General features: G+C 74.0%; 48 protein-coding genes (1 of these 48 only partly in view). 28 read left to right on the forward strand and 20 right to left on the reverse strand.

Translation table 11 applies throughout. The features are described 5' to 3' along the window. The first annotated feature begins 194 nt into the window (after positions 1–194). A complete protein-coding gene (locus ABT295_RS11370; RefSeq protein ID WP_352394460.1) occupies positions 195–455 on the forward strand; it encodes a hypothetical protein in 261 nt (86 codons plus the stop codon). Positions 456–534: 79 nt separating this feature from the next. On the opposite strand, the gene ABT295_RS11375 is transcribed toward ABT295_RS11370, so the two are convergent. After that, complete coding sequence (locus ABT295_RS11375; protein WP_352394721.1) at positions 535–1680, reverse strand: aminotransferase class I/II-fold pyridoxal phosphate-dependent enzyme; 1146 nt, start codon at positions 1678–1680, stop codon at positions 535–537. A 151-nt stretch (positions 1681–1831) separates the two neighbouring features. Here ABT295_RS11375 and ABT295_RS11380 point away from each other — a divergent pair, with 151 nt between their 5' ends. From ABT295_RS11380 to ABT295_RS11390, 3 genes are all read left to right on the forward strand, one after another. Continuing rightward, the gene (locus ABT295_RS11380; protein WP_352394461.1) at positions 1832–2230 is read left to right on the forward strand and encodes a hypothetical protein; all 399 of its coding nucleotides are present in this window, start codon (positions 1832–1834) and stop codon (positions 2228–2230) included. Positions 2231–2267: 37 nt separating this feature from the next. Beyond that, positions 2268–2795 (forward strand): phosphoribosyltransferase, encoded by a 528-nt coding sequence (locus ABT295_RS11385; RefSeq protein ID WP_352394462.1) that lies wholly within the window; start codon positions 2268–2270, stop codon positions 2793–2795. A gap of 75 nt (positions 2796–2870) precedes the next feature. Continuing rightward, positions 2871–3743, forward strand: coding sequence for an LLM class F420-dependent oxidoreductase (locus tag ABT295_RS11390; RefSeq protein WP_352394463.1), 873 nt, complete (start codon positions 2871–2873; stop codon positions 3741–3743). 52 nt (positions 3744–3795) lie between these two features. Here the strand turns inward: ABT295_RS11390 and ABT295_RS11395 are convergent, their stop codons facing one another. From ABT295_RS11395 to ABT295_RS11410, 4 genes are all read right to left on the reverse strand, one after another. After that, positions 3796–4767, reverse strand: coding sequence for a DUF2705 family protein (locus ABT295_RS11395; RefSeq protein WP_352394464.1), 972 nt, complete (start codon positions 4765–4767; stop codon positions 3796–3798). Further along, positions 4764–7604: an alpha/beta fold hydrolase gene (locus tag ABT295_RS11400; RefSeq protein WP_352394465.1), complete on the reverse strand. Its 2841-nt coding sequence runs from the start codon at positions 7602–7604 to the stop codon at positions 4764–4766. The genes ABT295_RS11395 and ABT295_RS11400 overlap by 4 nt, the downstream gene beginning before the upstream one ends. A gap of 62 nt (positions 7605–7666) precedes the next feature. Next, positions 7667–7918 (reverse strand): hypothetical protein, encoded by a 252-nt coding sequence (locus ABT295_RS11405; RefSeq protein WP_352394466.1) that lies wholly within the window; start codon positions 7916–7918, stop codon positions 7667–7669. A 4-nt stretch (positions 7919–7922) separates the two neighbouring features. Continuing rightward, positions 7923–8315: an ankyrin repeat domain-containing protein gene (locus tag ABT295_RS11410; RefSeq protein WP_352394467.1), complete on the reverse strand. Its 393-nt coding sequence runs from the start codon at positions 8313–8315 to the stop codon at positions 7923–7925. A 71-nt stretch (positions 8316–8386) separates the two neighbouring features. Between ABT295_RS11410 and tpx the strand changes: the two genes are divergently transcribed. Further along, positions 8387–8881, forward strand: a complete 495-nt coding sequence (gene tpx, locus ABT295_RS11415) for a thiol peroxidase (RefSeq protein ID WP_352394468.1) — start codon at positions 8387–8389, stop codon at positions 8879–8881. Between the two features lie 21 nt (positions 8882–8902). On the opposite strand, the gene glpK is transcribed toward tpx, so the two are convergent. Then, a complete protein-coding gene (glpK, locus tag ABT295_RS11420; RefSeq protein ID WP_352394469.1) occupies positions 8903–10429 on the reverse strand; it encodes a glycerol kinase GlpK in 1527 nt (508 codons plus the stop codon). 48 nt (positions 10430–10477) lie between these two features. Here glpK and ABT295_RS11425 point away from each other — a divergent pair, with 48 nt between their 5' ends. The 4 genes from ABT295_RS11425 (at position 10478) to ABT295_RS11440 (ending at position 15360) form a co-directional block, all read left to right on the forward strand. Continuing rightward, the gene (locus ABT295_RS11425; protein ID WP_352394470.1) at positions 10478–11314 is read left to right on the forward strand and encodes a lytic transglycosylase domain-containing protein; all 837 of its coding nucleotides are present in this window, start codon (positions 10478–10480) and stop codon (positions 11312–11314) included. 50 nt (positions 11315–11364) lie between these two features. Continuing rightward, complete coding sequence (locus ABT295_RS11430) at positions 11365–13089, forward strand: glycerol-3-phosphate dehydrogenase/oxidase (RefSeq protein WP_352394471.1); 1725 nt, start codon at positions 11365–11367, stop codon at positions 13087–13089. A 77-nt stretch (positions 13090–13166) separates the two neighbouring features. Next, complete coding sequence (locus ABT295_RS11435; RefSeq protein ID WP_352394472.1) at positions 13167–14423, forward strand: hypothetical protein; 1257 nt, start codon at positions 13167–13169, stop codon at positions 14421–14423. A 40-nt stretch (positions 14424–14463) separates the two neighbouring features. Beyond that, positions 14464–15360, forward strand: coding sequence for a carbohydrate kinase family protein (locus ABT295_RS11440; protein WP_352394473.1), 897 nt, complete (start codon positions 14464–14466; stop codon positions 15358–15360). A 29-nt stretch (positions 15361–15389) separates the two neighbouring features. On the opposite strand, the gene ABT295_RS11445 is transcribed toward ABT295_RS11440, so the two are convergent. Next, on the reverse strand, positions 15390–15803 hold the full coding sequence (locus ABT295_RS11445; RefSeq protein WP_352394474.1) for a VOC family protein: 414 nt from the start codon (positions 15801–15803) through the stop codon (positions 15390–15392). Between the two features lie 89 nt (positions 15804–15892). Continuing rightward, positions 15893–16762 carry an Fpg/Nei family DNA glycosylase gene (locus ABT295_RS11450; RefSeq protein ID WP_352394475.1) on the reverse strand — a complete coding sequence of 290 codons (870 nt, stop codon included), beginning with the start codon at positions 16760–16762 and terminating at the stop codon, positions 15893–15895. A gap of 82 nt (positions 16763–16844) precedes the next feature. Between ABT295_RS11450 and ABT295_RS11455 the strand changes: the two genes are divergently transcribed. Beyond that, the gene (locus tag ABT295_RS11455; RefSeq protein WP_352394476.1) at positions 16845–19928 is read left to right on the forward strand and encodes a glycosyltransferase; all 3084 of its coding nucleotides are present in this window, start codon (positions 16845–16847) and stop codon (positions 19926–19928) included. Here the strand turns inward: ABT295_RS11455 and ABT295_RS11460 are convergent. Both ABT295_RS11460 and ABT295_RS11465 read right to left on the reverse strand, forming a co-directional pair. After that, positions 19842–21041, reverse strand: a complete 1200-nt coding sequence (locus ABT295_RS11460; protein ID WP_352394477.1) for a glycosyltransferase family protein — start codon at positions 21039–21041, stop codon at positions 19842–19844. The genes ABT295_RS11455 and ABT295_RS11460 overlap by 87 nt on opposite strands. A gap of 12 nt (positions 21042–21053) precedes the next feature. Next, complete coding sequence (locus ABT295_RS11465) at positions 21054–22934, reverse strand: glycosyltransferase family protein (RefSeq protein WP_352394478.1); 1881 nt, start codon at positions 22932–22934, stop codon at positions 21054–21056. A gap of 229 nt (positions 22935–23163) precedes the next feature. Between ABT295_RS11465 and ABT295_RS11470 the strand changes: the two genes are divergently transcribed. From ABT295_RS11470 to ABT295_RS11505, 8 genes are all read left to right on the forward strand, one after another. After that, positions 23164–24867: a glycosyltransferase family 4 protein gene (locus tag ABT295_RS11470; RefSeq protein ID WP_352394479.1), complete on the forward strand. Its 1704-nt coding sequence runs from the start codon at positions 23164–23166 to the stop codon at positions 24865–24867. Next, positions 24864–25796 carry an ABC transporter permease gene (locus ABT295_RS11475; RefSeq protein ID WP_352394480.1) on the forward strand — a complete coding sequence of 311 codons (933 nt, stop codon included), beginning with the start codon at positions 24864–24866 and terminating at the stop codon, positions 25794–25796. The genes ABT295_RS11470 and ABT295_RS11475 overlap by 4 nt, the downstream gene beginning before the upstream one ends. After that, on the forward strand, positions 25783–26574 hold the full coding sequence (locus ABT295_RS11480; RefSeq protein WP_352394481.1) for an ABC transporter ATP-binding protein: 792 nt from the start codon (positions 25783–25785) through the stop codon (positions 26572–26574). The genes ABT295_RS11475 and ABT295_RS11480 overlap by 14 nt, the downstream gene beginning before the upstream one ends. Beyond that, the gene (locus ABT295_RS11485) at positions 26574–27752 is read left to right on the forward strand and encodes a glycosyltransferase (protein ID WP_352394482.1); all 1179 of its coding nucleotides are present in this window, start codon (positions 26574–26576) and stop codon (positions 27750–27752) included. Before ABT295_RS11480 ends, ABT295_RS11485 begins: the two co-directional genes overlap by 1 nt. Continuing rightward, the gene (locus ABT295_RS11490) at positions 27749–29047 is read left to right on the forward strand and encodes a nucleotide sugar dehydrogenase (protein ID WP_352394483.1); all 1299 of its coding nucleotides are present in this window, start codon (positions 27749–27751) and stop codon (positions 29045–29047) included. The genes ABT295_RS11485 and ABT295_RS11490 overlap by 4 nt, the downstream gene beginning before the upstream one ends. Before the next feature lie 192 nt (positions 29048–29239). After that, a complete protein-coding gene (locus ABT295_RS11495) occupies positions 29240–29503 on the forward strand; it encodes a hypothetical protein (RefSeq protein ID WP_352394484.1) in 264 nt (87 codons plus the stop codon). A 159-nt stretch (positions 29504–29662) separates the two neighbouring features. Further along, a complete protein-coding gene (locus tag ABT295_RS11500) occupies positions 29663–29863 on the forward strand; it encodes a hypothetical protein (protein ID WP_352394485.1) in 201 nt (66 codons plus the stop codon). Positions 29864–29987: 124 nt separating this feature from the next. Next, a complete protein-coding gene (locus ABT295_RS11505) occupies positions 29988–30485 on the forward strand; it encodes a S24/S26 family peptidase (RefSeq protein WP_352394486.1) in 498 nt (165 codons plus the stop codon). Here the strand turns inward: ABT295_RS11505 and ABT295_RS11510 are convergent. Both ABT295_RS11510 and ABT295_RS11515 read right to left on the reverse strand, forming a co-directional pair. Further along, entirely contained in the window at positions 30440–31213 is a 774-nt protein-coding gene (locus tag ABT295_RS11510) for an isocitrate lyase/PEP mutase family protein (RefSeq protein ID WP_352394487.1), read from the reverse strand. The genes ABT295_RS11505 and ABT295_RS11510 overlap by 46 nt on opposite strands. Positions 31214–31245: 32 nt before the next feature. Next, positions 31246–36084 carry an ATP-dependent helicase gene (locus ABT295_RS11515; RefSeq protein WP_352394488.1) on the reverse strand — a complete coding sequence of 1613 codons (4839 nt, stop codon included), beginning with the start codon at positions 36082–36084 and terminating at the stop codon, positions 31246–31248. Positions 36085–36173: 89 nt separating this feature from the next. Between ABT295_RS11515 and ABT295_RS11520 the strand changes: the two genes are divergently transcribed. Genes ABT295_RS11520 through ABT295_RS11535 form a run of 4 tightly spaced genes read left to right on the forward strand, consistent with a single transcriptional unit; the run spans position 36174 to position 41550 of the window. Continuing rightward, complete coding sequence (locus ABT295_RS11520) at positions 36174–37292, forward strand: FUSC family protein (protein WP_352394489.1); 1119 nt, start codon at positions 36174–36176, stop codon at positions 37290–37292. 26 nt (positions 37293–37318) lie between these two features. Next, positions 37319–39865: a DEAD/DEAH box helicase gene (locus ABT295_RS11525; RefSeq protein WP_352394490.1), complete on the forward strand. Its 2547-nt coding sequence runs from the start codon at positions 37319–37321 to the stop codon at positions 39863–39865. Then, positions 39862–40710: an acyl-CoA thioester hydrolase/BAAT C-terminal domain-containing protein gene (locus tag ABT295_RS11530; protein ID WP_352394491.1), complete on the forward strand. Its 849-nt coding sequence runs from the start codon at positions 39862–39864 to the stop codon at positions 40708–40710. Before ABT295_RS11525 ends, ABT295_RS11530 begins: the two co-directional genes overlap by 4 nt. A 54-nt stretch (positions 40711–40764) precedes the next feature. Then, the gene (locus ABT295_RS11535; RefSeq protein ID WP_352394492.1) at positions 40765–41550 is read left to right on the forward strand and encodes a DUF1206 domain-containing protein; all 786 of its coding nucleotides are present in this window, start codon (positions 40765–40767) and stop codon (positions 41548–41550) included. Here ABT295_RS11535 and ABT295_RS11540 read toward each other — a convergent pair. The 3 genes from ABT295_RS11540 to ABT295_RS11550 are packed head-to-tail and all read right to left on the reverse strand — an operon-like array spanning position 41547 to position 43970. Then, positions 41547–42236, reverse strand: a complete 690-nt coding sequence (locus ABT295_RS11540; RefSeq protein WP_352394493.1) for a phosphatase PAP2 family protein — start codon at positions 42234–42236, stop codon at positions 41547–41549. The two genes, ABT295_RS11535 and ABT295_RS11540, sit on opposite strands and share 4 nt — an antisense overlap. Beyond that, entirely contained in the window at positions 42233–42976 is a 744-nt protein-coding gene (locus ABT295_RS11545) for a phosphatase PAP2 family protein (RefSeq protein ID WP_352394494.1), read from the reverse strand. The genes ABT295_RS11540 and ABT295_RS11545 overlap by 4 nt, the downstream gene beginning before the upstream one ends. Beyond that, positions 42969–43970 (reverse strand): diacylglycerol/lipid kinase family protein, encoded by a 1002-nt coding sequence (locus ABT295_RS11550; RefSeq protein ID WP_352394495.1) that lies wholly within the window; start codon positions 43968–43970, stop codon positions 42969–42971. The genes ABT295_RS11545 and ABT295_RS11550 overlap by 8 nt, the downstream gene beginning before the upstream one ends. Positions 43971–44057: 87 nt before the next feature. On the opposite strand from ABT295_RS11550, the gene ABT295_RS11555 reads away from it, so the two are divergent. After that, entirely contained in the window at positions 44058–44696 is a 639-nt protein-coding gene (locus ABT295_RS11555; RefSeq protein ID WP_352394496.1) for a DUF1345 domain-containing protein, read from the forward strand. Positions 44697–44708: 12 nt separating this feature from the next. Here the strand turns inward: ABT295_RS11555 and ABT295_RS11560 are convergent, their stop codons facing one another. Further along, entirely contained in the window at positions 44709–46001 is a 1293-nt protein-coding gene (locus ABT295_RS11560) for an ATP-grasp domain-containing protein (RefSeq protein ID WP_352394497.1), read from the reverse strand. A gap of 73 nt (positions 46002–46074) precedes the next feature. Then, complete coding sequence (locus ABT295_RS11565) at positions 46075–46794, reverse strand: alpha/beta hydrolase (protein WP_352394498.1); 720 nt, start codon at positions 46792–46794, stop codon at positions 46075–46077. 184 nt (positions 46795–46978) lie between these two features. On the opposite strand from ABT295_RS11565, the gene ABT295_RS11570 reads away from it, so the two are divergent. Next, complete coding sequence (locus tag ABT295_RS11570; RefSeq protein ID WP_352394499.1) at positions 46979–48802, forward strand: HNH endonuclease signature motif containing protein; 1824 nt, start codon at positions 46979–46981, stop codon at positions 48800–48802. A 166-nt stretch (positions 48803–48968) separates the two neighbouring features. Then, on the forward strand, positions 48969–50363 hold the full coding sequence (locus tag ABT295_RS11575) for a DUF2786 domain-containing protein (protein ID WP_352394500.1): 1395 nt from the start codon (positions 48969–48971) through the stop codon (positions 50361–50363). Here the strand turns inward: ABT295_RS11575 and ABT295_RS11580 are convergent. Continuing rightward, on the reverse strand, positions 50360–51796 hold the full coding sequence (locus tag ABT295_RS11580; protein WP_352394501.1) for an MFS transporter: 1437 nt from the start codon (positions 51794–51796) through the stop codon (positions 50360–50362). The two genes, ABT295_RS11575 and ABT295_RS11580, sit on opposite strands and share 4 nt — an antisense overlap. A 31-nt stretch (positions 51797–51827) precedes the next feature. Continuing rightward, positions 51828–53153 carry a M20/M25/M40 family metallo-hydrolase gene (locus ABT295_RS11585; RefSeq protein ID WP_352394502.1) on the reverse strand — a complete coding sequence of 442 codons (1326 nt, stop codon included), beginning with the start codon at positions 53151–53153 and terminating at the stop codon, positions 51828–51830. Positions 53154–53181: 28 nt separating this feature from the next. Here ABT295_RS11585 and ABT295_RS11590 point away from each other — a divergent pair, with 28 nt between their 5' ends. Continuing rightward, positions 53182–54765: an LLM class flavin-dependent oxidoreductase gene (locus ABT295_RS11590; protein ID WP_352394503.1), complete on the forward strand. Its 1584-nt coding sequence runs from the start codon at positions 53182–53184 to the stop codon at positions 54763–54765. 13 nt (positions 54766–54778) lie between these two features. Here the strand turns inward: ABT295_RS11590 and ABT295_RS11595 are convergent, their stop codons facing one another. Then, positions 54779–55327, reverse strand: coding sequence for a type 1 glutamine amidotransferase domain-containing protein (locus ABT295_RS11595; protein WP_352394504.1), 549 nt, complete (start codon positions 55325–55327; stop codon positions 54779–54781). A gap of 114 nt (positions 55328–55441) precedes the next feature. On the opposite strand from ABT295_RS11595, the gene ABT295_RS11600 reads away from it, so the two are divergent. Together ABT295_RS11600 and ABT295_RS11605 are read left to right on the forward strand one after the other, a co-directional pair. After that, positions 55442–56161, forward strand: coding sequence for an MBL fold metallo-hydrolase (locus ABT295_RS11600; protein WP_352394505.1), 720 nt, complete (start codon positions 55442–55444; stop codon positions 56159–56161). A 118-nt stretch (positions 56162–56279) separates the two neighbouring features. After that, on the forward strand, positions 56280–56826 hold the 5' portion of the coding sequence (locus ABT295_RS11605) for an LLM class F420-dependent oxidoreductase (protein WP_352394506.1). It continues 440 nt past the right edge of the window; only the first 547 of its 987 coding nucleotides appear in the window; its start codon is at positions 56280–56282; its stop codon lies beyond the right edge, outside the window.

The following is a 56826-nucleotide window of genomic DNA, read 5'->3' on the forward strand; positions in this document are numbered from 1 at the left end:
ACCCCCGCGGCACCTCCGCGGGTCGAGGTGAGACGCCGGGACCAACGCCTCTGGCGCCCGCCGGCGGGTCCGGCGAGGCTGGAGGTGGACGAAAGGAGGTGAAGACGATGTCACAGCTCCTTGAGAGGCAAACTGTGCAGAGCGAGCGTGTTCCGAGGCTGTTCCGCAGCCGCACGGTGGACTACACGCTCCTGGTGGTCGGCGTCCTGGTCGCCGCCTTCGGTGCCTGGACCTACCTGGTGCCGGCCGGCTGGGTCCTCGCGGGCCTGAGCGCGGCCTGGTACCTCGGCAGCTGGATCGCCGGTGGTGTGCTGCTCACCGCAGGCTTCGGCCTGCTCGGTGCCAGCGTGCGTGACCGGTCCGGCTACTGGACCGCCGGCGCCGTGACGAGCCTGCTGCTCGCCACGCTGGCGCTGGCCGGCGCGGTGACCGCGGTGGTGCTGCTCGTCATCTGAGCACCTGCGGGGTCGGCCCGTGCGGGTCGAGGTGGTCGCACCTCGACCCGCTGGCCTGCCCGCCCAGCCCGCACCGCCCTCAGCGGGCGTGGAAGGCGGCGATCCGGTCGACGGCCTCGGCGACCGCCGTCGGGCCCGCCGCGAAGCTGAGCCGCACCGAGCGGCCGCCCGAGCGGTCGTCGAAGTCGCCCCCCGGCGTGATCGCGACGCCCGCCTCCTCGAGCAGGGCGCTCGCGTATGCCGCCGAGGACCCCCAGCGCTCCAGCCGGGGCCCGAGGTCGGCCCAGTAGTAGAAGGCACCGTCCGGCGGGGCCGACTCGCCCCACCCGAGGCGGTCGCTCTGCTCGAGCAGCAGCCTCCGCGTGCGCGCGAACTCCGCGACGGCCTCGTCGCACTCGCGGTAGGACTCCTCCGCGAAGGCCGACACGGCGGCATGCTGCGCCGGAGCGGGCGGGCACAGCGCGACGTTGCCGGCGAGCGCGTCGACGGCGCGCACGAGGTCGGCGGGCAGCAGCATCCAGCCGAGGCGCCAGCCGGTCATGCCCCAGTACTTGCTGAACGAGGAGAGCACGACGGCGCGGTCGTCGCTCTCCCACGCGCACACGCCACGGGGGTCGGCGGCACCGGGCTCGGGGTAGGTGACGCCGTGGTAGATCTCGTCGCTGACGAGCCGCACGCCGTTCGCGGCGCACCAGGCCGTGATCGCCGCGAGCTCGGCCCGGTCGACCATCGTGCCGGTCGGGTTCGCCGGCGAGGCGAGCACGAGCCCGGCGAGGGGGCCGCCCTCCAGCGCGGCGTCGAGGAGCTCCGGCGTCGGCTGGTAGCGGGTCTCGGGCCCGCAGTCGACCTCGACGACCTCGCAGCCGAGCGAGGAGAGGATGTTGCGGTAGGCGGGGTAGCCGGGGCGCGCGAGCGCCACCCGGTCGCCGGCCTCGAAGGCGGCGAGGAAGGCGAGCACGAAGCCGCCCGACGAGCCGGTCGTCACCGCGACGCGCGCGGGGTCGACGTCGAGGCCGTACCACCGCCCGTAGTGGGCCGCGATCTCGGCGCGCAGCTCACGGATGCCGAGCGCCGAGGTGTAGGTCAGGGCGCGGCCCGACCCGTGCAGCCGCGCGGCCGCCTCGGAGACGAGCCGCGGCGCACCGCCGGACGGCTCCCCCGCGCAGAGCGAGACGACGTCGCGCCCCTCGGCCCGGAGCACGGCGACGCGGTCGAGCACGTCCATCACCTGGAAGGGCGGCACCTGCGAGCGTCGCGACGGGGAGAGCGGTCGGCGGGCGGAGGTCACCCGGCCAGTCTCGCGCACCAGGCCCGCGCCCGCGTCGCGAGGTACGGTGGCGCCACCCGGAGCACGAGCCGCAGTCGAGGAGCCCACGGTGCGACAGACCCACCCGACCGGCCCGGTCGACGGCGAGCTCGTCGGCGTCTACCACGCGGAGGGCAGCCTCCTCGGGGAGCTGCGGTACGCCTACGGCCGCCTCCGCGGCAACACGCACTGCGCGCTCTGCGACATCACCCACGCCACGGTGCGTCGCAAGCCGGAGTGGGACGCCCTCGTCGGCCGCCTCGAGCGGCCCGTCCGGCTCGTGCACCTCGACGAGATGGACGACGAGGTGACGGCGGCGGTGGCGGCGTCCGGTTCGCCCGTCGTGCTCGTCCGTCGCGGAGGCACCCTCGTGCCGGCGCTCGGCCCGGCTGCCCTCGACGACGTGGCGGGCTCGGTCACCGCCTTCGAGACCGTGCTCCGGCAGGCCCTGGCCGACCTCGACACGTGAAACACGGCGTTCACGCGACGTCGATACCCTGCTGCCCATGACGATCGCGCACCACGCAGACTCCTCCACGCTCACCGACAAGGAGGTGCTGACGTGGGACGGCTTCGGCGACGCGGTCCGCGAGCTCGCGACGCTCGTCGCCGACTCGAGCTTCCGCCCCGAGATCCTCGTCGCCGTGGCGCGCGGCGGCCTCATCCCCGGCGGCGGCCTCTCCTACGCCCTCGGCATCAAGCTCACGGATGCCATCAACGTCGAGTTCTACACCGACGTGGAGGAGACCCTCCCCGACCCGGTGCTGCTCGCGCCGCACCTCGACACCGAGAGCATCAAGGGCCGCCGCATCCTCGTCGTCGACGACGTCGCCGACTCGGGCCGCACCCTCGCCCTCGTGCTCGACCTGCTCCAGCAGCACGGCGCCGAGGCCCGCAGCGCCGTGCTCTACGGCAAGCCGCGCTCGATCGTCGCCCCCGACTACGTGTGGCGCGAGACCGACCGGTGGATCGTCTTCCCCTGGTCCGCGCAGCCGCCCGTGTCGGGCGCGCAGGTCGCCCCCGCCGAGGACTGACCGCCGGGGCGCTGACCCCCGTCCCCTGACGCTCGCACGCCGCGGCGCCCAGCGAGCAGACGTATGGTGCGAGACATGGACCTCGGACTGCACATCAGCAACTTCACGTGGAGCGGCGGCTCCGCCTCCTTCGTCGACGACCTCCGGCGCACCGCGAAGACGGCCGAGGACGTCGGCTTCACCAAGCTCTCGGTCATGGACCACGTGTGGCAGATCGGGATGATCGGCCCGCCCGAGCACGAGATGCTCGAGGCCTACACGACGCTCGGCTACCTCGCCGCCGTCACCGAGCGGGTGCAGCTGCTGGCCTGGGTCACGGCCGCCGTCTACCGCGAGCCGGGCCTGCTCGCCAAGGAGGTCACGACCCTCGACGTGCTCTCGCGGGGCCGCGCCATGCTCGGCATCGGGGCGGCCTGGAACGAGGAGGAGTCGGTCGGCCTCGGCCTGCCGTTCCCGCCGACCGCCGAGCGGTTCGAGCGCCTCGAGGAGACGCTTCAGATCTGCCTGCAGATGTGGAGCGACGACGACGGGCCGTATGCCGGCACGCACTACCAGCTCGGCCGCACCCTCAACTCGCCGCAGTCGGTCCAGCGCCCGCACCCGCCGATCCTCATCGGTGGCGGTGGCGAGAAGAAGACGCTGCGGATGGTCGCGCAGTACGCGCAGGCCTGCAACCTCTTCGACAGCCCCGACCTCGCGCACAAGCTCGACGTCCTGCGCGGCCACTGCGAGGCCGTCGGCCGCGACTACGACGAGATCGAGAAGACCGTCATGGGCCGCATCGACCCCGGCACCGGCGGCTCGAACGTCGACGCGACCCTGGAGCACCTGCGCGAGCTCGCCGCGCTCGGCGTGACGCACCTGCAGACCGGTGTCGCCGACGGGTCGAGCACCGACTGGCTCGAGCTCGTCGGCGAGCGGATCATCCCCGAGGCCGCGAAGTTCTGAACCGGGCGGCCCCGAGGAGCGACGGTCGTCCGACGGCCTCCGCGGGCCGGCGTCAGCTGAGGATGTCGGAGCGGCGGAACCGGCGGTAGGCGAGCATCGTGAACGCCACGGCCCAGACGAGGGCCCACAGCGCGCCGTGCAGCATGTCGGTCCAGTCGGGGCTGACGGCGAGGGCGTCCTGCCACGCCCGGGAGTAGTGCCCGGGGAAGGCGTTGCGGTACGGGTCGAGTGCGTCGAGCTGGTCGAGGATGCCGAGCAGGATGCTGACGAGCACCGCGCCGCCGACCGCGGCCAGCGGCGCGTCGGAGCGGGTGCCGATCCAGAACGCGATGGCCGCGATGGGCAGGAGCGTCACGAAGATGTAGCCCATCGCCAGGGCGAGCCGCGGCAGGAACTGCGCCCACGAGAGGTTCTCGCCGAGGGGGTTCGTCAGCGGGTCCCAGCCGTAGGCGATGCCGCCGACGAGCAGCCCCCACGCCGGCAGCAGGACCGTCGCGAGCAGCGTCGAGGCGATGCCGACGACGAGCTTGCTCGTCAGCAGCCGCGCCCGGCGCACCGGGGCGACGAGCAGGTAGCGCAGCGACGACCACGACGCCTCGGCCGGCACGGCGTCGCCGCAGAAGAGCGCGGCGAGCAGCACGAGCAGCAGCTCGCTCGCGAGGAAGACGAGCACGAGGCTGAAGTTCGCGGCGCCGCTCTGGGCGAGGTCGAAGATCCGGGTGGACGCTCCCCCGCGGCCGTTGTTCGACCGCTCGCCGAACGCGAAGGCGCCGACGAGGACGAGCGGCAGCGCGAGCAGCAGGCCGAAGGCCCACGTCGTGCGCCGCCGGCCCCACTGGCGGCGCACCTCGGAGCGCCACGAGAGCGGGTCGCGCACCTGGTGCGGGACGGCGTCCGCGCCGCCGGTGGGCTCGATGACGTCGAGCAGGGCCTCGCCGGGCACCGGCTCGTCGGCCGCGCCCATCGGGGTGTGATTCGCCGGGGTGTGGTTCGCCGGGGTGTGGTTCGTCGGGGTCTGGCTCATCGGGCGCGCACCTGCCTCAGTCGTTCGACGAGCGAGCTGCCCTCGTCGCCGGGCTCACCCGGTGCGCCGCCGCCGGCCGCCGAGGAGATGACCCCGAGGAAGACCTCCTCGAGGTGGCGCCGGCTGCTGACGCCCACGACGGGCAGGCCGGCGGCCACGGCCGCGGCCACGACCTCGGCGCGACCGCGGTCGTGCGTCACGACGACGCGGGTCGGGGTGTCGACGCGCGCCTCCGTGATGCCGTCGGCGGCCTCGAGCGCGTGCACGCCGGCCGCCACGACGGCCGGCTCGGTGTGCTCGGGCAGGTCGAGGATCGTCATGTCGTCGCTGTCGACGAGCTCGGCGACGGGGCCCGCGGTGATGACGCGCCCGGCGTGCATGACGACGACGTGGGTGCACGTCATCTCGACCTCGGCGAGCAGGTGGCTCGACACGACGACGGTGCGTCCCGTCTCGGCGTACCGGCGCAGGATCGGGCGCATGGCCGCGATCTGCGGCGGGTCGAGGCCGTTCGTCGGCTCGTCGAGGATGAGCAGCTCGGGCAGCCCGAGCATCGCCTGCGCGATGCCGAGCCGCTGGCGCATGCCCTGGCTGTAGGACTTGACCGGGCGGTCGACGGCGCCGCCGAGCGCCGCGACGTCGAGCGCCTCGTCGAAGTGGGCGTCCGCGGGCGAGCGGCCCGTGGCGGACCAGTAGGCCTCGAGGTTCTGGCGGCCGGTGAGGTGCGGCAGGAAGCCGGGTCCCTCGATGAGGGCACCGACCCGCGCGAGCACCGACGACCCGGCCGAGACCGGCTCGCCGAGCACGTGCACCGTGCCCGAGTCGGACGAGATGAGGCCCATCACCATGCGCATCGTCGTCGTCTTGCCGGCGCCGTTGGGGCCGAGCAGCCCGACGACCTGCCCCTTCTCGGCCCGCCAGGTGACGTCGTCGACGGCCCGGTGACCGTCGGCATACGTCTTGACGAGCCCCTCGACGACGAGGGGCACGTCGGCGAGGTCGGGCCGCGACGGCAGGTGCCGGCGGCGCCGGCGGCGCACGAGGGCGCCGACGAGGGCCGCGAGGAGGAGCAGCACGAGGGCGCCGGCGGCGAGCAGCGTCTCGACGTCGAGCCCCGCGGCGACGGCGCCGCCCGACACGGCCGTGCCGACCGCGACCGGCAGCGTGAGCGCCGACGCGTCGGAGATGCGGATGCCGCTCGGCACCCGCGAGTTGGAGAACGTCGACTCGGTGCTCGTCAGCAGCACGCGCCACCGGGTGCCGGCCGGCAGGTCGTAGACGGCGGCGGGCAGCGAGATCGTCACCGGGGTGGGTCGGCCCGGCGTCACGGCCACGCGGACCGGTGCGACGAGCGGGTTGGTCAGCGTCACCGACCCGCCGGTCACGCGCCAGACGGAGGCGAAGAGCGTCGCGTCCTGCGTGTCGGAGGTGACGGTGAGGCGCAGCGTCGGCGAACCGACGACGGTCGCCGCCTCGCCCGTCGGCTGGGTGTCGAGCGCCGCGGACTGCCCCGGCAGGGCGGCGATCTGGTACGTCGAGAGGCTGATGCCGAGGGCGGCGAGCCCGGGCACCGCGATGAGCGACGCGGGCTGGCCGCCGGGCGGGTGCACGAGCGAGCCGGAGGTCGTCGAGAGCGGCAGCGAGCGCGTCTGCAGGGACGCCCCCGACAGGCCCGGGTATGCCGGCAGCGTGTGGAGCGTGGTCGGCTGACCCGGGCGCGTGGCGGGCGTGCCGTAGGTGAACGCCGCCGTCGGCAGGCCGGACCCGCCGCTCCCGGCCGGGCCCTTGTCGCGGACGTAGTGGTCGAGCCACGCGTACGAGGCGTCGAGCTCCTCGGCCTCGTGGGTGCTCGGGGCGTCGTGGCCGCCGTCGCTCCACCGGACGGCATACGGCACGTCGGCGGCGGCGAGCGCCGACGCGTTGGCATCGGCCTGGTCGAGGCCGAAGAGCGAGTCGCCGACGCCCTGCACGAGGAAGGTCGGGGCGGTGACGGCGTTCATCGTCGGCTTGGGGCTGTGCGCGCGGAGCAGCGCCGTCAGCTCGGCGCTGGGCGAGCCGCTCTCCGAGGCCTGCACGAAGAGCCGGCAGATCGTCGGGTCGAAGCGGCCGCAGCGGGCCGCGTCCGCGCCGCCGCCCGCACTCCCACCGCGCAGCGCGGAGAGGAAGAAGTTCGTGGCCCACACCTGCTTGAACGGCCCGGGCGTCGCGACGGGTGCGCGACCGGCCGCGGTGGTCGGCGGCGCCGTGACGGCGGCCTGCGGGAAGAACGCGTCGGCCAAGTCGTTCCACGTGATGGCCGAGACGACGCCGTCGACGCGCCGGTCGGCGCCGGCGAGCATGAGGCCGAGCGCGCCGCCGTACGACGCGCCCATGACGCCCGCACGCGGGTCGCCGGCCGCGTCGAGCTCGACGTCCGACCGCTTCGCGGCGAGGTCGAGCAGCGCGCGCGCGTCGGCGATCTCGTATGCCGGGTCGTTGAGGTGGATGCGGCCGCCGGACTTCCCGTGTCCGCGCGCGCTCCACGTGACGACGACGTAGCCGCGGTCGTGCAGCTCGGCGGCCTGCGTCGCCATCGAGTCCTTGGTGCCGCCGAAGCCGTGCGCGAGCAGGGCGACGGGGTGCCTGCCGCTCGGCTGCGGCCACACGGAGACGTCGAGCCGCACGGCGGTGCCGTCGGGCTCGGCGCCGACCGGCACCGCGACGACCTCCGGCGTGGCGGCGTCGGCGGCCGGCAGGACGGCCGGGTGGGCGGGAGTCGCGACGGCAGCAGGCGCGGGCGCCACCGCGAGGCTCGTGCCGACGACGAGCGCGGCGAGGAGGGGGGCCCGGACCGACATGCCCACATCACATCACGGCGAGGTGGTTGAACCGTCAGCGACTGTCCAGCGTTGGACGGCGCTCAGTCGCGCGAGAGGCGCTGCTCCAGCAGGTAGGCGACGACGATGCACACGACGAGCACCATCCCCGGGGGCAGGAACCGCGCGGCGCCCTCGAGCCGGAGCCAGGCATACGGGGCGACGGTGAACTCGAAGAGGGAGAGGTCGAGCAGGTAGCGCACGATCGGCAGCACCCCGAAGACGAGCCCGACGGCGCCGACGAGGTTGATGACGAAGCGGGTGCGCGCCCCGGGGTCGGGCTGCTGCGGCGTCACCACCTCAGGCCTCCCCGTCGATGAGGTGCGCCTGCCCGAAGAGGGCGGCCGTCTCGCGGGCCGTCGGCGAGCCCGCGTCGAGGTCGGCGCCGGCGGCGACGAGCGCCCGCACGACCTCGTCCTCGCCCTTGAACATGGCCCCGGCGACGGGCGACTGGTCACGGTCGTTGCGCCGGTCGACGTCGGCGCCGCGACCCACGAGGCAGGCCACCGTGTCGAGGTGGCCGTGGTAGGCCGCGAGCATGAGCAGCGTGTTGCCGGCGTGGTCCTGCAGGTCGAGCGGCAGCCCGTGGTCGAGGAACGACACGAGGTCGTCGGTGCGGCCGTCGCGCGCCATGTCCATGGCCACCGCGACGATCTGCTCCTGCTGCTCCGGGGTCAGCGGCGACTCGCTCATGCCCCAACCCTAGGGCGCCCGCGACGGGCGCCGGTTTCGCGGTCGCACCCGGAGCGTGTTGGATGAGGGCCATGGCCACGACCCTTCTCGGAGACACCACCGTGCTCACCGTCGGCGAGCTGCCGGCCGTGGGCTCGCCCGCACCGGCGTTCACGCTGACCGGCGCCGACCTGCGCGACGACGTGACGCTGTCCACCGGCACGCGCACGGTGCTCAACATCTTCCCCAGCGTCGACACCGGCGTCTGCGCCGCGAGCGTGCGCCGGTTCAACGAGCTCGCGGCCGGCCTCGAGAACGCGACCGTCGTCTGCGTCTCGGCCGACCTGCCCTTCGCGCTGGGTCGCTTCTGCGGGGCCGAGGGCATCGAGAACGTCGTCACGGCGTCCTCGTTCCGCTCGAGCTTCGGCTACGACTACGGCGTGCGGATGGAGAACGGCGGCTTCGCCGGCCTGCTCGCGCGCGCGGTCGTCGTCATCGACGCCGACGGCACCGTCACCCACACCGAGCTCGTGCCGGCCATCGGCCAGGAGCCCGACTACGACACAGCCGTCGCCGCCCTGGGCTGAGTCCGGCCCGCCCTTCACCCCTCAGGGGGTGTCGTCGTCGACCCAGTCGAGGGTGCGCTGCACGGCCTTCTTCCAGGTGCGGAAGAGGCGCTCGCGCTCCGGCTCCGGCAGCTGCGGGCTCCACCGGCGGTCCTCGCCCCAGTTCTCGCGGATCTCCTCGGTGCCGGCCCAGTAGCCGACGGCGAGGCCCGCGGCGTAGGCCGCGCCCAGGGCGGTGGTCTCGGCCACCACCGGGCGCACGACGTCGACGCCGAGGATGTCGGCCTGGAACTGCATGAGGGTCTCGTTGACGACCATGCCGCCGTCGACGCGCAGCTCGGTGAGCGGCACGCCCGAGTCGGCGTTCATCGCCTCGAGCACCTCACGGGTCTGGAACGCCGTGGCCTCCAGGGCCGCCCGGGCGATGTGGCCCTTGTTGACGAAGCGCGTCAGGCCGACGAGCGCGCCGCGCGCGTCGGGGCGCCAGTGGGGGGCGAAGAGGCCGGAGAAGGCGGGCACGAAGTAGGCGCCGCCGTTGTCGTCGACGCTCGCGGCGAGCGCCTCGACCTCCTTGGCGTCGTGGATGAGGCCGAGGTTGTCGCGCAGCCACTGCACGAGCGAGCCGGTCACGGCGATCGACCCCTCGAGCGCGTAGACCGGCGCGGCGTCGCCGAGCTGGTAGCAGACGGTCGTCAGCAGGCCGTTCGCCGAGGCGACGATCTCCTCGCCCGTGTTGAGCAGCATGAAGTTGCCGGTGCCGTAGGTGTTCTTCGCCGTGCCGACGTCGAGGCACGCCTGCCCGAAGGTGGCGGCCTGCTGGTCGCCGAGGATGCCCGCGACGGGCACGTCGATGAGGATGCCGGGCTTGCACGTGCCGTAGACCTCGGAGGACGAGCGGATCTCCGGGAGCATCGCGAGCGGGATGCCGAGGGCCGCGGCGGCGTCGGCGTCCCAGTCGAGGGTGCGCAGGTCCATGAGCAGGGTGCGCGAGGCGTTCGTGACGTCGGTGACGTGGATGCCCTCGTCGGCCGCGCCACCGGTGAGGTTCCAGAGCAGCCAGGTGTCCATCGTGCCGAAGAGCAGCTCGCCGGCCTCGGCCCGCTCCTGCGCGCCGTCGACGTGGTCGAGGATCCAGCGGGCCTTGGGGCCGGCGAAGTACGTCGCGAGGGGCAGACCGGTCACGTCCTTGAACCGGTCGGTGCCGCCGTCGCGGGCCAGCTCGTCGCAGATCGCCTGCGTGCGGGTGTCCTGCCACACGATCGCGTGGTGGATCGGGGTGCCGGTGGCACGGTCCCAGACCACGGTGGTCTCGCGCTGGTTCGTAATGCCGACGGCGGCGACGTGGGTGGCGTTGAGGTTCGCCTTGCCGAGCGCCCCGCCGACGACGAGCCGGGTGTTCTCCCAGATCTCCATCGCGTCGTGCTCGACCCAGCCCGCGCGGGGGAAGATCTGTCGGTGCTCCTGCTGGTCGACGGCCACGACCCGGCCGCTCCGGTCGAAGACCATGGCCCGGGTGCTCGTCGTCCCCTGGTCGATCGCCACGACATGGCTGCGCTGCTGCGTCGGCATGACGCAGACCGTACTCGCACGCCGTCGTGACGGCCTACAGTCGATGGCATGGCGAGCCGACGCGTCGGGTGCGGCCGAGCCCTCGCGGCAGGGGTGGCGGCGGCGCTGCTGTGCGCGGGCGTCGGGCCACCGTCCGCGCAGGCGGCGAGCGGCCCCGCTGCGGGCACCGGCACCGTCGGCACCATCGGCACCGTTGCGGTCGCGGCGGTCGCGCCGATGCTGCAGCGCCTCGAGGCGGCGGCCGGGTCGGTCGTGGCCTCGCGGCTCGAGCCCGGCGGGCGACCCACCGAGGGCCGCACCGACTGGACGCCGCCCACCGACCTCCGGGTGCCGTCGCTGCCCCCGACGCCGGGCACCGCGGGCGGTCGGGCGCTGACGAAGTACGAGGTCGTCGGCAACGCGTACGCCTCGGCGGTCACCCGGCTGGGCGCCCGCTGCCACCTGCCCTACATGCTCCTCGCGGCCGTCAACGAGGTCGAGTCGAGCTCGCTCCGAGGCCGGAGCCTCGACGCCCGGCACCGCGTCGTGCCCCCGGTCATCGGCCCGGCCCTGTCGGGCGGTCGCTTCGCCGCGATCCGCGACACCGACGGCGGCCGGCTCGACGGCGACCCCGTCTGGGACCGCGCGGTCGGGCCGATGCAGTTCATCCCGGCGACGTGGCGGGTCTGGGGTGCCGACGGCAACGGCGACGGCGTCGCCGACCCGCAGAACGTCGAGGACGCCGTGCTCGCGGCGGGCCGCTACCTGTGCGCGGGCGGGCGCGACCTGTCGCGCCGGGCCGACATGGAGGCGGCGATCCTGTCCTACAACCACTCCCGGCGCTACCTCGACACCGTGCTCGGCCTCTACGACGCCGTCACCGCCGGACTCGTCGCCGGCCCCTGACCCACGCTGGCTAGAGTGGGCCCTCTCGGCAGCGACGTGAAGGGGAAGCGATGACCAGCCCAGTGCGCCTCGACGAGGACTACCGGAAGCAGGCGTGGAAGCGCCTGTCCACCAAGCACTTCGACGTGCTCGTCGTCGGCGGCGGCGTGACGGGTGGCGGGGTGGCCCTCGACGCGGCCACGCGTGGCCTCTCGACGGCCCTCGTGGAGCAGCGCGACTTCGGGTCGGGCACGTCGTCGCGCTCGTCCAAGCTCTTCCACGGCGGCCTGCGCTACCTCGAGCAGATGAACTTCGACCTCGTGCGCGAGGCGCTCAAGGAGCGCGAGCTCATGCTGAGCCGCATCGCCCCGCACCTCGTCAAGCCCGTGTCGTTCCTCTACCCGCTCACCAACCGCGGCTGGGAGCGCCCCTACGTCACGGCCGGCCTCACCCTCTACGACTCGATGGGCGGCGCACGCTCGGTGCCCCGGCACAAGCAGCTGACCCGCACCGGTGCGCTCAAGCTCGCGCCGGCCCTGCGGCGCGACGCCCTGACCGGCGGGCTGCTCTACTACGACGCCCAGGCCGACGACGCCCGGCACACGCTGACGACGGTCCGCACCGCGGCGGCATACGGGGCCACGGTCGTGGCCTCGGCCCGCGTCGTCGAGCTGCTCCGGGCGGGCGAGCGCGTCGTCGGCGCCCTCGTCGAGGACGTCGAGACGGGCGAGCGCACCGAGGTGCGCGCCTCCGTCGTCATCAACTGCACCGGCGTGTGGACCGACGACATCCAGACGATGGCCGGCGGCCGGGGCCGCTTCCACGTGCGCGCGAGCAAGGGCGTGCACATCGTCGTCGCGCGCGACCGGATCAACTCCGAGACCGGCCTCATCCTGCGCACCGAGAAGTCGGTCCTCTTCGTCATCCCGTGGGGCACCCACTGGATCGTCGGCACGACCGACACGGACTGGGAGCTCGACCGCGCCCACCCCGCCGCGACCCGCGCCGACATCGACTACATCCTCGAGCACATCAACACCGTGCTCAAGGTGCCGCTGACGCACGACGACATCCAGGGTGTGTACGCCGGCCTGCGCCCCCTGCTCTCCGGCGAGAGCGAGGACACGAGCCAGCTCTCCCGCGAGCACGCGGTCGCGCGCCCGCAGCCCGGGCTCATCTCCATCGCGGGCGGCAAGTACACGACGTACCGCGTGATGGCGGCCGACGCCGTCGACGCGGCGCGCGAGGACGTCGGCGGCGACGTGTCCGACAGCGTCACCGAGTTCATCCCGCTCTCGGGCGCCGAGGGCTACGTCGCGCTCGTCAACCAGATCGACCGCCTCGCGCGGCACCAGGACCTGCCCGTCTGGCGGATCACCCACCTGCTCGAGCGCTACGGCTCGCTCGTCCACGAGCTCTTCGCCCTCGCCGAGGACGACCGCTCGCTCTACGAGCCGCTGCCCGGCGCCGAGGAGTACCTCAAGGTCGAGGCGCTGTATGCCGCCACGCACGAGGGAGCGCTGCACCTCGACGACGTGCTCGCGCGCCGCACCCGCATCTCCATCGAGACCCCGAGCCGCGGCGTCGACAGCGCCCGGGCGGCGGCCGAGATCGTGGCGCCGGCCCTCGGCTGGGACGAGGCGCGCGTCGAGGCCGAGGTGGCCGGCTACGTCGCCCGCGTCGAGGCCGAGCTCGAGTCGCAGAAGGAGCTCGCCGACTCCGAGGCGAACGCCGAGCGGCTGAGCGCCCCCGACGCACGGCGCATCCCGGTGAGCCGCGCGCCCGAGCTGTCCTGAGTCCTCGGCCCGCGCACGGCGCGGGCCGAGGTTCGACAGGAAGCCCGGATCGGCCGATCCGTTCCTACACTGGCGAGATGACGAGGCGGCGACCCGCACTCCCAGCACACCGCGCGCCCTCCGGTGCGCGCGCGCTCGTCGTCGCCCTCGCCGTCGCGGCGCTCGCGGTGCTCACGGCCTGCGGCAGCCCGAACCCGACCGCCCAGGCGCGGCTCGAGGCGCACGACACGGGCCACGTCGCCACGCACGGGCCCACCTCGCCGGCCCACTCCACCGCACCCGCCGCGCCCACCACGACCGCCGTTCCCGTCGCGCCCGCCGCACTGCGCCGCGGCGAGTCGATGCGCACCGTGACGACCCGCGCCGCCTACACCCCCAAGGCGCCGACGACCGGCACCGACGACTACCACTGCTTCGTGCTCGACCCGGCCGTCACCCGCGACGCCTTCGTCACCGGCTTCGACATCGTGCCCGGTCGACCCGCCGAGGTGCACCACGTGATCCTCTTCCGGGTGCCGGCCGCCGACGCGGCCCGCGCCCGCGCCAAGGACGCGGAGAGCGGCGGCACCGGCTGGACCTGCTTCGGCGGGGCCGGCCTCGGCGCGGGAGGGGGCCTCGACGACGCGCCGTGGGTCGGGGCGTGGGCACCGGGCGGCCGCGAGAACGTGCTGCCCGCCGACGTCGGCATCCCGGTGGAGAAGGGCTCGCTGCTCGTCATGCAGGTGCACTACAACCTGCGGCACGGCGTCGCGCCCGACCGCACGTCGGTGCGGCTGCGGCTCTCGTCCTCGGCGGGGCTGGCGCCGCTCGAGACGATGCTCTACCCCGCGCCCGTCGAGCTGCCCTGCCGTCCGGGCCGCACCGGCCCGCTCTGCGACCGCGGGGCGGCGGTCGCGGACGTCTCGCAGCGCTTCGGGCCGATGTCGTCGCGCATCGTCAACGGCCTGCTGCTCGTCTGCGACGGCACCCTCATCCCGGCTCCCGGGCCCACCCAGTCGTGCACGCGCCGGGTCGAGCAGGCCGCGACGATCCGGGCCGCGGCCGGCCACATGCACCTGCTCGGCTCCTCGTTGCGCATCGAGCTCGACCCCGGCACGGCGCGCGCCCGCACGCTGCTCGACATCCCTGTCTGGAACTTCGACGACCAGGGCGCCGTTCCCGTCCCGGCCACCCGCATCCGGCCCGGCGACACGATCCGGGTGACGTGCACGCACGACCAGTCCTGGCGCGACCGGCTGCCCGACCTGCAGGGCCTCCCCGAGCGCTACGTCGTGTGGGGCGAGGGCACGACCGACGAGATGTGCCTCGGGCTGCTCAGCGTGACGCGGCCCTGACCGCCGGACGGGGCCGGCGCCGGTGGGGCACACTGGCGCCGTGGGAACTGACGTCCTCGTCGTCGGCGGCGCCGGCGTCGACACCATCGTGCGCGTCGCCGCACTGCCCGTGCCCCTCGCCGACTCGCACGTCGTGCCTCCCATCGAGCTCGTGGTGGGTCACACCGGCAGCGGGGTCGCCCTCGGGTGCCACCGTCTCGGGCTCGCCGTGCGCTTCGTCGACGTCATCGGCGACGACCACGAGGGCCGGCTGCTCCTCGACCGGTTCACGGCCGAGGGGCTCTCCTTCGACCACGTCGTGCACGAGAGCGGCACGCGCCGCGCCGTGAACCTCGTCGACGAGGCGGGCACCCGGATGTCGTTCTACGACCCGCGCCACCCCTACGACCTCGCACCCGACCCCGGCCTGTGGCGCGGGGTCCTCGCCGAGGGCACCCGGCACGTCCACGCGTCGATCATGCCGTGGACGGTGGTCGCCCTGGAGGACGCGAGGGCCGCCGGTGCCACGACCTCGACCGACCTGCACGACTGGGACGGCCGCAACCCGCACCACGTGCCCTTCGCCCGCGCCGCCGACCTCGTCTTCGTCTCCGGCTCGCGGCTGCAGGGCACGGAGGACGAGGTCGTCGCCGACGTGCTCGACCGGGGGCGGGCCCGCCTCGTCGTCGTCATGGACGGCGCCCGGGGCAGCCGCGTCACGGTGCGCGACGGCGGCTCCTTCGCCGTGCGCGCCGTCGAGCTCGACGACCGGCCCGTCGTGGACTCGAACGGCGCGGGCGACGCCTACGTGTCGGCGTTCCTGCACGCGTGGCTCGCCGGGGCCGACGCCCGGGAGGCCGCACGGGCGGGCAGCGTCGCGGGCGCGTGGGCGTGCGGCACCGCCGGAACGCACACGGGCCTCATCGACCGCGACGAGCTCGCCCGCCAACTCGGCTGACGGCTCGGCTGCCTTCCGCCGGCTCGCCGTCAGCTCGCGGAGCCTGCGATGTTGACGAGCCAGCCGATGCCGAACCGGTCGGTCAGCATGCCGAACTCGTCGCCCCACACCTGCTTCTCGAGCGGCGTGGTGACGGTGCCGCCCTCGGCGAGTCGCTCGAAGTAGCCGACGAGGACGTCGCGCTCGTCGCCGGTCAGGCTGACCGTCATGTTGGTGCCGCGCTCGAACGGGGGCGCTCCCTCCGGGGTGTCGGCGGCCATCAGGGTGAAGCCGCTCGGGGTCTCGAGCTGCGCGTGCATCACCCGGTCGGCCGCGGGACCGCCGGCGCCGAACTCACCGAACGTCGACACGGCGAGGTCGCCGCCGAAGACCGACCGGTAGAACTCCATCGCCGCTCGGGCGGTGTCCTCGAAGCCGAGGTAGGGGTTGAGACGAGTGACCATGGCCGTGCTCCTTCCGAGGTGGGTCGAACAGCACCCACGGTAGGACGGGGCGCCGACAGCGGTCCCGCGCTTCGGCGAGGCGGTGCCGGTCAGTAGGAACGCCGCGTGCGTGCGGCCCCGCGGTTCGAGCCGAGCGGCGCCTGCGGGCGACCGTCGTCGGTCGGGCCGAGGCCACCCTGGCAGCGGGGGCAGTAGAACATCGTGCGCTCCTGCGGCGCCCGGCCGATCATCGCGACGCGCACCGTCTCGCCGCAGCGCCGGCACGGACGGCCGCTCCGGGCGTGCACGTAGTGCGCCTCGTCGAGCCGGGTGCTGCCCGTGCTCGTCTGCACGGCGTTGCGGCGGCCGTTGTCGATGAGCCGGTGCGCGCGGGCCACGACCCGCTCCACCGTCTCCCGGCCCGCCTCGTCGGCGGGCGTCCACGGGGGCACGCGCTCGAGGAAGAGGGTCTCGGCGCACCACATGGTGCCGACGCCGGCGAGGTTGCGCTGGTCGAGCAGGGCCTCCCCGATCGGGGCGTGGCTGCGCGCGACGTTCTCGACCGCTCGCGCGGCGTCCCAGTCAGGGCCGAGCACGTCGGGGCCCAGGTGCCCGACGAGGTCACCCTCCCGAGCGGTGGGCACGAGGTCGAGCATGCCGAGGCGCAGCCCCAGCGCGGTCCAGTCGGGCCCGGCGACGAGGGCGCGCAGCTGCGGGTTGCGCCGCCAGCGCGTCGGCAGTCCGGGCGTCGCCTCGACGCGCCACTGGCCCTCCATGCGCAGGTGCGAGTGCAGCGTGAGCCCACCCTCCACCCGGTGGAGCACGTGCTTGCCGCGGCTCACCACCTCCAGGGTCGTGCGGCCGGTGAGGTCGGCCGTCGCGATCTCGGGCCACCGCAGGTCGGACTCGACGATCTCGCGGCCCGCCAGGGCCTGGTGCAGTCGTGACGCCGTGCGCCAGACGGTGTCTCCCTCGGGCACGCCACCTCCTGATCACCGGTCGTTCACCCCCGCGGTCGCGGGTGCGTCCAGCCTATTCATCCCGCGCCACTACGTTCGCCGGGTGCGTGAGCTCTCCGTGGTCGTCGTCGTCGGCTCGCGCAGCGACGTGGGTCCGTGCCTCGCGACCCTCGCCGCGCAGACCCTGCCGACGGACCGCTTCGAGGTCGTCGTCGTGCGCCACCGCACCGGGGACGCTGCCCCGCCCCTCGACTCGCCGTCCCCCACCGGCCTCGAGGTCGTGACGGCCCCGGCCGCGGCCGGGTCGCGGGCCGCCGCCCGCGCGGCGGGCGTGCAGCTGGCGCGGGCGCCCTGGGTCACCTTCGTCGACGCCGGTGACGCCGTCTCACCCGACCTCCTCGAGCTGCTCCACGACGCCCGTCACCCCGACCGCGTGGCCGTCGCCGGGCCCCTCCCCACGAACGTGCCCGCCGGCGTGGCCGCGGACGTGCCCACCGACCGCTCGGCCACCGCGCCGGCCGACGGCATGCTCGTCGCGCCCGAGTGCGTGCCCCACCTGCTCCGGGGGCGCGGCGGGCGGCTCTACCCGGCGGCCTGGCTCGTCGGCGAGCCGCTCTCGACCGATCCCGAGCACGCCTCCGACGCCGTGCTCCACGGCCGCCTGCTGAGCCGCTTCGAGCGCCGCTTCACCCTGCTCGACCTGCGCCCGGCCGCGCGGGGCGCCCGCTACGACGCCGACCCCACGGCTCCCCCGGAGCCGGCCGACCACGTCGCGGCCCTCGTGGCGCTGACGCAGGGCACGCAGGCCCACCCTGCCGACCGGAGCGCCCTGACCGACGCCCTCGTGGCCGCCGAGCTCGCCGACCTGAGGGCGCTCGCGGCCACCCCTGGTGTCCACCCCGCGGACGTCGACCGGATGCTCCACGACGCCGGGGTGCTCGGCCTCGCCGGCCTGGACGGCCTCACCGGGCCGGCCGGCCCGACCGGCGACGGCTCACCCGCACCGGGCACCCCCGTCGACGGCCACGCCCTCTTCTTCACCCCGCCCCCGGGCCCCCGCTCCGTCGTCGTCGTCGCGGGCAACGCCGCCGCGGTCAACGAGCAGGACCGGATGCTGGGGCTCCTCGCGCGCAGCGGCTACGGCATCCGGGTGCTGCACTACCGCGGTCGGCTCACCAAGGGGCTCCGCCGGCTCCCCGAGACGCACCGCGTGGAGGTGCTGCCGAGGTCGGTCGCGCGGGTCGAGGCGGCCGTCGGCCCCACGGCGGCCCGCAGCCGGCGGCTGGCGCTGCGCGCCGTGCAGGAGTCGCTGCGCGTCGGGCGTCGCGTCCTGCCGGAGGTGGTGCCCGCCCCGCTGGCCGCGCCGGCATACGGGCGGGTCGACACGCGCGCGGCGACGTTGCTCGACGGGCCGGGCACGCACGTCGTGCTCGACCGTGCGGGGCGCACCCTGCTGCGCACGTGGGGCGACGACCGCCCGACGGCCGGCCCGACCGAGCTCGCCGCCCTGACCCTGCGCGTCGCCGCCAGCTCGCTGCGGGGTGCGCGCCCCGACGCCCACGCCGCCCGGCGCGCCTCCCGGCTGCTCCGCGCCGACGCCGACCACGCCCGGACCCTCGTCGACCCCGAGCTCTGGACGATGGTCGCCTACCGCCTCCAGCGCGCGGGCCGGCTCGAGGCGTCCGCGCAGCTGCTCGTCGACCGGGAGGCGGTCTTCGGGCCCGCGGCCACGCCCCGCTCGCCGGGCGTGGACGCGCTGCAGGCCCTGCTCACCGGCAGCGACGCCGGCGCCGTCGACGTCGTGGGCGCCGCGCGCTCCACCCTCCGCGCGGCCGACGAGGCCCTCGCCGCCGGCGACCTCGACCGCGCGGCCTTCGAGACGACCGTCGCGCTCGACCTGCTCTTCGCCCGACGGCTGCACACCGCCGAGACCCGATCGCCCCTCGTCAGCGAACCCGACGCGTTCCTCGATCCCCTGCGCGAGAGTGAGATCGGCCGCCTGCTCGGCCGCTCGACGCCGCCACCGCCGTCGCGGGTCACGACTGCCGCCGCACCGGTCGAGCGCGGGCGGCGGCCGCGGGTGACCGTCCTCCCCGGCGCCTACCCGAAGTTCGCCGGCGTGGTGGTCGCCGAGCTCGAGGGCCACGCCGACGTCGAGGTGCTCGACCTCTCGGCACGCGAGAAGCGCTTCAACAACACCGGAGTCGACCCGGCGACCGTGCGCGAGCGACTGCTCGCAGCGGCCGGCCACCCCCCGCCCGTCGACCTGTCCACGGCGGAGGCCCTCGGCGCCGACGTCGTCTTCGTCGACTGGGCCGACAAGGGGCTCACGTGGGTGACGCAGGTCGTGCCGTCCGGCACGCGCGTCGTCGTCCGGCTGCACGGCGTCGACACCCTGAGCGCCTGGCTGCACACCGCGCAGTGGGAGAAGGTCGACGACGTGATCTTCCCGAGCGACCACCTCCGGCGGGCGGCCGTCGCCACCCTCGGTGGCCGCCTCGAGGGCGTGCGCCAGCACGTCGTCGCGAACCCGGTCGACGTGGGTCGCTACGTGCTGCCCAAGGTGCCGTCGGCCCGCACCACCCTCGGGCTGGTCGGCTGGGCCCAGCAGGTCAAGGACCCGCTCTGGGCGCTCGAGGTGCTCGCCGTCCTGCGCCGGCACGACCCGGTGTGGCGGCTGCGCCTCGTCGGCGCCGACTTCGCCGTCGGCGAGCGCAACCCCGTCGAGCGCGAGGCCGCCCGCGCCTTCCGCGAGCGGATGGCCGACCCCCTGGTCGCCGACGGCGTCGACTTCGTCGGCTACACCACGCGCCTGCCCGAGCACCTCCGCGAGGTCGGCTGGGCCCTCAGCGCGAGCCGCCGCGAGGGCTTCCACGTCGGTCTCGTCGAGATGGCCGCCAGCGGAGCCGTGCCGGTGGTGCGCGACTGGCCGGTGTATGCCGGCATCGGCGGCGCCGCGACCCTCTTCCCCCCGGACTGGGTGACGACCACCCCGGGTGACGCCGCGGAGCGCATCCTGCAGATCCACGGGTCCGGCACGTGGGAGGACGCGAGCGCGCGCACCGTCGACACGGTGCGGGCGCGCTTCAGCGGGACGGACTCAGGCGAGCGTCTTCGACGGATCGTGCTGGAGAGCGCTGATCCGACGGAGCACCTGCACCGCGGCGCTGACGTGCTCGACGGGTGACCGGAAGTCGAGGGGCTGCGCGTCGAGGGCGCTGCCCTCCTCCACGACACCCCACACCGGGGTGCCGCTGCCGCGGTAGTCGCTCCACTTCGACGGCAGGAACGGGTTGCGCCCACCGGGCGGGCTCACCGCGTCGTTGACGAGGAGGCAGTCCATGCGCCGGGCCAGCCCGAGGAACTCGAGGTAACCGACGAACGGGGCGACACGCACGGCGTCGGCGAGGCCGCGGGCGACGACGACGGCGTGCAGCTCCTCCGGCTTGGACGTGAAGACGTGCAGCACGACCCGGCGCCGCACGTCGTCGGGCAGCAGGGCGAGGGCGTCGAGCACGCCGGTCACCCCGCGGTTGGCGTAGAAGTTGCCGAAGTAGCCGATGTGCCGCCGGCCCGGCTCGAGGCGGACGCCCGAGGTCCGGGCCGCGTAGAGCTCCGCGGGCGGCGTCGGGTGCGGGGAGACGACGGCGACGCGCTCGACGCGCGCCGCCAGCTCCGCGTCGTGACAGCCCTCCAGCATCGCGTCACGCTGGTGCGCGTTGGTGAACATCACCGAGTCGGCCAGCGCGAACGCCGCGACCTCGCACCACTCGAAGGCGTTGAGCGACATGGGAGGCCGGAAGCCCGCGGCCTCCACCGCCGACCGCAGCCGCGCGAGGCTCCGGTCGTCGTGGGCGGGCGCCTCGCGCACCCGTCCCAGCACGTCGTGCGAGAGGGGGTCGGAGAACTCGGCGTCCCAGACGATCCCCGGCCTCGCGGTCTTGACGGCGGCCGCGAGGAAGTGCGAGGCGGCGAACTGCGCTCTGCTGTAGAGCGACTCGTACTCCCCCTGCAGCTCCTCCCAGCGCAGGAACGTCTGGAGCCCCAGCTGCTGGTAGTCGACGATCGACGGCCAGGAGCTGAAGGCCGTGCGGGACGGCACCGCCGCGTGCCGGCGCACGAGGCCGCCGCAGAGCCGGACGAGGTCGGGGTCCTGGTGCCGGATGGCGTCCATGGCGTTGCAGATGACGTCGACGGCCTCGCCCCGCGCGTGCACGCGCTTGGCCGCGACGACGGCCGCCGTGTCGCTGTAGGGCGGGAAGCAGTAGGACGCGACGAGGCGTCGGGCCGGGGCTGACATGGTGGATCCCCCTCAGACGGTGACGTGCTCGGTCGGATCGCCGTGGAAGGCGAGCACCCCGCGCCGGGCGAGCAGCTCGACGTCGGAGATGGGCCAGGTGTGGCCGTCCGGCGTGGAGGCCCGCACCGAGACGAAGTTGAAGCGGTCGGCGGAGTAGACGCGGCCGCCCTCGGCCCGCACGGCGTCGAGGAAGGTCGTGTCGACCCGGCGTGGCAGGTCGGCGAAGCGCACGCGCCTCGCGAGGTCGCGCTCGAGCAGCAGGGTGCCGCCCTGCACGAGGTCGACGTAGCGGTGCTCGGCGTCGGGGAAGCGCAGCAGGGTGGCCCCCGTCGCGGTGAGGTGGGCGTAGTGCGCCCACTTGCCGACGACCGCCGCCTCCGTGTAGTCGAAGGCCCGGACGAGGTCGGCCAGGTAGTTCGGGGCGTAGACGTTGTCGTCGTCCATCTTCGCGACGTAGCGGCCCGACGCGGCCGCGACCCCGGCGTTCAGGCACGCCCCGAGCGTCTCGCTCGAGGGGCGGGGCACGACGACCAGCCGCGCGGGGTCGAGACCGGAGTCCTCGGCCCGACGTCGCACCTCGTCGGCCGCCGGCTCGAAGCCGTGCGTCACGAGGACGAGCTCGACGTCGGCGTGCGCCTGGGCCCCCGTGAAGTCGAGCACGTGCCCGACCTGACCGGGGCGCATCGTGGGCACGACGACCGAGATCGACCGGTCCCGCGGCTGCGTCGGGATGCCGACCGCCGTGAGCACCGTGTCGACCCTGTGGCCGTAGGTGTGCGCGTCGAGCACCCTCCGGTGCGCCCGCAGCCCGAGCCGGTCACGGTAGTCCTCGTGCTGCAGCAGCGCCCGCAGCTCGCGCTCGGTCTCCGCCGCGTCTCGCGTGACGCGCACCGTGTCGCCGAAGAACGGCTCGATCGCGGCCGCAGGCCCCGAGAGCACGGGGGTCTGGGCGGCCGACAGCTCGAAGAGCCGTCGCGCGCACATCGTCGGCGACTCCGTCACCGAGTTGACGTTGAGGAAGACCTTGTACGCCGTGTAGGTGCCGAGCAGCCGACGGTAGGGCAGGCTCCCGACGAGCGCGCCGGCATACCGCCTCGGGAACTGGTAGCGGGCGTCGCGCCCGGCCAGGCGCGAGAACACCTCGAGCCCCAGGGGCAGAGCGGGCTCGAGCACGAACTCCACCTGCCGGCGACGCTCGTCGTGCTTGTCGGCGAAGTAGCTTCCGGCGAAGGCGACCTCGCGCGTGCGCCCCGCCCCGTGCCGCACCGGTGTGTGGATGCGCGGCTGGGCACCGAACGGCAGCAGGGCGATCCGGTCGTGACCGAGGTCGCGGCGGTAGTCGGGGATGCGCCCGGCGTCGACGGTGAAGACGTGGTCGAAGAGGCGCGCGGTCTCGAGGAAGAGCGCGTAGTTCGGCGGGTCCTCCTTGTTCCAGAAGACCGTCGGCACCCCGTCGGCGCGACAGCGGTCGACGAGGTCGCGCAGCTGGTGCGACGGGCCGTCGTCACCGGTCATGGCGAGGCGCCAGGCGCCGTCGTTGCCGTTCCAGGCCGACTCGACGAAGAGGAGGTCGACGGGCGTGGCTGCCAGCTCGTCGCGCCAGCCGGTGGGCGTGACCGCGAGCTGGTTCCACTCGTAGCCGAGCGCGAGGCGAGAGAAGTCGTCGAGCACGACGGCCGCGGTGACCCCGGGCCGTGCGACCGGCCCCTCGGGGACCTCGGCCGGCGGCACGTCGACGCGCAGTCGTGCCGACCGCACCCGGGGCAGGCGCCGGTGCAGCTCGGCGCGGACCTTGCGAGGCAGGGCGCTGCGCGCCTGCGGGTCGCGCGCGGCCCGGGTCGCCGCGAGCCGCGCCCGGTCGAGGTCGGAGACCAGTCGCTGCCGGGTGTTCACAAACTTCTCTCTCTGTTCGACTTCTGTTCCGCCTCAGCGGGTTCGCCGTTCGGGGGGCACCTGAAACGTTCGGTGCGTGACCTCCCGACTCGGCGCCAGTGTGGCACTCGCGCTCGGCGCCCTCGGACCCCGACGTGCAACGGGAAGCCGAACACTTGGTGACGTCCCGACCACGGCCGCCCTGCTCGTCGCGAACCTCCCCGTCGCGGCGTGCGTGGCCCGTGCGCACGTGACGCGCAACCCGTGGCAGGCCGCCTGGGTCGGCACCCGGGCGCTGCCGGTCGGGGTGCGTCGCACGGTGAGCGACCGATCCCGCGGACCCCTCGGCGTCGTCGCGGCCGCCGCGGCGGGGCAGGGCGACCTCGCACGCCGACGGCTCGGCGACGAGCTGCGCGGCGCGGGTCCCCGACGCACGCAGCACCTGCTCGCCGCCGCGGCCGCGACCGGCCAGTGGACGCGCCTCGCCGCCTCGCCCGGCTCGCCCGTGCCGGCGTCCGTGCCGGTGCGCGGGTCGGCCGCCGCCTACCTCGCCCACGCAGCAGGCGACGTCGGGGCGGCGGAGCGCGCGCTCGAGGGCGCTCGCAGCCCGGCGGCCCGGGCGCACCGGCGCTGGCTCGCCGGCGAGCGCGCCGTGCTGACCGGGGCAGCGCTCGACGTGCTGCGCCCCGACCGCCCCGACCGCCCGGCGCCCCCGCCGACGTCCACGACGTCCAGCCACACCCTCGCCGTCGTGCACGTCGTGACGAACGCGCTGCCTGAGGTGCAGGCGGGCTACACGGTGCGCACCCAGGGCATCGTGGCCGCGCAGCGGGCGGCGGGCACGAACGCGCACGTGTGCACCCCGCCCGGGTTCCCTGTCACCGCAGGGCATCTCGGGGCCCCCGGCTTCACCAGCCTCGCGGGGGTGCCCTACCACCGCGACCTGCGACGAGGCCGCCGGCTCGACCGCCCGGACGCGCTCCTCGCGGCGTATGCCGAGACCGTGGCCGCGCTCGGACGCGCCGTCGGCGCGGACGTCCTCCACGCCCACTCGAAGCACCTCAACGCACAGGCCGCCCTGCTCGCCGGCCGCCGTCTCGGGGTGCCGGTGGTCTACGAGGCGCGCGGCTTCCTCGAGGACACGTGGCGCAGCCGCGGGGGCGACCCGGGGTCGGACTTCTACCGCTGGACGCGGTCGACCGAGACGCGCTGCCTCGGCCTCGCCGACGCGGTCGTCACCCTCTCGCAGGGCATGCGGGACGCGATCGTCGACCGCGGGGTCTCCCCCGCCGCCGTGCACGTCGTCGGCAACGCGGTGCCGGACGCGCACCTCACCGACCCGACCGACCGGGCGGCCGTGCGGGCCGCGCTCGACGTGCGGCCCGACGACGTCGTCGTCGGCACCGTGTCGACCCTCAACGACTACGAGGGCGTCGACGTGCTCGTCGAGGCGGGAGGGCTGCTCGACGACGCACGACTCGTCGTCCTCGTCGTCGGTGACGGCCCGGCCCGCGGGCGCCTCGCCCGGCAGGCGAGGGAGCTGCGGCGCGCGGGCAACCGCACGCGCTTCGTGCTGACGGGGGCGGTGCCGCACGAGCGCAGCCGCGACCACCACGCGGCCATCGACGTCTTCTGCGTGGCCCGCCGCCGCACGGCCGTGACCGCCGTCGTGCCCCCGCTCAAGCCCGTGGAGGCCATGGGGCTGGGACGCCCCGTCGTCGCGAGCGACCTGCCGCCGCTGCGCGAGCTGGTCACCGCCGACCGGGGACTCGTCGTGCCGAGCGACGACGCCGGCGCCCTCGCCGAGGCGCTGCGCGGGCTCGCCGCCGACCCCGACCGGCGCGCCCGTCTGGGGGCGAGCGGCCGCGACCACGTCGCGCGGGAACGCACGTGGTCGACGGCGGCCACGGCATACGCAAGGATCTACGAGCAGGTGCGGACGGCGACGACATGAGCAACGGGACCACCGACACGACGACCCGGCCCGACGCCCCGGTGGACGGCACGCCGCCGCCCCTCGCCCCACCGCTGACGGCCGCGCAGGCCGAGGCCCTCGCGCGGCGCGCCGGGCTCGAGGAGCTCGGCGTGCGACCGGGACTCGGCGGTCACCTGCGCGAGATCTGGAGCTACCGGCACCTCGTCTGGCACCTCTCGACGGCGCAGGCCTGGGCGGCGAACGCCAACAACCACCTCGGCCAGCTGTGGGCGGTCATCAACCCGCTGCTGCTCGTGGGGTCGTACTACCTGATCTTCGGGCTGCTGCTCAAGACCCGCGGGGGCACCGAGAACTACATCGCGTTCCTCACCATCGGGATCTTCGTCTTCGGCTACTCCTCGAGCGCGATCATCGCGGGCTCGCGCGCCGTCGTCGGGCAGATCGGCCTCGTGCGCGCGCTGCGCTTCCCCCGCGCCGTGCTGCCGATCTCAGTGACGCTGACGCAGCTGCTCGTGACGATGCCGGCGTTCGCCGTGCTGCTCGTCCTCATCCCGCTGACCGGCGAGCCGTTCTCGTTCCACTGGCTGCTCTTCCCGGTCTCGCTGCTGCTGCAGACGCTCATCAACCTCGGGCTCGCCTTCTTCCTGGCGCGCGTCGTCAACGCGGCCCGCGACGCCGCCAACCTCGTGCCCGTCGGCGTCCGGCTCGCCCGCTACGTCTCAGGGGTCTTCTTCAGCATCCCGCACTACGCCGGGCACGGGCTCGTCAGCGCGCTGCTGCTCTACCAGCCGCTCGCCGTCAGCATGACGACCGCCCGCGAGGCGCTCATGGACCAGTACGCCCTCACCTGGGGCAGCTGGGTCGCGGCCGGCCTCTGGGGCGTCGGCCTCTGCACGGCCGGGCTCGTCTTCTTCTGGCGTGGGGAGGGTCGCTATGGGAGCAGCTGACGCGATGACCCCGGGCACCCCCAGCGTGGTCTGCTCGGGACTCGACATCGTCTACTCCGTCTTCGGCGCGAAGCAGAAGGGCACCGACACCGGCGGCGAGTTGCCGCTCGTCGAGCGCCTGCTCACGAGACGCAACCCGGTCAGCACGGTGCGCAAGGTGCACGCCGTCAAGGACGTCTCGTTCGTCGTGAACCACGGCGAGGCCGTCGGCATCATCGGGCGCAACGGCTCGGGCAAGAGCACCCTGCTGCGGGCCGTCGCCGGGCTCATCCCGCCGACGAACGGCCGGGTGTGGGCGGCCGGGCGGCCGTCGCTGCTCGGCGTCAACGCCGTGCTGCTGACGGGTCTCACGGGCGCCAGGAACGTCATGATCGGCGGCCTCGCGCTGGGGCTGAGCCCGCGCCAGGTGCGCGAGCGCTACGACGACATCGTCGAGTTCTCCGGCATCGGCGACTTCGTCGACCTGCCGATGAGCGCCTACTCCTCGGGCATGGGCGCGCGCCTGCGCTTCGCCATCTCGACCGCCGCCGCCCCCGACATCCTCATGATCGACGAGGCGCTCGCCACGGGCGACGCGGAGTTCCAGGCCCGCAGCCGCGACCGCATGGCCGAGATCCGCCGCGGCGCGAGCACCCTCTTCCTCGTCAGCCACAGCAACGCCGCGATCCGGGAGTCGTGCGAGCGGGTGCTGTGGATGGACCGCGGCCGCCTCGTCATGGACGGGCCCACCGACGAGGTCGTGCGCGCCTACGAGCAGTCCCACCGGAAGGCCCACTGATGATCCCCTACCGCGTGCTCGTCGTCACCGTCGTGCACCACCCCGAGGACGCCCGCATCCGCGCGCGCCAGATCGGGGCACTCCTCGAGGCCGGGGTGCGGGTCACGTATGCCGCCCCCTTCGTCGCGCACGGGCTCGACCTTCCGGACGTGGCGGGGCTGCACGCGGTCGACCTGCCGCACGCCGCCGGGCGGTCGCGCACCGAGGCCTTCCGGGCCGCCCGGCGGCTGCTGGCGCGCGAGGCCCACCGCCACGACGTGACGCTCGTGCACGACCCGGAGCTCGTCGCCGCCGTGGCCGGGCTGCGCCTGACGAACCTCGTCTGGGACGTGCACGAGGACACCGCCGCCGCGATCGAGGCCAAGCCCTGGGTGCCGGACCGGGCCCGCCGCCCGCTGGCGCTCGCCGCCCGAGCCGTCGAGCGGCACGCCGAGCGGCACCACGACGTCATCCTCGCCGAGCACGCGTACGCCGAGCGCTTCGAGCGGGAGCACGTCGTCGTGCCCAACACCGTCCGGGTGCCGTCGGATCCGCCGCCGCCCGGCTCGTCGCGGGCCGTCTACCTCGGCTCGCTGACGATGGCCCGGGGCGCCTCCACCCTGCTGCAGGCCGGGCGCCTGCTCACGGTGGCCACGCGGGGTGAGGTGAAGGTCGAGATCATCGGCTCGGCGCGCGACGCCCGCACGGCCGACACCCTGAGCTGGGGCGTCAAGTGCGGCCACGTGCGCCACCACGGCTTCGTGCCCAGCGCCCGGGCGCTGCCGATGCTCGACGGCGCGCTCGCCGGGCTCTCGCTGCTCGAGGACCGGCCCAACTACCGCCACTCGATGCCGACGAAGGTGCTCGAGTACATGGCGCACGGGCTGCCGGTCGTCACGACGCCGCTGCCCCTGGCCGCCGACCTCGTCGAACGGGCCGGCTGCGGCGTCGTCGTCCCCTTCGACGACGCGGAGGCCACCGCCGCCGCGCTCGTGGAGCTCGCCCGTGATCCGGAGCGGCGCGTCGCCCTCGGCCGGGCCGGGCACGCCTACGCCCGGCGGCACTACGACTGGAACGTCATCGGCCGGGACTTCGTGCAGCACGTCACGCAGCTCGCCCGCCGGCGGCGCGAGCACGAGCACGCCGCGCACGGGTCGGGCGCGGCCGACCGCCGCGGGCTCGCCTACGAGGGCTCGTGAGCGAGGCGTCGCCGGCCGGGTGCCGGCACGACGCCGTCGTCGTTGGCCTCGGCTACGTCGGCCTGCCCCTCGCGCAGGCCGCCGTGCGGGCCGGCCTCGACGTGGTCGGGCTGGACACGAGCGAGCCTGTGGTCACAGCCCTTTCCGAGGGCCGGTCGCACGTCGACGACCTCACCGACGACGACGTGGCGGCGATGCTCTCCGCCGGCTTCTCGGCGACGACCGACCCGGCGTGCCTCGGCCACGCCGACGTCGTCGTCGTCTGCGTGCCCACCCCGCTCGGCCGCGACGGCGCACCCGACCTCACGTCGGTGCTGCACGCGGTCGGCGCCGTGGCCGACCGGCTGCGCCCCGGCACCGTCGTCGTGCTCGAGTCGACGACCTACCCCGGCACGACCGACGAGGTCGTGCGCCCGCTCCTCGAGGCGGGAGGCCTCCGCGCCGGGGTCGACTTCCACCTCGCCTTCTCGCCGGAGCGCGTCGATCCCGGCAACCCCGTGCACGGGATCGCCAACACCCCCAAGGTGGTCGGCGGGTACACCCCGGGCTGCACCCGGGCCGCGTGCGCGTTCTACGGCCGCTTCGTCGAGACCGTCGTGCCGACGAGCGGGACGCGGGAGGCGGAGACGGCCAAGCTGCTCGAGAACACCTACCGCCACATCAACATCGCGCTCGTCAACGAGATGGCCCGCTTCTGCCACGACCTCGGGATCGACCTGTGGGACGTCATCGCGGCCGCGCGCACGAAACCCTTCGGCTTCCAGGCGTTCTACCCCGGGCCCGGCGTCGGCGGCCACTGCATCCCGATCGACCCGAACTACCTGTCGCACAACGTGCGCACCCGGCTCGGCTATCCCTTCCGCTTCGTCGAGCTCGCCCAGGAGATCAACGCCTCGATGCCGGCCTACGTCGTGCGCCGCGCCCAGGACGCGCTCAACGAGGACGCCGCGGCACTGCGCGGCGCGCGGGTGCTCCTGCTCGGCATCACCTACAAGGCCGACATCGCCGACCAGCGGGAGTCGCCCGCCGTCCCCGTCGCCCGCCGCCTGCTCGAGCAGGGCGCGTGCGTCTCGTTCCACGACCCGCTCGTCGGGTGGTGGAGCGAGCTGGAGGTCGAGCTCGGCGACGCCGCCGCGTCGGTGGTCGACCTCAGGCGCGCCGTCGAGGCGGCCGACCTCGTCGTCCTTCTGCAGCACCACCGGTCGTATGCCGTCGACGACCTCGCCGCCCGGTCGCGCCGCTTCCTCGACACCCGGGGCGTCGTCACACCGGGTGAGCGCTCAGAACGCCTCTGAGCAGCCCTCGGCAGCGGTGCGCGCAAGGATTGTGCGCATCCGAAAAACGCCATGGTGGAAATTGGCGTTAAAAACCTCCACCCCCGGAAATCACCGTGCTCGGTTCGCCCGGTCGCACGGGGGAAACGCGCGACATCCGCGTCGAAGAATCGCGCGGACAGGGGTTTTACCAAGGGGATGGGGATTCATTTCATGCTGCTCAAGAACAACCGCCGTGCTCGCGTCGCCGTCGGAGCGGGATCGCTCGTGCTCGTCGCCGCGGGGCTCGTCGGTTCGGTGGGCGGGTCGCTCGCCTACTTCACCGACAGCCAGGCGGGTTCGCTGTCCGGCTCCGTCGGCTCGATCAAGGGCCAGACGAACACGAACACGCTGGCCTTCACCAACCTGCTCCCGGGCGAGGTCCTGACGGTCGACGCCACGGTGACGAACACCGGCCTCAACAACCAGGACGTCTAGGTCGTCTTCGACAACGCGGACGCCCTCCACCAGCTCAACACCCTCGGCACGTACGGCGAGTTCCACATCGCCGCAAACGGATCCGCGAGGTTCGACTCGGCCAACCTCAACGACCGCAGCTCCACGTGCGGCGACTTCGCCCCCGACGGATGCTGGCCGGTGCCGCAGGAGGTCGAGCTCGCGAGCAACGTGGCCCCGACTGGCACCGTGACGTACTCCTTCGGCTTCGGCTACGCCAGCAAGCTCCAGGGCCAGACGCCCCAGGGCGGCGGCGCGTGGAACGCCAACCCGCAGGGCAACCCGACGGCGAGCGGCCTTCCGTACAAGATCGTCGAGACGCAGGTCGGCCAGCAGCCGTGACCCGAGGGTCCGGCCGGGGGCCGTAGCGGCAGCACCAGCGTTTCGCCGCACCCCCGGCCGGTCCCTTTCGGGATCAGGCCATAAAGGAAGAAAAAGGACAAACGGAAATCACCGGGAAATGCGCATGAAGAAAGCGTTCGCCTTTCTCACGGCGGGCCTGCTGCTCGCGCTGGCGACCGGCGTGGGAATGCTGCTGGCCGGCCACCTCGGATACCAGGCCTTCGTCATCCGCACCGGCTCGATGAAGCCGACGATCCCGCCCCAGAGCCTCGTCGTCGTCGAGAAGGGCCGCTACGAGGTCGGCCAGGTCGTCTCGTTCGTCAAGGACGGGATGGTCGTCTCGCACCGCCTCGTCGCGCGCCATGCGGACGGCAGCTTCACGACGAAGGGCGATGCCAACGCCGTCGCCGACACGAGCCCGGTGCATCCGGCGCAGATCGTCGGTGGCGTCGTGTCGCACGTCGACCGTCTCGGGTTCTGGGTCGTCTGGCTGCGCAACCCGCTGACGCTGCTCAGCCTGGCCCTGCTGGGAGTCTTCCTCTGGGCCGTCGTCCCGCTGCTCTTCGGCGACCCGGATCAGTTGAGCTTGCGGGTGCCCTCGGGCAGCCCGCCGCCGGCGTAGACGTCCTCCGCGAGCGAGGCCAGGGCGGTGAGGGCCACGTTCTGGCTCCACGGCCCGTAGGACACCCGCGCGACACCGAGGCGCTGCAGCGTCGCGAGCTCGAGCGAGCCCGGCACGCCGATGACGGTGACCTTCTGCGGCCCGAGCTCCTCCACGAGCCGGGCGACCGTGGGCTCGTCGAGCAGACCCGGGACGAAGAAGGTCGAGGCTCCGGCCTCGAGGTAGGCGCGGCCCCGCTCGACCGCGTCGGCCAGGACATCGTCGGGATCGCGGTCGCCGGCCTTGACGTAGGCGTCGGTGCGCGCGTTGAGCACGAACGGGATGCCGGCCCGCTCGCCGGCCGCGACCGCTGCCTCGACCGCCCGCACGGCGTCGGGCAGGGGCTTCATCTGGTCCTCGAGGTTGGCGCCGACGATGCCGACGTCGATGGCGCGGGCCACCGTCTCGCCGGCGTCGCCGTAACCGGCCTCGAGGTCGGCCGTGACGGGCAGGTCGACGGCGGCGGCGATGCGCCCGACGGCCTCGATCATGAGGTCGCGCGGGATCTGCTCGCCGTCGGGGTAGCCGTGGGCCGCCGCGATCGAGTGGCTCGCCGTCGCGAGCGCCTTCGTGCCCGGGGTGTCGGCGACGACCCGTGCCGTGATGACGTCCCACACGTTGACGACGAGCAGCAGTTCGGGGTCGCGATGCAGTCGCTGGAGCTCCTGGGCCCTGGCTGCGGTGTCCATCTCGGTTCCTCTCGTCCGTGCGGGGATGACGGCTAGCGTCGCAGACGCAGTCCGCGAGGGGTCATGTGGAAGCCTGCGTTCGACAGGGCCTGCACGAGCGGGTGGTCGGAGCCGAGCACCGAGGCGCCGTCGGCCTTCTCGACGGTGAGGCGCCCGAGCGCCCCCTCGCGCACCGCCAGCGCCAGCGCGTCGGCCGCGGCCTGCAGGTGTTCCGGGTCGTCGGACCAGCAGAGCATCGTCTTGCCGCCCCGCTCGACGTAGAGCACGAGCTCACCGTCGACGACGACGACGAGGGCGCCGGCCTTGCGGCCGGGCTGGTGCCCCTTGCGCCGTGAGGTCCTGGGCGCGCTGCCGTCGGCCGCAGGCTCCTCCTCGTCGGCGGCGTCGGTCAGCCCCCGCTCGGGCCAGCCGATGGCGGCGCCGTAGGGGTTGGCGGGGTCGCTCGCGGCGAGCACGAGCGCCGGCGGACCGGTGCGGTCCCGACCGGGCTCGGCGTCCTTCGGGCCGGACCCGGAACCCGAGCCGGGCAGCCGGGACATCGACCGGAGCCGGTCGACGGCACCCGTCGAGGCGAACTGCGAGGCACCGAGGCCCTCGACGAAGTAGCCGCGACGCACCTTGCCGGCCTCCTCGGCCGCGGCGAGCACCCGGTAGACGGCGGCGAACCCACCGGGCACGTCCTCGGTGACGACCGAGCCGCGCGTCAGCACGCCGTAGCGGTCGAGCAGCAGCTCGGCGTTGGTGACCGCCCGCACCGTCGGGTCGGTCTCCGCGGGAGGCAGCGCCGTCCAGCGCCCCACGCCGGTGGACGGCCCGGACCCCGAGGCCCGGCCGGCTGCGAGCGCCTTGCCCGTCGCCGCCTCCTCGGCCGCCTCCACCTGAGCCGGGCTCGCGCCGGCGAGCGGGCCCCGCAGCGAACCGAAGCGACCGAGCGACCCGCGCCGGCCGGCATACCGGCTCGCCCGGGGGCCGGAGGTGGTGCGCTTGTGCGCGGTGCGGCCGCCGGCCAGCAGGGCTCGCAGCGGCGCGATCGTGTCGTTGGTGACGCGCCCCGACCACAGCAGCGACCACAGGGCGTCGTTGAGCTCGGCGTCGCCGAGCCCCACCCGCGTCGCCAGTGCCCGGAAGAAGTACGCGCCGCCGCCCTCGAGCGCGGCGAGCACGGCCTGCTCGTCGTCGGTGAGGTCGACGACCTCCGGTGGCGTCAACGTCAGGTGCGCGGCGTCGGCGAGGTGCAGGCTGACCCAGCCGTCGTCGCCCGGCAGCGAACCGTGGCCGCGCCAGACGACCTCGCCGGAGCTCATCACCTCGTCGAGCAGGGCGGGGCGGTAGTCGGCGACCCGGGCCGGGAGCACGAGCGACTCGAGCGCGCTGGCCGGCACCTCGGCGCCGGTCAGCTGCTCGACGGCCCGCAGCAGGCCCTCACGACCGCGCAGCCCGCCGCCGACGCCCTGCCACTGCGGCAGGAAGCGCGCGAGGTCGGCCTGGTCGACCGGCTCGACCTCGTGCCGCAGGGCGGCGAGCGAGCGCCGCCGCAGCAGGCGCAGCACCTCGGCGTCGCAGAACTCCGGGCCGTGGCCCCCGCCGTTCTCGGTGGGCAGCAGCTCGCCCTCGACGACCCGCCCGGCCGAGACGAGGCGGCGCAGCGCGTCGTGCACGACGGCAGGGCCCAGACCCCACCAGGCGGCGACGGTCTGCACGGCGAACGGCCCGTGGGTGCGGGCGAAGCGGGCCACGAGGTCGGCGAGGGGGTCGGGCACCGGTTCGAGGAAGGCCTGCGGCACGCCGACCGGCAGGGCCGTGCCGAGCGCGTCGCGCAGTCGGGCGGCGTCCTCGATCGCGGCCCAGCGGTGCTCGCCCCCGACCCGCACCGCGATGACGCGGCGGGCCGCCTCGAGCGCGGCGAGGGCGGCCTCGACCGCGCCCGGCTCGAAGCCCTCGGCCGCGCGGGCGACCACGTCACCCAGCGACAGCGGACCCAGCACCCGGAGCAGGTCGGCGACGTCCTCCGCGTCGCGCGCCCCGCGTTCGGGCGTCAGCCGCTGCAGCTCGGCCTCGGTGCGGGCCACCGCCTCCGGGTCGAGCAGGTCGCGCAGGGCGAGCGCCTCGCCCTGGCCGAGCAGCTCGGACAGGAGCGAGGGGTCGAGCGCGAGCGCGGCGGCCCGCCGTTCGGCGAGCGGCGAGTCGCCCTCGTAGAGGTACTGGGCGACGTAGCCGAAGACGAGCGACTTCGCGAAGGGACTCGGCTGGTGCGACTCGACGTCGACGACCTTGACCGCGCGCGAGCGGATGTCGCCCATGAGCGCGACGAGACCCGGCACGTCGAAGACGTCCTGGACGCACTCGCGCACGGCCTCGAGCACGATGGGGAAGCTCGGGTACTGGCTCGCGACCTCGAGCAGCTGCGCGGCCCGCTGCCGCTGCTGCCAGAGCGGCTGGCGGCGGTCGGGCCGGCGCCGGGGCAGCAGCAGCGCACGAGCCGCGCACTCCCTGAACCGCGCTGCGAACAGGGCAGATCCGCCGATCTCCTGCGTGACGAGCGCGCTGACCTCCTCGGGCTCGAGGGTGACGAGCTCGACGAGCTGCTGGCCGACGGCCGCGCCGTCGTCGAACTCGAGGTCGGGCAGCCGGAAGACGATGCCGTCGTCGCCGTGCATGGCCTGCACGTCGATGCCGAACCGCTCGCGCATGCGGGCGGCCACGCAGAGCGCCCACGGCGCGTGCACCTGCCCACCGAAGGGCGAGAGCACGGCGACGCGCCAGTCGCCGATCTCGTCGCGGAAGCGCTCGACGACGATGGTGCGGTCGTCCGGGACGTGCCGCGTCGCCTCCTTCTGCTCCGTGAGGTAGGCGATGAGGTTGTCGGCGGCCCACTCGTCGAGTCCGGCCGCGGTGACGCGCGCGCGGGCCCGCTCGGGCGTGAGCCCGACGATCTCGCGGACGAAGCCGCCGAGGGCCCGGCCGAGCTCGGCCGGGCGGCCCTGCTGGTCGCCCTTCCAGAACGGCAGCTTGCCGGCCTGCCCCGGGGCGGGTGTGACGAGGACCCGGTCGTGCGTGATGTCCTCGATGCGCCACGTCGACGTGCCGAGCGTGAAGACGTCGCCGACGCGCGACTCGTAGACCATCTCCTCGTCGAGCTCGCCGACCCGGCGACCGGGCCCCTCACCGGAGGCGAGGAACACGGCATACAGGCCGCGGTCGGGGATGGTGCCGCCGCTCGTCACCGCGAGGCGCTGGGCGCCGCGGCGGCCGGAGAGCGTGTCGGTGACGCGGTCCCAGACGATGCGGGGGCGCAGCTCGGCGAACTCGTCGGACGGGTAGCGGCCCGCCAGCATGTCGAGGGTGGCCTCGAGCACCGACCGCGGCAGCGAGGCGAAGCTCGCCGACCGGTGCGCGAGGGCCTCGACGTCGGCGACCGACCAGTCGTCCATGGCGCACATCGCCACGATCTGCTGGGCGAGCACGTCGACGGGGTTCGCGGGGATGCGCAGCGACTCGATGGCGCCCGCACGCATGCGCTCGACGACGACGGCGGTCTGCACGAGGTCGCCGCGGAACTTCGGGAAGAGCACGCCCTGGCTGACGGCGCCCACCTGGTGGCCGGCGCGGCCCACGCGCTGCAGACCGCTCGCGACCGACGGGGGGCTCTCGACCTGGATGACGAGGTCGACGGCGCCCATGTCGATGCCGAGCTCGAGGCTGCTCGTCGCGACGACGGCCGGGAGGCGACCGGCCTTGAGGTCCTCCTCGATCGTTGCGCGGTGCTCCTTGCTCACCGAGCCGTGGTGCGCGCGCGCGAGCACCCCGGGCGCCCCGCGCGACGACCCGGCCTGGGCCATCACCTGCGCCGGCGGCTGCGTCGAGAGCGCGGCCATCACCGGCGACGGCAGCCCCTCCTGCTCGGCCAGCCGCTCCTCCCAGATCTCGTTGAGCCGCGAGGTGAGGCGCTCGGCCAGGCGGCGGGAGTTGGCGAAGACGAGGGTGGAGCGGTGGTCGGCGATGAGGTCGACGATGCGCTCCTCGACGTGCGGCCAGATGCTCGCCTGCGGGGCGTTGCCGGCGGCCGGGCCGGAGAGGTCCGGCACACCGGGCGAGATCTCGGCCGGCGCGCTGCCGAGCTCGCCCATGTCGGGCACCGGCACGACGACCTCGAGGTCCCACTGCTTCGTCGACTCCGGCTGCACGATCTCGACGGGCCGCCCGCCTGCGAGGTAGCGGGCCACCTCCTCGACCGGGCGCACCGTGGCCGACAGGCCGACGCGCTGGGCGGGCTTGGGCAGGATCGCGTCGAGCCGCTCGAGGCTGAGGGCGAGGTGCGCCCCGCGCTTCGTGCCGGCCACGGCGTGCACCTCGTCGATGATGACCGTCTCGACGCCCTTGAGCGCCTCGCGCACCGACGAGGTGAGCATGAGGAAGAGCGACTCGGGCGTCGTGATGAGGATGTCGGTGGGCGTCCGCGCGAAGGCACGCCGCTCGTTGGCCGGGGTGTCGCCGGAGCGCACGCTGACGCTGATCTCTGGCTGGGGGAGCTCGAGGCGGGCCGCGGCGTGGCCGATGCCGACGAGCGGGGCGCGCAGGTTGCGCTCGACGTCGACGGCGAGCGCCTTCATCGGCGAGATGTAGAGCACCCGGCAGCGCTCGAGCCGCTCCTCGGGCACCGGCTCGCGCGCCATGCGGTCGACGGCCCAGAGGAAGGCCGAGAGCGTCTTGCCCGAGCCGGTGGGGGCGACGACGACGCAGTGGTGGCCCGAGCTGATGGCGTCCCAGGCGCCGGCCTGGGCGGTCGTGGGCGCGCTGAAGCTGCTCCGGAACCACTCCGCCGTCGCCGGTGAGAAGCGGTCGAGCACGTCGGCCTTCCTACCCTTTGCCATCGGGGGCCAGCCTGCCATCCCCCACCGACACGGCAAGGGGCGCTCGCCCGCGGGATCCCGGGAGCGGGCCGGGAGTAGGGTCGACGGCGATGAACGTGCCCGAGCCGCCGCCCCCGCGAGGCCAGGAACTCGGCAGGGGACTCGGCAGGGGTCTCGGCAGGTCTCTCGGCAGCGGGCTGCTCACGTGGGGACCGCACGGCGGCGCGCACCGCGTCGCCCTGCGCGCCGGGGTGTCCGTGCTCGTGCCGCTCCTCGTGCTCGTGCTCGTCGGCCGCCTCGAGTGGACCGCGTACGCCGCCTTCGGGGCCTTCACCTCGCTCTACGGACGCAACCAGCCGCGGGCCGAGCGGGCCGGCATGCAGCTCGTGGCGGCCCTCTTCCTCGTCGCGTCGGTGACGCTCGGGGTCCTCGTCGGCCTGACGCCCGAGGCCCGGTGGCTCGTCGTGCTCGTCGGCGCGGTGCTGGCCGCGGCCGGTTCGCTCGCCTCGGACGCGTACCGCTGGCACCCGCCCGGTCCGCTCTTCCTCGTCTTCGGCTTCGCCGTGTGCGCGGCCGCCCCGGCGACGGCGGCCACCGTCCCGGTCGCGGCCGCGATCGCCGCCGCGAGCGCCGGCTTCTCGATCCTCGTCGCCCAGCTGGGCGCGCTGCGGGCGCCGTCGTCGTGGGACCGCCCGGTGCTGCCGGCGCCCCGGTTCCGTGACGCGCTCGCACCGGCGGGGGCCCGCACCCACCTCGTGCGCCACGTCCTCGCGCTCGTGGTCTCGGGCGGCACCGCGACCGCGCTCGGCTGGGCACACCCCTACTGGGCCATGGTCGCGTCGGTCGTCGTGCTTTCCGGCCCCGACCTCCGCTCGCGGGTCACGCGCGGGTTCCACCGGGTCGTCGGCACGCTCCTCGGCCTCGGGGTGGCGGCCGCGGTGCTCGCCCTGCACCCGAGCGGCGTCACGGCGGTGCTCGTCATCGTCCTCCTGCAGGTGCTGACCGAGCTGGTCGTCGGCCGCAACTACGCGGCCGCCCTGCTCTTCATCACGCCGCTGGCGCTGCTCATGGGGCAGCTCGTCCACCCCACGGCGGTCGGGCCCCTCCTGCGCGACCGGCTCCTCGAGACGGTGGTCGGCGCCGTGGTGGCCGTCGGCGTGCTCCTCGTCGTCCCCGACCGGCTCGGCGGCCCGCGGCGCCCGCGGCGCCCGCGGCACGGTCGGACGTGACCGCGCGGACCGGCATACTCGATGCGGTGACGAAGAACCTCAGCGAGCGCATCCCGCGGGATCCCGATCCCGACGGCCTCTACGAGGTCTTCACCGGGTGGACGGCAGAACGCGGCCTCACCCTCTACCCGCACCAGGACGAGGCCTTCCTCGAGATCCTCAGCGGCAGCAACCTCATCCTGTCGACGCCGACCGGCTCGGGGAAGTCGCTCGTCGCCACCGCCGCCCACCTCGTGGCCCTCGCCGACGACCGCGTCAGCTTCTACACGGCACCGATCAAGGCGCTCGTGTCGGAGAAGTTCTTCGCCCTCTGCGAGCAGTTCGGCGCCGACAACGTCGGCATGATCACCGGCGACGCGTCGGTCAACGCCGACGCCCCGATCATCTGCTGCACCGCCGAGATCCTCGCGAACCTCGCTCTGCGAGAGGGCAGCTCGGCCGACGTCGGCCTCGTCGTCATGGACGAGTTCCACTTCTACTCCGAGCCCGACCGCGGGTGGGCGTGGCAGGTGCCCATCCTCGAGCTGCCTCAGGCGCAGTTCGTCCTCATGTCGGCGACGCTCGGCGACGTCACGATGTTCCGCGACGACCTGACCCGGCGCACGGGCCGCTCGACGGCCGTCATCACCGGCACCGAGCGCCCCGTCCCCCTCGAGTTCTCGTATGCCGTCACCCCCCTGCACGAGACGATCGAGCTGCTGCTCCAGCAGGACCGCGCCCCCGTCTACGTCGTCCACTTCACGCAGGCGGCCGCGCTCGAGCGCGCGCAGAGCCTCATGGCCGTCAGGATCACGAGCCGTGAGGAGCGCGAGGCGATCGCCGAGCGCATCGGCGCCTTCCGCTTCGGCGCCGGCTTCGGCCGCACCCTCTCGCGGCTCGTCCGGCACGGCATCGGCGTGCACCACGCCGGCATGCTGCCGAAGTACCGCCGCCTGGTCGAGCAGCTGGCCCAGGACGGCCTGCTCAAGGTCATCTGCGGCACCGACACGCTCGGCGTGGGCATCAACGTGCCGATCCGCACCGTGCTCCTCACGGGGCTCACGAAGTTCGACGGCACGAAGCAGCGGCTCCTCAAGGCCCGCGAGTTCCACCAGATCGTCGGCCGCGCCGGACGCGCCGGGTTCGACGCGCGCGGCTGGGTCGTCGCGCAGGCCCCCGACCACGTCATCGACAACCTCCGCGCTGTCGAGAAGGCCGGCGACGATCCCAAGAAGCAGAGGAAGATCCAGCGCAAGAAGGCTCCCGACGGCTTCGTCAACTGGTCCGAGGAGACGTTCGAGCGGCTCATCGGCGCCGAGCCCGAGCCCCTGCAGCCGCGGCTCAAGGTCTCGCACTCGATGCTCGTCAATCTCCTCGCGCGAGAGGGCAACCCGGTCGCGCACGCAGCGCGGCTCCTCTCCGACAACCACCACGAGGTCAAGGACCAGCGCCGCCTCCAGCGCCACGCGCTCGTGCTCGCCAAGGAGCTGCTCACCTCCGGCGTCGTCGAGCGCCTCGCCACGGTGGAGGACTCGGGGCGGCGGCACGCGCTGACGATCGACCTCCAGCGCGACTTCGCCCTCAACCAGCCCCTCGCCCCCTTCGCCCTCGCCGTCATGGACACGCTCGACCCCGAGAGCGACTCGTACGCCCGCGACCTCGTCTCGGTCATCGAGGCGATCCTCGAGGACCCCCGGCAGGTGCTGCGGGCCCAGGAGTTCAAGGCGCGTGGCGAGGCCGTCGCGGCGATGAAGCTCGACGGCCTCGAGTACGAGGAGCGCATGGAGCGGCTCGAGGAGGTCAGCTGGCCCAAGCCGCTCGCCGACCTGCTCGAGGTCACCCTCACCGCCTACCGGCAGTCGCACCCCTGGATCTCGCAGGACGCGCTGTCGCCGAAGTCGGTCGTGCGCGAGATGTACGAGCGCGGCATGACGTTCAACGAGTTCGTGTCGTACTACGGCCTGTCGAGGTCGGAGGGGCTCGTCCTGCGCTACCTCACCGACGCCTACCGCGCGCTGCGCCGCACCGTCCCCGAGAGCCACCGCACCGAGGAGCTCGAGGACGTCATCGAGTGGCTGGGCGAGCTCGTGCGCCAGACCGACTCGAGCCTGCTCGACGAGTGGGAGGACCTCGTCAACCCGGCCGACGACACGGTCGGCGCCGCAGACGTCACCCCTCCGGCGCGACCCCTCACCGCGAACGAGCGCGCCTTCACGGTGATGATCCGCAACGCGATGTTCCACCGCGTGGAGCTCGCCGCCCGCGACGAGTGGGAAGCCCTGGGCGAGCTGGAGGCCCGCGTCGCCGAGCTCACCGACCCGCCGCAGCGGGTCGTCATGGACGCCGACGCGTGGAACGAGGCCCTCGGCGCGTACTACGACGACCACGACGCCGTCGCGACCGACCAGGGCGCCCGCTCCCCCGCCCTCCTCCAGATCGAGAGGACGCCGGCGGAGTGGCGGCTGCGCCAGGTCGTCGTCGACCCCGACGACGACCGCGACTGGGGCATCTCCGCCGTCGTCGACCTGGCGGCGAGCGACGACGTCGGCGCCGCCGTGCTCACGGTCACCGGCTTCGAGAGGCTCGGCGGATGAGCGCGCGGCTGCGGGAGCACCGGCGCGAGGCCGAGGGCGTGCTCGTCGAGCCCGAGCGCGGCGGCAACGGCACCGGCGTGCTCGTCCTCTCCGGGTCGAGCGGCTGGGTCGAGGTCGAGCGGGCGCGCGTGCTCGCCGCCGCCGGCGTCAGCGCGGCCCTGACCTACCGCTGGTTCGGCGGACCGGGCCGTCCCGCGGGCATCTGGGAGCACCCGCTCGAGGCGTTCGCCCCGGCCGTCGCCGCCCTCTCCGCGCAGTGCGAGCGCGTCGTGCTCCTGGGCGCCTCCAAGAGCGCGGAGGGCCTCCTCGCGTACGCCGAGGACGACCCCGCCGTCGACGCCGTCGTCGCGCTCGCGCCGAGCCACGTCGTGTGGGCCAACGTCGGGCCAGGGCCCGACGGCGAGCTCCGCCCACAGCACTCGTCGTGGAGCCGCGGCGGTCGACCGCTCCCGTTCGTGCCCTACGACGACGACGCGCACGCTCCGGGCGAGCCCCCGGCATACGCCCCCGTCTACGCGCAGAGCCTGCGCACCCACGCGGCCGCGGTGGCAGCGGCCACGATCCCGGTCGAGCGCTTCTTCGGCGACGTGCTCCTCGTCGCCGGCGGCGACGACCAGGTCTGGCCCGCGGTGGAGTTCGCCCGCGCCATCGAGCAGCGCCGCGCGGCGCTCGACCTGCCGACGACCCTCGTCACCCACCCGCGGGCCGGCCACCGCGTGGTGCTGCCCGGCGAGACGGTGGCCACCGGCGGCCTGCCGCTCGCCCGCGGCGGCACCGAGGCGGCCGACCGCGCGCTGGGCGAGCTCGCATGGACCGAGCTCCGACGCGTCCTCGAGCTGCCCTGAACGGGTATGTTCTGCGGTGCCCTCGGGACCCCTCGACCGACAGGACCACCACCCATGGACTCCGCAGACGTGAAGGCCGCCTCGCGGCGCGCCGGTGACCACCCCGCCCTCGAGACGGCGGCCCGCGTCGGCTACGCCGTCAACGGGGTGCTGCACATCGTCATCGGCGCCATCGCGCTGCGACTCGCCTTCGGCTCGAAGGGCACGAGTGCCGACCAGTCGGGCGCGCTCGGCTCGATGGCCGACAACGCGCTCGGCCTCGTCACCCTCTGGGTCGCCGTCGTGGCGTGGCTCGGCCTTGCCCTCTGGCAGGTGACGGAGGCCATCACCGGCACCCGCGAGGCGTCCGACCGCGCCAAGGCCGTCGCCAAGGCGGTCGTCTACCTCGTGCTCTCGTGGTCGGCGTTCACGTTCGCGAGCGGCAGCGACTCCTCGAGCAAGAAGCAGACGACCGACTTCACGGCGAGCCTGATGAAGCAGCCCGCCGGGCAGTGGCTCGTCGCGATCGTCGGCCTCGTCGTCGTCGGCGTCGGCGCCTACCACGTCGTCAAGGGCTGGAAGAAGAAGTTCCTCGCCGACCTCGAGAGCCACCCGGGCGAGTGGATCGTCAAGGCCGGCCGGTTCGGCTACGCCGCCAAGGGCGTCGCCCTCGCCATCGTCGGCGGGCTCTTCGTGCTCGCGGCCGTGCGCCACAAGCCGAGCGAGGCCAAGGGTCTCGACGGCGCCCTGCACAACCTGCTCGGCGCGCCCGGCGGCCCGGTGCTGCTCGGGATCGTCGCCGTCGGCCTCATCGCCTTCGGCGTCTACTGCTTCGGCCGGGCCCGGCACGCCGACGTCTAGGAGGTCTTGCGCCGCAGGTAGTTCCAGGCGAGCAGGGCGCACACGACGCCGTTGACCATCCCGACGAGGATGTCGACGAGGTGGTGCATGCCGCGGTAGAGGCGGGCGTAGCCGACGAGGAGCGGCACGACCGCGCAGACGACCGTGACGAGCCGGCGCAGCCAGGCGCGCTCGATCCGCTGCGCCATGAGCGCGAAGGTCAGGTAGAGCGCGGTCGAGGCGCCCATGTGACCGCTGGGGTAGCTCGACGTCGGCGGCGCCGGGTCGAGGTGCTCGACGGCCGGGCGCTTGCGGTCGGTGAGGGTGGTCGCCGCGACGAAGACGCTCGCCTGCGCCGCGATCGCGATGGCCGGCACGACGGCGTACCACCACTGCTTCGTGCGCCACCAGACGAGCGCGACGACGACGACGCAGACCCCGATGACGATCTCGGTGTTGCCGATGTGCGACCAGACCGCCGTGACCGAGTTCATCGTCGCGGTGCGGCCCGCGGCGACGCTCCTGCTCAGGTCCTCCTCCCACGGGAGGTTGCCGAGGGGTCCGAGGATGAGGAAGCCGAGCCCGACGATGAGCCCGAAGAGGACGACGGCCGGGGCCAGCACGCGCAGCGCCGCGTCACGCAGCGCCGAGCCGACCGACGGGCGGGAGGGGTCGACCTCGTAGCGGTGGACGAAGGAGGGGTTCACGGACTGCCTTTCGAGGACTCGGGCCCGGTGTCACCCTCCGGCGGAGGGGAGGTGTCCGGGCCCTGGGGGTTCCACCCGAGATAGCCGACGTAGGAGGCCGTGCCGAGGCCGACGCCGAAGAGGATGCCGGCGACGACGTCCGACGGGTAGTGCACGCCGAGGAAGACGCGGTCGAGCGAGGTCAGCACGACGTATGCCGTCAGCCCCCCGACGAGCCACCGCCGCGCGGCCGGTGCGAGCACCGGCCAGAGCAGCAGCGTCAGCACCGTCGCGATCGCGGCCGCGTTCGCGACGTGGCCCGACGGGAAGCTGTAGCCGGGCGCGTGCGAGACGGGGTCGCTGACGACCGGGCGGGCCCGGCGCACGACCTCCTTGAGCACGAGCTGGAGGTTCCAGGCCACCATCATCGTGACGAAGGCCCAGAGGCATCGCGTCGCGAGGTGGCGGTGGCGGCGCCAGAGCACGAGGCACACGGCCGAGGCGGCGATGTAGACCCACTTGGGCTGCGTGACCTCCTGCCAGGCGACGAGCGTCGTGCGCAGCCAAGGGTTGTCACGGGTGATGTCGGTGGCCGCGACGATGAGCCGCTCGTCGAGGTCGATGAGCGGGCGGAACTTCTCTCGCACGACGAAGGCGAGCGCCGTGACGGGCAGGGCGAACCCGAGTCCGTAGCCGAGCGCGCCGAGCAGCCGACGCCGCCGGCCCGCGGGACGCCGCCCGTCGCGGCGGAGCTCAACCAACGCGCACCACCAGCGCCCCCGGCAGGACGCGGATGCCGAGCGACACGTGCTCGCCGATGGGGTCGCCGTCGATCTCGGCGACGACCGGCTCCGCCGCGTTGACGGTGAACTCCTCCGCCCGGAGGCGGTCGAGGCGGCGGTGGCCGGCGCGGTGGTGGGTCAGCAGGTCGGAGACGACCGAGGCCCAGCCGAGCGCGCCCTTCGGGGCGATGACGACGGTGTCGAGGATGCCGTCGTCGAGCTTCGCCTCGGGCATCAGCTCGATGCCGCCCTGGAGGGTGCCGCAGTTGCCCACGACGACGGTGCGGGCGTGCCGGTTCACGGTGTTGCCGGCCCGCTCGACGACGCCCTCGCCGCCCGCGGACTGCACCTCGACGCGGAAGCCGCGGCTGAAGAGGTGCCGGAAGAAGCTGAAGACGTAGGCGACCCAGCCGACGACGGCCTTGACCTTCTCGTTCGTGCCGGCCATCACCTGGCCGTCGAGACCGAGGCCGGCCATGACGAGGAAGACCTCCTCGTCGTCGTCGACCTGCGCGCCGCCGTCGTGGGTGCCGTGGCTCTCGCGCGGGCGGATCGGGGAGTCGGAGACGCGCACGAGGCCCACGTCGATGCGACGGTCGGAGCCGCCGAGCATCGCCGCCGTGGCGTCCTCGAGCGAGTCGACGGGCAGGCCGAGGTTGCGGGCCAGTAGGTTGCCCGTGCCGCCGGGCAGCAGGCCGAGGGCGACGTCGGTGCCGACGAGGGCCGATGCGACGGCGCGCACGGTGCCGTCGCCGCCGAGGGAGGCGACGATGTCGGCCCCGCCCTCCGCGGCCTCGCGCCCCTGCTTCTCGCCGGTCTCCTCGGCGGTGGTCTCGACCCAGGTCGGCTCGGCCCAGCCGTGCTCGGCGGCCACCGAGGCGACGCGCTGCTGCGTGCCCGCGACGTCCTCGACCTTCGTCGGGTTGTAGACGACGGTGAGGCGGCGCGGCGTGCTCGATGCGGCGTCAGGCATGGGAGGGATCCTAGGTGTCGGTCGGGCGGAGCGGGTGGGCGGCGCGCACCACCTCGTGACGTACCCCGTAGGGGTAGGGTCCGGACCGTGCCCACCATCCGCCGGCGCCTCGGGATCGCCACCGTCGTCGGGCTGCTCGTCGGCCTGCTCCTGCCGCTCGGGCCGGCGGCCGAACCCCTGACCCACGGCCTCGTCGGCTTCGTCGCCGCCGGTCTGTCCTTCGCGCCCCCGCTGCTCGTGCACGTCATGGCGCACGACGCCCCGGCGACCCGCCAGCGCGTGGCCGGGCGGGACGGCGACGCGGCCTGGTACGACGTCGTCGTCATCGTCGTCGGGCTGGCCAGCCTCCTCGGCGTCGCGGCGCTGCTCGTCGGGAGCAGCTCGACGGGCACCGCACAGCTCGTCGACGCCGTCATCGGGCTGCTCACCGTCGCCGTCGGCTGGCTCTGCGTGCACACCGTCTACGTGCTGCGCTACGCCCGCGTCTACTACGCGAGCGCCACGCCCCCGATCGACTTCAACCAGGACGAGGACCCGACCTTCTCCGACTTCGCCTACTTCTCCTTCAACCTCGGCATGGCCTACCAGGTCTCCGACACCGACCTGAGGACCTCCGACGTGCGCCGGGTCGTGCTGGGGCACGCCCTGCTCGCCTACCTCTACGGCACCATCGTCATCGCGTCGGCGATCAACCTCGTCGCCGGCATCGGCGGCGCGCGCGGCTGACGCCCCGGGCCCTCAGGCCAGGCGCTTCGTCTCGTCGGAGACCCAGAGGTCGATGAGGCCGCCGAAGTGCGCCATGAAGCGGTCGCGCTCGTGCGCGGGGTACGTCGTGACGACCGTCGCGCGCAGCAGGTTGGCGAAGGCGTCCGACTTCACCCATTCGAGCACGGCCGCGTCGAGGTGCGGCAGGTGGCGCGCGCACCACGCCCGGTAGGCATCGGTCTCGAAGTACTCGTCGGCGATGGCGAGGTAGGCGTCGAGCTTCTCCTCGTCGGTGAGGTCGTCGCGGTCCGCGACGTCGAAGTAGCGCCGCATCTCGAGGTCCATCGGCCCCTTGCGACCCGTGACGAGGCAGTAGGCCGACCAGCGCACGAGCGCCTTGATGGCCCAGGGGAAGTAGTAGTGCAGCGAGGTGACCGCCACGTCGGGGCACGCGTTGGCGTAGTCGATGGGGTAGACGTCGTCGCCCTTGACGAGCATCTCGCAGGAGTTGAACTCCCAGCCGAACATCGCGTTGACGATGCGGCTGATGGCGGCGGCCTGCTTGCCGGCCGACGGCTGCAGGAAGTCGTAGCTGACGGCATACCTGTTGTGCATGGGCTGCTCGGGGCGGAAGTCCATGACCATCGTCTCGGGCCCGATCGAGAGGGCGCGCGCGAAGTGGTCGTACTCGACGGTCGACTGGAGGTGCATGAGCATCTCGCCCGACTCGTCGTAGGCCTTGACGAGGTCGCGCTCGTCGTCGATCCGCGACACACCGCGCCAGCCACCGCCGTCGAAGGGCTTCATGTACATCGGGTAGCCGAGCTGGTTCGCGATGGCCTTGAGGTCGAACGGGCGGTTGTACTTCGCGCTCGTGTAGGCCCAGCGCACGTTGTCGACGGGGTTCTTGTACGGCACGAGCCAGGTCTCGGGGACCTTGAGCCCCAGGCGCATCAGGGCGACGTAGGCGCTGTGCTTCTCCATCGACTGGAAGGTGAACGGGCTGTTGAGCAGGTAGGTGTCGTTCATCAGCGCGGCCTTCTTGAGCCACTCGCGCGGGTGGTAGTACCAGTAGGCGAGGCGGTCGATGACGAGCTCGGTGCGCACCGGCTGGCGCAGGTCGAACGGCTCGATGGTGAGGCGCTCGCTCGTCAGCTCGTGCGTCACCCCGTCGTCGGTCGTGATCGGTCCGACGAGGTCGAGAAGGGCCTCGAACGCGGTGGGCCAGTCCTCCTCGGCCCCGAGCAGCAGCCCGACGAGGTGCGTGCGGTGCGACGTCGCGGTCGGCGTGGTGGGCGAGTCCTGCTGCGGGGCGAGGTCGGTCATCGTGGTGCTCCTACCGTCGGGCATCGGGCTTCTCGACAGCGATCCTTGCAGGAACCCGGCCGTCTGTCGCCGCTCACACCCGCGACCGCCCTGCCGCGAGGTGGAGCAGGTCGAGCAGGAGCGGGTCGAACGCGTTCTCCCACGAGGGCCAGTCGTGCCGGCCGGGCACCTCCGTGAACGACACGTCGTGCCCGGACGCGGCGAGGGCCTCGGCCATCTGGCGGTTGTTCGTGAGGTTGCCCTCGGCGGCGCCGCACGTCAGGACGATGCGGGCGTCGGTGCGACGTCGGCGCACGCGACGCACGTTCGTGACGAACCGCGTCACCCGCCCCCAGAACTCGAAGTCCTCCTCGTCGTCCACGCGGCGCCGGAAGAACGAGCCCGACTGCAGGAAGAGCGCGCCGAAGGTGCCCGGGTGGTGCCACTCCGCCTCGAGCGAGGCCAGCGCGCCCAGGCTCGCCCCCATGAGGCCCGGCCTGCCGTCGAGGGCGTATGCCGTGTGCAGCGTGGGCAGCACGTGCTCGACGAGCGCGTCGCCCCAGAGCGGGTTGGCGGCGTACCTCGCGTTGCGGTCGCCCGGCTCGAGGAGCACGACGCGGGTGGGCGGCACGCGGCCCGCGCCCGTCGCGGCGCGCAGGGTGGAGAGCAGGTGCGCGCGGCGCGAGTACTCCGGCCCGTCGTGCGCGACGAGCAGCGGGAGCGGATCGCGCCGCCGGCTGCCCACCGGAGTGACGACGGCGAGTTCGACGTCCCCCACGGGCGTGTCCGTGATGGTCATCCTCGTCCGCGCCATTCCCAGACCCTACGACCTGCCGGCCTCCAGCCCACTCCTCCCCGTCGAGGAGTCGGTCGCACGGCGCGGAATCGCCTGCGGGACAGTGCTACCCACGTATCCACAGGCGGTCTCGACCCCTTCCGCTTTGATCGAACACATGTTCTAATGGAGGTACGAGAGGACGTCCTGGGAGGAGGAGCACGTGCCGTACACACCGGCTCCCCCTGCCGCGCCGAACGAGCCACCGGACGCCGGTCGCCGCTTCCCGGCCGGGTGCTTCGAGCCGATCCGCCTCTCCCGGGGCAGCGACCCGGAGGCGTTCGAGCGCGCCGTCGTGGCCGCCCTGGACCTCGTGCGGCAGCGCCTCGACGCGGTGTCCGCGGCCCTGGCCGCGGCGCGGGCGGTGACCGAGGACGCCGATGCCGACGCCGAGGGTGTGGACGCCATGGGTGTGGACGCCGACGAGCGGGCGGAGCGCGCCGAGCGGGCGGGGATTCTGGAGGGGCTGGCGAGAGCCGGGGAGGCGGCCTTGGCGCGGATCGAGGCGCTGGAGGCGGCCAAGGCGCGGGTGGAGGCAGACCTGCTCGAGGCCTACAGCGCGTTGCACGCGATCGAGTCGCGGCAACTGGACGCGCTCCCCGCCGCCTCGGGCCGGGCGGGACTGGGCCGGGTCGGGCTCGACCGGGTCGTCGGTGAGGAGATCGCGCTGGCGACCGGGATCGGCACCGGCGAGGTCGCCCGCCGGCTGGGCGTCGCGACCGCCCCGCGACGGCACGCGGCGGCCCTCGCCGCGTTGCGAGCCGGTCGCTGCGCGTTGACGCGGGTGCTGCAGCTCGCAGCCGAGACCGCGGCCCTGTCCGACGCGGACGTGGCTCTCGTCGCCGAGACGGTGCTGGCCCCAGCACGCGGCGGCGGGCCGCTCCCCCAGCGCCCGTTCGTGACCCGGCTGCGGCGGGCCGTGGCCTCCCTGGACGCACGCGACGCGGGAGAGCGCCGCGCGCAGGCGACGGCCCGGCGCGGTGTGTCGGGGCGGGTCGCCGCGGACGGGACGGGCACGGTGACGGTCGTGACCGGCGCCGACGCGGTAGCCGCGATCCTCGACGGGCTCGATGCCGGCGCACGGACCGCCCGCGCGGCCGGTGACCCGCGCACCCTCGACCAGCTGCGCAGCGACCTGGCCACCGATGCCCTCCTGCGCGCCCACCCCGAGCAGAGCCGGACCGGCACCGCACCCTCCGGACCGGCAGCACCCGCCGCTGGGGCAGCACCCGCCGCTGGGGCAGGACCGACGGGACCGACGTGCAGGCCGGAGGATGCTCCGGCGGGCCGGCCCACGCCGGGGACGGCGGACGATCCCGTGGGTGAGCGGGCGGACCCGCCTGCGGCGCCGTCCGGCGCACCCGCGGCCCGGGTCTGGATCGTCGTCCCGTTCGAGGTCGCCGCCGGTCTGTCCGACACCGCCTGCGAGCTCCCCGGGCACGGCTGGGTCACCGCCACCCACGCCCGCGAGATCATCACCCGCCCCGGCTCGGTCTGGCACGCCCTGCCCGTCGAGCTGCCCACCGGCCACGCCCTCACCCGGCCCGGCGCCGGCTACCGCCCCGGCCCCGCCCTGACCGCCCACGTCCAGGCCCTCGACGGCCACTGCCGCGGTCCCGGCTGCGAGACCCCTGCCGACCGGTGCGACCTCGACCACGAGAGGCCCTACCCCGCCGGAGCGACCGAGCCCGACAACCTCTACGCCAAGCACCGCTTCCACCACAACACCAAGACCAGCGGTGCGTGGACCTCCCGACCCGTCACCGAGGGCACCGAGGGCACCGGCACGGGCCTGCGCGGCCGCGCCCTGCAGTGGACCACCCTGACCGGGCGCACCTACACGACCCACCCGAAGAACTGGCGCGAGGGCCTCGACCTTCGGACCGGCGGACCCACCACCCCGACGGACGGGACCGGTGGGCGGTCCGGAGGACCCGCACCGCCGCAGGCCACCTCGCCTGGCGGTTCGGACGTCCCACCGTTCTGAGCCTGCCGGCGCTCCCGGCAGCACGAACCGGTCGGGATCGCGACACCTCCGGGCCACCGCCGTCCACACCCCCCTGACCTTGTCCCCCGTCGTCCACAGCCCTGTGCCGCCTGCGCCCCGCACGTGCGGCCGATGACACGATGGGTCCACGACCCGAGGAGGACCGATGGGCAAGGCCAGCCGTGAGCGGCGACGAGCAGCGCAGGACCGCTCGGGCGCTCCGCGACCCGACGAGCCCGGCGCACCCGACGCTGCCCGCGACGACGAGCTGCGGACCGCCCTGCAGCTCCTGCTCGACGAGGGCGTCTACGCCATCGACCGCGCCGACACGCGCGACCTCGACGACACCATCTCGACGGTGGCGACCCTCTGCTCGTCGGGCACGACGTCACGCGTCGTCGTCCGCGGCCTGGTCGACGCCCTGGCCCGGGCCACCACCCGCGCCTGGGAGCTCGGCTGGCAGCCCGCCGACGTCCACCGGCTCGCCGGACGTCGGCTCGGGTCGGAGGAGCAGCAGATCGCCGTGGACGTCATGGCGTCCGAGCTCGCGCGGTACGCGCCGGCGACGGTCGACCGGCAGTGGCTCGCCCAGCTGCGCGAGCTCGACGACGCGGCACCTCGATCGCCCTCGGTCACGTGGCTCGAGGCACGACGAGCCGGTGGCCTCGACTGGTTCACCCTCGTGGAGCGGGCGCTCGCGGTGCTGCACCTGCTCGTCCGGCTGCCGCGGCTCGAGCTGCTGACCCCGCTCCCCGGTCAGGCGATCCCCGGCGGCCGCGACGGGAGCAGTGACGGGAGCAATGACGGCAGCAGTGACGGGAGCGGTGACGCACCGCCGGTGGCCGACGAGCGGATCCTCAGCCGGGTGCGCATGCTCCTCGCCAAGGCCGAGTCGACGACCTTCGAGGCCGAGGCCGCGACCTTCACGGCCGGCGCACAGTCGCTCATGGCGCGGCACAGCATCGACGCGGCCCTGCTGGCGCGCCACGACGACGCCCGGGGCCGACGCAGCGGGCCGTCCGGTCGACGCATCGGCATCGACAACCCCTACGACGGTCCCAAGGCCTCCCTGCTGCAGGCCGTCGCCTCGGCCAATCGGTGCCGGATGGTGTGGTCGCGCGAGCTCGGCTTCGGCACCGTCGTGGGATTCGAGGCCGACCTCGAGGCGGTCGAGCTCCTCTTCACCTCCCTCCTCGTGCAGGCGACGCGCACGCTCGCCGCCGCAGGCTCGCGCACCGACCCACACGGCGGGAGCCGCACCCGCTCCTTCCGCCAGTCCTTCCTCTCGGCCTTCGCCCAGCGCATCGGTGAGCGGTTGCACGAGGCCACCGTGGCTGAGGAGGAGTCGGCCGTCGCCGACGGCCCGAGCGGGAGGGAGCTGGTGCCCCTCCTCGCCGCGCGCGCCGAGCGGGTGGCCGAGCAGGTCGACGAGTGGTTCCCCGACGTCCGCCGCACGACCGTCGGCGCCGCCCGCGACGCGGAGGGTTGGTACTCCGGCCGGTCGGCGGCCGACCGTGCCCAGCTGGGCGCCTCGCCCCGCCTCCCGGGTGCCGGTCGCTAGGCGGTGCGGGGCGCGTCCCGGACGACGGCGAGGAACAGGGCCGCGACGAGCGCCGTGACGCCGCAGATGGCCCAGACGACGAGGTAGCCGGAGAGGGACGCGTGCTCGGTCGCCTCGGCGTCGACCGTGCCGGTCGAGGCGAGGGCGATGGCGAAGACGCTCGAGGCGAACGCCCCGCCGATCGTCTTCGTCGTGTTCGTCATGCCCGTCGTGAGACCGGTGTGCGTGGGTGGTGCCTGCGCGGCCGCAGCGGCGGGGAGCCCGGCCACGAGGGCACCCGAGCCCAGCCCCGCGACCACCATGTTGGTCATCGTCTGCGCGAGCGACGCGTGGAACGGCAGGAACATGAGGTAGCCGACGGCGACGAGCAGGGCCGCCACGACCATGGCCGCGCGCGTGCCCGTGCGCTGCGCGAGGAGGTGGAACAGCAGGGCGCCCACGGCCAGCGACAGCACGTAGCCACCGATGATGATCGAGACGCGGCCGGCCGACGCGCCGAGGCCGTAGCCCGTGACCGCCGGGTCGGTGCGCGCGAACGTCGACAGCGGGATCTGCGCCCCGAGCACCGACACCCCGAAGAGGAACGCGGTCGCCTGCACCGGCCACTGCCCGCGCGCCCCGAGCACCCGCAGGTCGACGAGCGGCTCGGGGTGCGACAGCTCGCGGCGGCCGAAGGGCAGGAGTGCCGCCCCTCCGGCCACGACGAGGACCCACGGCCAGGGGCTGCCCGGACCCGCCACCCGCAGCAGCACGAGCCCACCCATCACGAGCCCCAGGGCGAGGGTGACGAGCCCGAAGCCGCCCCAGTCGACGCTGCCGTGCGCGAGCGTGGGCGACTCCTCCACCCCGAACCAGATGGCGACGAGGGCGAGCGTCACGACGACCGCGGGGAGGGCGAGCAGCGCCGTCATGCCCAACGACTCGGCGAGGGCGCCGCTCGTCAGGGCGCCCACGATGACCCCGAGCTCGAGTCCGGCGACGAGCAGTCCGGCGGCGCCGCGGACCCGCCGCTCCGCACCCCCGGTGCGGCGGTGGATGATCGCCACCTCCATCGGCAGCCACACGACGTAGAACCCCTGGACGGCCCAAGCGACGAGGAAGAGCCCGAAGCTCGGGGCGAACGCCACACCCCACGACGCGAGGGCCGTCACCACCGTCGACAGCAGCAGCACCCTGCGGTGGCCGATGAGGTCACCGAGCCGGGCCAGCAGGGGCACGACGAGCGCCGAGACGATGAGCTGGGCGGCCTCGAACCAGTTGACGTCGGCGTCCTTGATGGAGAGGTGGCGCGCGATGTCCGTGAAGATCGGCGTGTAGTAGCCCTGCAGCACCCCGCTGGCCAGCTCGACGCAGACGAGGAACCCGACGACCTTCGTGATCGGGCTGCGCGCCAGGGCCCGGGCTGCGTCGGAGACGACGGTGCTGTCAGACATGCGAATCCTGCTCCTCCTGAACGACTTCGGGCTAGACCTGCTCGAGCAGCCTGCGATACCAGGCGATCCCGTCGTGGAGATCGTCGATGCCGATGCGCTCGTCGACCCCGTGGATCGCGGCACGCTGGGCGTCGCTCATCCGGAACGGGGTGAACCGGTAGACGCGGGGCCACACGCGGTGGAAGTGCCGCGAGTCCGTGGCCGCGAGCATGACGTAGGGGATCGTGACCGTGCCCGGGAACACCTCGCCGACGGTCGCCTCGAGGAGGCCGTATGCCGGGTCGTCGGTCGGTGACACGGGGCTCGGTTCGTGGCCACTGACGAGCACGACCTCGACGTGGGGGTCCCTGACGGTGCGGCGGATCCGCTCGAGCGCCCCGTCGACCGTCTCGCCCACCATGACGCGCATGTTGACGTGCGCCCGCGCCACGGGCGCGATGACGTTGGCCCCGGGCGACCCCGACAGCTGCGTGACGGCCACGGTGGTCCGCGTCAGCGCCGCGGTCTCGTGGCCGAGCCGCGGGAGCACCCGGGAGAGCACCGGACGCAGTCGCCGGGCGTGGCGGAAGACCGCGGCGTACGGCATCCGGGCATGGGCGCCCGCGCGCTCGAGCATGTCGACCGTGGCGTCGGGCAGGTGGCTGGGGAAGGGCCTGCGCTCAAGTCGCAGGATGGCCCGGGCCAGGCGGGTCGTCGCGCCCATCCGCCGCGGGGCCGAGGCGTGGCCGCCGTCACCGCGCGCGACGATCTCGACGTCGACCGTGCCCTTCTCCGAGACGCCGACCACGGCGAGCGACGCGTCCACGCCGGGCAGCGCGCCCTGCACCACCGCTCCACCCTCGTCGAGGACGAACCACGGCTCGACGCGCTTCGCCCGCAGGGCGGCCACGGCGTCCTGCGCCGCCTCGCCCGACACCTCCTCGTTGCAGCCGAACGACAGCCACACGTCACGTCCCGGCGTCACGCCGTCCGCGATGAGCGACTCGACCGCCGCGCACGTCGCCACCAGTGACCCCTTGCAGTCGAGCGCCCCACGGCCCCACACGTGCCCGTCGGCGACCTCGCCCGCGAACGGGGGGTGCGTCCAGACGGACGGGTCGTCGACCGGCACGACGTCGAGGTGCGCCATGAGCACGACCGGCGCCACCGGCGTCCGGCCCGGCCACCGGACGAGGAGCGCGTCCCCGGCGATCCGCTCCACCTCGCACGCGGCGTGCAGCAGGGGGAACCGCTCCCGCAGCTCGACGAGCAGCGCGGCGTAGGCGGACCGGTCCTCGCGGTCCCGCTCCCAGTGCGACACGGTCGGGATGCGGATGAGGGCGCGCAGCGCCTCGACGGCTGCGTCGTCCCGGGTCATGCCCCGGAGCGTATGCCACCCTGATGCCATGGACTACGGGCACGAGCTGAGGTTCGGCGTCTTCGCGAGCCCGGACGCCTCGCGCGCGCACGCGACGCTCGAGCTCGCACAGCTCGCCGACGTCCTGGGGCTCGACCTCTTCACCGTCCAGGACCATCCCTACAACGCCAAGCACCTCGACACCTCGACGCTGCTCACCTCGGTCGCCGCTCGCACCAACGCGATCCACGTGGCCGCCAACGTCGCCAACCTCCCGCTGCGGCCACCGGTGGGTCTCGCCAAGCAGGTCGCGACCCTCGACGTGCTGAGCGGCGGCCGGGCCGAGCTCGGCCTCGGCACCGGCGCCTTCTGGGACGCGATCGTCGCTGCCGGTGGCGAGCGCCGCTCGCCCAAGGAGGCCGTCGACGCCCTCGTCGAGGCGATCCGCATCATCCGGGGCGTCTGGGGCCAGCACCCCGACGACCCGGGCGCCCGGTCGGTGACCGTCCGGGGCGAGCACTACTCCGTGACGGGGATGCACGCCGGGCCCTTCCCGGTGCACCCCGTCGAGATCTGGCTCGGCGCCTACAGGCCACGGATGCTGCGGGTCACGGCCCGCCTCGCCGACGGGTGGCTGCCGAGCATGGGCTACGCAGATCCCGACGCCCTAACCGGGATGAACGCCGTCATCGACGAGTCCGCCGACCGGGCCGGCCGCGGGCCGCGGGCGATCCGGCGGATGTACAACGTCTTCGGGCAGTTCGGCACCGGACGCGGCTTCCTGCGCGGCACCGCCGACGACTGGGCCGAGCAGCTCGCCGAGCTGACCCTGACGGAGGGGATGAGCACCTACGTCCTCGGCACCGACGACCCCGACGTGCTGCGCCGGTATGCCGTGGAGGTCGCCCCTGCGGTGCGTGACCTCGTCGAGTCCGAACGCGCCCGCCGAGCCGGCGGCGGAGGGCCACCCGCCGTCCCAGTCGTTCCCGACGTCCCCACCGCTCGCGCCGACGCCGCACCGCTCACCGTCCGCGCGACACCGGACGACGGCACCCGCCTGAGCGCGTCCCTGCCCTGGCGCGAGGACGACCGACCGATCACTGCGAAGCCGGAGCACGCGGCATACTCCCCCGCCGAGGCTGCGGTGCCCCAGCACCTCGTCGACGTGCACGACCACCTGCGCGCCGAGCTCGCCCAGCTGCGCGACATCGTCGGCCAGGTGCGGCGCGGGGCCCTCTCCACGGGGGCGGCGCGCTCGGTCCTCAACACGATGGCGATGCGGCAGAACAACTGGACGCTCGGCGCCTACTGCGAGACGTACTGCCGCCTCGTGACCGGGCACCACACGCTCGAGGACCGCAGCATCTTCACGCACCTGCGCGGCGCCCAGCCCGACCTCGGCCCGGTCATCGACCGGCTCGAGGAGGAGCACCACGTCATCGCCGACGTGCTCGAGCAGGTCGACGACGCCCTCGTCGGCCTCGTCGGCACCGACGGCTACGGGCAGACAGGCAAGGGCGCGCTGGAGGAGATCCAGCGCGCCCTCGACCTGCTCACCGACACCCTGCTGTCACACCTGGCCTACGAGGAGCGCGAGCTCCTCCACCCCTTGGCCCGACACGGGTTCGGTTGAGCGAGAAACGGGTTCAGGCCGGGTTGGCCGCAGCCCCGTGCTCGAGCGCCTCGACGACCGCGCCGCAGAAGTCGGGCAGGTCGTCGGGGTTGCGGCTCGTGATGAGGTTGCCGTCGACGACGAGGGACTCGTCGACCCACTCGCCCCCGGCGTTGCGGATGTCGGTCTGCAGGCTGGGCCACGACGCGAGACGACGCCCCTTGAGCACGTCGGCCTCGATGAGGGTCCAGGGGGCGTGGCAGATCGCGGCCACGGGCCGGCCCGACGCGACGAACTCGCGCACGAGGGCGACCGCCGCCTCGTCGGTGCGCAGCGCGTCGGGGTTGGCGACGCCGCCGGGCAGCACGAGGGCGTCGAAGTCGTCGACCTTCGCGTCCGCCACGGTCACGTCGACCGGCTTGGTGTCGCCCTTGTCGAGGTGGTTGAACATCTGGACCTCGCCCGCCTCGGGGCTGACGACGACGGCTTCGTGCCCGGCGTCGGTGACGGCCTTCCAGGGCTCGGTCAGCTCGACCTGCTCGATGCCTTCGCTCGCGACGAGAAATGCGACTCGCTTGGCCATGTGGTCCTCCTCTGGTCGCCCCCGTGGAGGGGCGCTCGGTTCTGCTCGGTGTCTCGGGTGGCGGTCACCGCCACGTTCCGGACCTACCCACCCGGACGGGGTTAGGGTCGGCCCATGGCCCAGGACCTCGTGGTTCCGCTCGCGCCGAACGTCTGGCGCATCCCGCTGGTGCGCGACCTCGTCAACGGCTTCGCCCTGCGCGACGACGACGGTCAGGTGACCCTCGTCGACATGGGTCTGGCGTCCTCGGGACCCAAGGTCATGGCCGCGCTCGCCGCCATCGGCTCCGGCCCGCGCGACGTCACCCGCCTGGTCCTGACGCACGCGCACCCCGACCACGCGGGCGGCGCCGCACACGTCGCCCGGGAGACGGGCCGCGGCTTCACCGTGCACCACGACGACGCGGCACACGTGGTGGAGGGTTCCTCGCCGCCGCGCGACCGGAGCCTGCTGCTCGGCAGGCTGCTGGACCGGGTCACGCGCCCGGGCCGCGACTTCGAGCCGGTCACCGTCGAGCACGAGATGCGCGACGGCGACGTGCTGCCGATCGCCGGCGGCCTGCGCGTCGTGCACACGCCCGGCCACTCCCCCGGCCACGTGTCGCTCCTGCACGAGGAGTCGCGGACGCTCATCACCGGCGACGCCATCTTCAACGTGCTCGGCCTGCGGTGGCCCGTCAAGGCGTTCTGCACCGACTTCCGCATGACGCAGCGCACCGCCCACGTGCTCGGCGAGCTGGACTACGACGTGGCCGCCTTCACGCACGGCGCCGAGCTGCGCGACCGCCCCCGCGAGGCCATCCGCCGGTTCCTCTCGCGCCGTTCCCCGTCCTGACGCGGGAGGGCGCGGTCCCAACGACCAGCCGTCAGATCCACAGGTCAGATCCACAGGTGTGGACAAACGCTGTACGCCGTCGGCGTGCCAGGTGCGCGCCATCGGGTACGTCGGGGACGTGACGAACTTCGGATACACCCTCATGACCGAGCAGAGCGGCCCCAAGGACCTCGTCCGTTGGGCGGTCGGGGCCGAGCAGGCGGGCTTCGACTTCGAGGTCTCGAGCGATCACTACTCCCCGTGGCTCACCGAGCAGGGGCACGCCCCCTACGCGTGGTCGGTCCTCGGCGCCGTGGCGCACGCGACCGAGCGGGTCGAGCTGATGACGTACGTGACGTGCCCGACCATGCGTTACCACCCGGCCGTCGTGGCGCAGAAGTCCGCCACCGTGCAACTGCTCGCCGACGGCCGCTTCACCCTCGGGCTCGGCAGCGGCGAGAGCCTCAACGAGCACGTCGTCGGTGAGGGCTGGCCCGGCGTCGTCACCCGCCAGGACATGCTCGTCGAGGCCATCGAGATCATCCGCAAGCTGCACTCGGGCGAGCTCGTGACGCACCACGGCGAGTACTTCGACGTCGACTCGGCGCGCGTCTGGGACGTGCCGGACATCCTCGTCCCCGTGGCCGTCGCGGTGAGCGGCGACGCCTCCATCGAGCGGCTCGCCC

The organism is Terrabacter sp. NPDC000476 (assembly GCF_040300125.1).
Lineage (GTDB): Bacteria > Actinomycetota > Actinomycetes > Actinomycetales > Dermatophilaceae > Terrabacter.

Coding starts and splice junctions, on each gene's coding strand:
- ABT295_RS11390 (WP_352394463.1), top strand. CDS start 2,871: ATGGACCTCGGACTGCACATCAGCAACTTCACGTGGAGCGGCGGCTCC.
- ABT295_RS11530 (WP_352394491.1), top strand. CDS start 39,862: ATGAGCGCGCGGCTGCGGGAGCACCGGCGCGAGGCCGAGGGCGTGCTC.
- glpK (WP_352394469.1), bottom strand. CDS start 10,429: ATGCCGACGCAGCAGCGCAGCCATGTCGTGGCGATCGACCAGGGGACG.
- ABT295_RS11505 (WP_352394486.1), top strand. CDS start 29,988: ATGAAGAAAGCGTTCGCCTTTCTCACGGCGGGCCTGCTGCTCGCGCTG.
- ABT295_RS11520 (WP_352394489.1), top strand. CDS start 36,174: ATGAACGTGCCCGAGCCGCCGCCCCCGCGAGGCCAGGAACTCGGCAGG.
- ABT295_RS11395 (WP_352394464.1), bottom strand. CDS start 4,767: ATGAGCCAGACCCCGACGAACCACACCCCGGCGAACCACACCCCGGCG.
- ABT295_RS11375 (WP_352394721.1), bottom strand. CDS start 1,680: ATGGACGTGCTCGACCGCGTCGCCGTGCTCCGGGCCGAGGGGCGCGAC.
- ABT295_RS11595 (WP_352394504.1), bottom strand. CDS start 55,327: ATGGCCAAGCGAGTCGCATTTCTCGTCGCGAGCGAAGGCATCGAGCAG.
- ABT295_RS11600 (WP_352394505.1), top strand. CDS start 55,442: ATGGCCCAGGACCTCGTGGTTCCGCTCGCGCCGAACGTCTGGCGCATC.
- ABT295_RS11480 (WP_352394481.1), top strand. CDS start 25,783: ATGGGAGCAGCTGACGCGATGACCCCGGGCACCCCCAGCGTGGTCTGC.
- ABT295_RS11550 (WP_352394495.1), bottom strand. CDS start 43,970: ATGCCTGACGCCGCATCGAGCACGCCGCGCCGCCTCACCGTCGTCTAC.
- ABT295_RS11445 (WP_352394474.1), bottom strand. CDS start 15,803: ATGGTCACTCGTCTCAACCCCTACCTCGGCTTCGAGGACACCGCCCGA.
- ABT295_RS11475 (WP_352394480.1), top strand. CDS start 24,864: ATGAGCAACGGGACCACCGACACGACGACCCGGCCCGACGCCCCGGTG.
- ABT295_RS11560 (WP_352394497.1), bottom strand. CDS start 46,001: ATGACCGACCTCGCCCCGCAGCAGGACTCGCCCACCACGCCGACCGCG.
- ABT295_RS11425 (WP_352394470.1), top strand. CDS start 10,478: ATGGCGAGCCGACGCGTCGGGTGCGGCCGAGCCCTCGCGGCAGGGGTG.
- ABT295_RS11410 (WP_352394467.1), bottom strand. CDS start 8,315: ATGAGCGAGTCGCCGCTGACCCCGGAGCAGCAGGAGCAGATCGTCGCG.
- ABT295_RS11400 (WP_352394465.1), bottom strand. CDS start 7,604: ATGTCGGTCCGGGCCCCCCTCCTCGCCGCGCTCGTCGTCGGCACGAGC.
- ABT295_RS11510 (WP_352394487.1), bottom strand. CDS start 31,213: ATGGACACCGCAGCCAGGGCCCAGGAGCTCCAGCGACTGCATCGCGAC.
- ABT295_RS11575 (WP_352394500.1), top strand. CDS start 48,969: ATGGGCAAGGCCAGCCGTGAGCGGCGACGAGCAGCGCAGGACCGCTCG.
- ABT295_RS11495 (WP_352394484.1), top strand. CDS start 29,240: ATGCTGCTCAAGAACAACCGCCGTGCTCGCGTCGCCGTCGGAGCGGGA.
- ABT295_RS11580 (WP_352394501.1), bottom strand. CDS start 51,796: ATGTCTGACAGCACCGTCGTCTCCGACGCAGCCCGGGCCCTGGCGCGC.
- ABT295_RS11385 (WP_352394462.1), top strand. CDS start 2,268: ATGACGATCGCGCACCACGCAGACTCCTCCACGCTCACCGACAAGGAG.
- ABT295_RS11430 (WP_352394471.1), top strand. CDS start 11,365: ATGACCAGCCCAGTGCGCCTCGACGAGGACTACCGGAAGCAGGCGTGG.
- ABT295_RS11460 (WP_352394477.1), bottom strand. CDS start 21,041: ATGTCAGCCCCGGCCCGACGCCTCGTCGCGTCCTACTGCTTCCCGCCC.
- ABT295_RS11590 (WP_352394503.1), top strand. CDS start 53,182: ATGGACTACGGGCACGAGCTGAGGTTCGGCGTCTTCGCGAGCCCGGAC.
- ABT295_RS11565 (WP_352394498.1), bottom strand. CDS start 46,794: ATGGCGCGGACGAGGATGACCATCACGGACACGCCCGTGGGGGACGTC.
- ABT295_RS11585 (WP_352394502.1), bottom strand. CDS start 53,153: ATGACCCGGGACGACGCAGCCGTCGAGGCGCTGCGCGCCCTCATCCGC.
- ABT295_RS11515 (WP_352394488.1), bottom strand. CDS start 36,084: ATGGCAAAGGGTAGGAAGGCCGACGTGCTCGACCGCTTCTCACCGGCG.
- ABT295_RS11535 (WP_352394492.1), top strand. CDS start 40,765: ATGGACTCCGCAGACGTGAAGGCCGCCTCGCGGCGCGCCGGTGACCAC.
- ABT295_RS11435 (WP_352394472.1), top strand. CDS start 13,167: ATGACGAGGCGGCGACCCGCACTCCCAGCACACCGCGCGCCCTCCGGT.
- ABT295_RS11485 (WP_352394482.1), top strand. CDS start 26,574: ATGATCCCCTACCGCGTGCTCGTCGTCACCGTCGTGCACCACCCCGAG.
- tpx (WP_352394468.1), top strand. CDS start 8,387: ATGGCCACGACCCTTCTCGGAGACACCACCGTGCTCACCGTCGGCGAG.